Genomic DNA, 57671 nt, shown 5'->3' on the forward strand with positions numbered 1-57671 from the left:
CCACTTCTCGTCCAGCTGCCCGGCGGAGAAGTCACGTTGGACGAGGTCCGGGGCAGGGGGTGCGAAGCGGTCCGGGACCGTGGTGCGTTTACAGCGCCGCAGATGGAGGCCCTCCAGCCCGTGCCTGCGCATGAGCCGCTCGACGCGCTTACGGTTCACCGTGTGTCCGAGGCCCCGCAGCTCGGCATGGACACGCCGCACTCCGTACGTTCCTTTGTGGTCGGTGTGGATCTCGCGGATTTCCGCGGCCAGGGCATCATCGGCGGCCTGCCGCACCTCGCGGGCCTTCGCGCCGGCGATCCACCGGTAGAAGCCCGAGCGCGAGACCTGAAGCACCCGGCATATCCGCTGCACGCCGAAGTCGGCCCGGTTGTCGGAGATGAAGCCCCAGCGGAGGGTCATGCCCTCATCTCCTCCGCGAAATACTGGGCCGCCCGGCGCAGGATCTCCCGCTCGATTTCCCACTCCTTCTCAGCCCTGCGTAGCCGGCCGTTCTCCGCCCGCAGCCGGACCAGTTCCTCATCCCCGCCCTCCGCGACCGGCTCGTCACGGATACCGCGGCCCGCCTGCTCATCGGCCTGGCGTACCCAACTGCGCAGCGTCTCGCCGGTCACCCCAACATCCGCCGCCACCGCCGCATACGTGCGCTTCCCACCCGCCGCGCGATACAGCGCGACGGCATCGTTCCTGAACTCCGCCGGATACGGAGACTTCCGTCCCACCAGGACACCCTTCCTCGGATCTGCAAGATCCATTGCCAGAGTGTCCACACCACCGGGGTCGCCTCAACGGGGGCTGTCCCCACTCACGCGCACGGTGAGCCCGAATCCAACTCGACCTCACCGCGAGCAAGGTGCCTCCCACCTGAGCTGTTGCCCCACGGCAGGCACGATCCGGGAGGGATGGAGCACCGGCATCCGCACACCTTCCGAAACTTTCGACCCTTCCCCCGTCAGGGCGATGCGCAACTCTGCGGTTGACTGGGGGTCAGTGGCTGCCCGGCGGCTCGGGAGACCAGTGGGCGCTCCTCCCGAGAAGGGCCAGGGTCTCCGCCAGGGGGGTCACCCGCCCGGACACCGGCCGGACCGGGGCGAAGAAGGCGTCGGGTCCGCGCGTCTCCTCGCCGACCGGCACGCGGCGCGCCACGTGCAGGGCCGACTCCCAGAGAGTGTCGGGGAGTTGCACCTCCAGCGCGAGGGTGCGGGCGAGGTCCCAGGCATGCACCGCGAGGTCGAGGAAGTGGAACGACACGGCCACCCTGCCGGGGAGCGAGCGGCCCAGTTCGGGCAGCACGAACTCCTTCTCGGTGCCGCCCGCCTCGGCGAACGGCACGATGAGCACGGCCACGGACTCCGCGTAGGCGCCTGCCGGATCGGCGGCGATGTCCGGCACCCGCCAGTGGGCGGGCAGCCCGCCCTCTCCCCGCGCGGCCGCCGCGAAGCCGTGATTCTGCGCCGCCATGTGACCGAGGAGGTCGAGCAGGGTCCAGCCGGCGCAGGGGGTCGGCCGACCCCAGGTCCCCTTTCCCTCCTCGGCAGCGGCGGCGGCCGCGCCGCGTACGAGGCGTAACGTCTCCAGTGCGGCGATGCGGTCCAGCTCCACGAAGTTGATCACGCGTCCTCCTGACGAACGAAGCCCTGCGGCCAGGGAGTGCTACCGGTGAGCAGGGCGCGGGCCCGGCCCCACACGGCGTCCGGATCGAAGTCCTCGGCCTCCCATGCGGCGGCCCGCATGGTGCCGCTCCCCCGGTGGGCCCGGACGACCGCGATGTGGTCGGGGCGGCCCACGAACTCCCTGAGCGACCTCGTCGCGCCACACGCTCACCGAACCCGAGCGCCTGCCCGCCACCTCGGCCCACAGCCACATGCCGAGCGCCCCCGGCGTCCGTGGCCAGGTCCGGCGAAGGCGCAGGCCCGTGAGAGCGATCACCCCCGCCTGCGGATGGCTCGTCGCGGTGAAGTCGGTGACGCTCACGACGACGGGACACAGAGCCAGTGCAACGGGGCCGGAGCGCCAGCGGGTGCGCAGCAGCCGGGAGGTCGCGGGTCGAGTGGTCATGAGGACGAGCATAAAACTAAACGACCGATCGTGCTATTACTTTCCATCATATGAGCCACGACCAACGACTCAGCACCTCAGGGGACTTGGGGCACCGGTGCGGGATCCCGGCCTCGGGGAGCATCCGTACAACGACTGACGCGCCGGAGGGTTCTCGGAGCTGGGCGGCTGCGCAGCCGCCCACTCGGGCGACCGGCACGGCGCCCGCCCGCGCGCCGGAGCGGGTGGACGAGACCGGCGCCTGCCGGCACGCCGCGCGTGCGGTCCCTCCGCGTCACTGCCCCACAGGGCCACCCTGGCCGGGTGCGAGTTCCGCCAGTCGTATCCACGCGGGGTACGGCAGCGCCACCGCCACGGCCTCCGCGCGGGCGCGGGCCTCCCGGGATTCGTCGGTACGGCCGAGCCGGGCCAGCGCGGTGGCCAGGGCCACCCTGGCGTCCACCTCCGCGAGCCGTTCGCCCGTGCGTTCCGCCCGTACCGCCTCCGCGGAGGCGAGGTCCCTGGCCGTGTCCGCGCGGCCGGAGCGGAGTTCGCCCCAGGCCGTCAGCACCGGCGCGTCATCCGTGAAGGCCCCGAGGGCGCTCAGGGCCGACTCCGGGCGGTCCTGGCGCAGTTCCAGTTCGGCCCGGGCCGCGCGTATCTCGAAGTCGGCCTGCTGGTCCCCGGGCACACCCACGGAGCGCTCCGCCCGGTCCAGCAGGGACGCAGCTTCCGCGAGGGAACCCGAGCGCATGCGCACCAGCGCCAGGGTCGCGAGGGCGTACGGCAGACACCAGGCGCCGTTGGGCTCCGCACCCGCGACGGCGGCTTCCGCGAGGGCCCGCGCTTCCTCGGTCTCGTCGAGCATCAGCCGCAGTTCCGCGAGGTTGGCCCTTTCGAAGGCCGCGGCGGTCGGGTCACCGGACCGTTCGGCGAGTTCGAGGGCGCGCTGCCCGATGTCCACGGCCTCCCGCAGCCGGCCGCCACGGCGTGCGTTCTCCCGCAGGGTCGACAGGACCAGACCCAGCAGCGTCGGGTCCCCGTAGGCCTCCGCCGGAGCGAGCGCGTGGTCGGCGGCCTCGCGCGCCGCGTCGAAGCGGCCCGCGAGGGCGAGGTTCCTGGCCTGAAGGGTGTAGCAGCGGGCGGTGAGGCCCTGGCCCTGCGCCCCGGTCACATGGCGCGCGGCGTCCAGGGCTCTCCTGGCGGCCTCGAACCCCTCGACGTACAGCCCCTGGACGCCGCAGATCACGGAGAGGGCGAGGAAGTGGTCGGCCATCGGTCCGGCCGCCGTGTCCGGGCCCACCGGGTGGTCCCGGAGCACCTGGCGGCCCGCGTCGGGAGCCCCGGTCTTGACCAGGGTCTCGGCGAGCCGGGCGGCCGCGAGCACCGTGTCGTCGTGGTCGGCGCGGCGTACGAACTCGTGGAGCGCGAGGCGGAGCACCTCGGCGGCCTCGGCGAAGTGCCCCATCCTGCGCAGCACCTGGCTGTGGGCGAGCCGGGCTCGGGCCGCGTCGACGTCGAGGCGGTCCACCAGGTCCCGGTAGTAGCGGTCGGCGCTGTCGTTGGCGTACAGGGCAGCCGCACGTTCGGCCGCCCGGCGGAGGTACTCGGCGGCCCGTGAGTCGTCGGCGCGTGCGAAGTGCGAGGCGAGGGCGTCGACGGCGTCGGGTCGGCGGCGCAGGACCGCCTGGGCGAAGGCGCCGTGCAGCTGGCGGCGGCGGATCGCGGAGAGACGGTCGTAGCAGGTGAGACGGACCAGGGGGTGGCGGAACGCCACGCCCGCCTCGGGGCGCCCGGAGACGACGACCTGCCGTTCCTCGATGAGCGCGGCGGCCTCCGCCCGTTCGAGGGCGTCGGCGGCGACCGGCCCGGAGACGGCGGGGCTCAGGCCGTTCGCCGCCACGTCGAGGAGTTCGGACAGTGCGGCCTCGCCGCCGGCGACGGACAGCGCTTCGACGACACGGCGGGTGTCCGGGTCGAGGCGGCCCAGCCGCTCCCCCACCAGCTGCCGCACTCCGTCCGACGCGACGGCGGCCGGCAGACCGTCGCCGAGTCCCCGGGCGAGTTCGACGGCGTAGAGCGGATTGCCGAGGGAGAGTTCCCAGACGCGGCTCATCCGCGGGTCGGGAGCGGGGCGCGTAACGGATTCGGGTGACGCTCCCGTGTCCCCGTCCGAAGTGGCCGGGGCGGGCACCGCCCGTGTCGCGTCACGGACGACCGCCAGGCAGGCGTCCCGGTCCAGGGGCCCCACCCTCTCGCGCACGGCGAGCCCCTGCCGCAGCATCGACACGAGTCCGGTCCGGCGCGGGTCACCGTCGGGCAGCTCCTCCTCCCGGCAGGTGACGAGGAAACGCAGCCGCATCCCGGTGTCGGTCACCCGCCGGGCCAGATGGCCGAGGAGCTGGTACGAGCCGGTGTCGGCGGCGTGCAGGTCGTCGAGGACGACGAGCACGGGGTGGGCGGCGGCCAGTTCGGCCAGCAGGGCGGAGGTGACCCGGAACAGCCTGTCCCGCTCCTCCTCGGGGCTGCGCCCGCCCCCGTCACGCACCCGGCCGAGAGACGGGAGGAAGGAGGCCAGTTCGGGGTACTCCGTCCCGATCCTGGCCCTGTGCCCGACGTCTCGCTCCGCGAGCCAGGCATCGAGCGCCTCGGCGAAGACACCGTAGGGCGTGTGCCCTTCCTCGTCGTGCCCGGCACCCCACAGGACGGCCGTACCCGTGGCCGCCGCGCGTCGGGCGGTCTCGCCCACGAGCCGGGTCTTGCCCACCCCCACCTCGCCGGTGAGCAGCCTCACCGGGGGCCCCTCCTCGGCAAGGAGAGCGGCGAGGATGTCGTCCCGGCCGTGGAGCGGTATCGCGGCGGGCGCCCGCAGAAGTGCGGGCAGTGAGGGGAGGGACGGAGCCGGGGCCTGTCCCGGCTCCAGCGCCTCCCGGTGGAGGCGTTCCGTCTCGGGGCCGGGCCTCACCCCGAATTCCTGGTCGAGGAGCCGGCGGCAGAGGTGGTACTGCTGGATCGCCCGCCGCCGCAGCCCCTGCCGCAGGAAGGCCCCCAGGAGGATGCGGTGGGCCAGCTCCTCCGCGGGACTGTCGGCGAGCACCTGCTCGGCCACGGCGATCGCCTCGCCGACGGAGCCCTGGGCCAGGTGCGCGGCGGCGAGCGCGAGCAGCACCTCCTCGCGCAGGGCGACGAGCTGGTCGCGACGTGACTGCGCCCAGGGCGCGTAGCGGTCCTCGGGGAGCAGCTCCCCGGTGAACAGGACGAGTGCGGCGGCGAGGGCGTCGGCGTCCTGCGCTGCGAGGGCTGCCCGCGCAGCGGTCTCCGCATCGTCCGCGTCGATCCGCACGGTGGCCGGATTCAGTCGCAGCAGGGAGCCGTCGGCTATCAGGTACAAGGAGGTGGCGCGGGGCACCAGCTCGGGCTCCAGCGCACGGCGCGCGGCGTGGAGGGCGACGCGGAGACTGCCGGTCGCGGACTGGGGGTCGGCATCCGGCCAGCAGAGCTCCATGGCCTGCTCGCGGTGGAGCTGGTGGTCGGGCACGACGGCGAGCAGCTTGACGAGGGTCTGGGCGCTGGGGCGCGTCCAGCGCTCAGCGGGCGCGGGACCACTGTCACGTGTCGCCACGAAACCACCGAATAGGCGCAGACGTAGCAGCGGGTTGGCCGAATGTGTGCTGTCTGCCTGCTGCGCGTTCATGAGGGCGCAACTCTAACCGAGCATGCGGAGAACCCCCCGGGCGAGGCCCGGGGGGTTCCGTCACGCAGCTCGGTTCAGGACAGCGCCGGTCAGGAGAGCTTGTACGCCGTCACCTGGTGGATGGCATAGCTGCCCGAGTAGTACCCGCCACCGAACAGACCGGTCACACGGTCGCGACCGCCGAGGTCGTTGTTGAGGGACAGCACCTCGTCGACACCGTCCCCGTCGAGGTCGCCGGAGAAGTAGCCGTGGGCACCCATGAGGCTGGGGATCTGGCCGACGGACCCTGCCCAGGTGTCCTCGGAGTCCAGGATGCTCGGGTCCCAGACGTACAGGCCGCCGTCCACGCCGGCGACCAGCAGATCACGCCCGCCCGGTCCGGTCAGGAAGCCGCCGCCGTACGATGTCGGCGAGACGCCCTGCTTCTTGTCGTCGCCGTTCGCGCCGAACCGCCGGAACGAGGCAACACCACCCTCGTACAGCGCCCCGTCCTTGGCGAAGAAGCTGTTGTGCGTCCACAGACCGCCGGAGATCCAGGTGTGCAGCACCTCACCGGTGCGGCCGTCGCGGATCTCGAACAGGTTCTGCGAGCTGATCATGGCGGTGCCGTCGATATTGAGGGGTGCGTCGACCGCCCATGCGTAGACCACCGCGTGCCCGTCGGCGTACGGGATCTCCTTGGAGGCGAAGACACCCTCGTTCGGGACCGCGGTGCGGATCCCGCCTACCGCACTGTCCGGCGCCTTCGGCGCGGCCGACCAGCGGGCCTTGCCCGTCCTGGCGTTGAGCGCGACCGCGTTCGTCACCGGCGTGGTCAGGTCGAGCGCGCCTGCGCTGGCGTACGAGGCGTACACCCGGCCGTCGTTCACCGACGGGTCGGCGAACTGCACGTCGCCCGCGTCCGCCGGGGCGTCGTACGTCCACAGGGCGTGGCCGTCGCCGTAGTAGGCGCGCAGTGCGTCGGTCGGGACGAGGATGTCCTGCTCGCCGTCGCCGTCGAGGTCGGCCAGCTTCGCCGTGCGGACGTACTGTCCGGCGCCGTCGATCGTGGCGAGCGTCTTGCCCGTCTTCCCGTTGAGGACGACGGTGGCGGTGTCGGCCGCGACGACGATCTCGGGCTTGCCGTCGCCGTTGACGTCGCCGGTCTCGATGTCGTGGACAGCGCCGGGCAGGGTGGCCTGCCAGAGCTTCTCGGGCTTGGAGCCGTTCACGACGGAGGGGCCCGAGTACGCCCACAGGCCGTTCGACGATCCGCCCATGATCAGGTCGTTCTTGCCGTCCTTGTTCAGGTCGGCGCTCGCGGCGTGCGAGATGTCGCCGCGGAGCGGTGTGACGCTCTCCGCCTTGCCGTTGGGGAGCTTGAACGTCCGGATGTTCTGCGCCGGGTCGATCAGGCGCACATGCGTGCCCTGGGCGTCGCTGTAGACGTCGTGGTACATCGCCGAGCCGGCGACGCCCTTGGACTGCCACTTGACGTCGCCCTTGCCGGAGAACACGGTCAGCGACGCGTAGCGGGTGCCGCCCCGGTTCTCGGGCACGTCGAACTGATCGTTGTCCTGGCCGGACATGACCAGCTTGCCGCCGGCGACCGACAGACCGAAGGTGTTCGGCGCGCTGCCGCCGTCGTCGCTGTCCCGCTTGACCGAGTTCGACCACCGGAGCTTGTCCGCGCTGTCCCCGTTGACGACGCGTACGGTGCTGGCGCTGACGATGTAGTTCTCGTCGAGGACGGACTCGGCGACGGCGTACTCGTCGCCGGCCTTGCCGCCCAGGTCACCGACGGTCAGTGCGGTGGGGATGACGTTGTCGCGGGCCTGCAGGGTGGCACGGTGACCGGTCTTCAGGTCGTAGGACGCGACCTCGTAGTGCACCGCGTCCGTCGCGTCCGACTGCTCGACGGCGACGATCCGCTTGCGTCCGGCGTCCAGACGCATCTTGCGGTTGTACAGCATGCTGTCGGTCTGCCAGGTGACCGAGCCGTCGGCGACCGCGAGGACCGCGGTGCGGCCGCGGCCGTCGACTCCCTCGGCCTTGCTCAGGTTCCACGAGACGACGACCTTGCCCTTGCCGAGGTCCTGGATGTCGCCCCAGTTCGCGTACCGGGCTTCCTTCGTGTCGTACGTCCAGGTGGACGCCGGGGTCAGCTTGCCGTCCGGGCCGGACGAGAAGCGCATGCCCGTCAGCGTGGCCGTCGCGTCTGCCGGAACCTTCGCGTCGCCGCTCATCCGGGGCGCGTCGGCGACCAGCAGGGTGCCGTCGACGATCTTCACCATGGAGGCGTGGTTGTACAGCTTCGACCAGACGGTCGTACCGGTCTTCCCGTCGAGGACCGTCACGAACGTGCCGCTGTTCAGCTCCGAACCGGGCGAGGTGAACGCCCGGGGATACGGGCTGGTGCCGACCTGGGCGGAGAACACGAGGTCCGGGACGCCGTCGCCGGTCAGGTCGCCCGTCGAGTACCCGGAGTCCGAGTTGGGCGCGAAGGGCGAGACCGCGTTGTAGCCCATGAGGATCTGCGCCGGGTAGGGCTCGACCCGCCACACCTGGAGCGGCTTGACCTGCCAGTCCGGGTAGAACGAGCTGCTGGTGCGGGACCACTTCTGGCTGCCGTCGGCGGCGTGGAGCTGCACGTAGCCCATGCTGTTGACGGAGTAGTAGTCGCCGTTCCTGCCCGCCGGGACCGTGGCGCCCATGCCGCGCACGCCTTCCAGCGTGGACTTCGCGGTCATGGTGACCTTGGTGGTCGGGTCGACGGCGGCGGCCTCCGGCGCGGCGGCGGAGTCGCCGTCCTTCTCCGTGCCGGCGGTGTCCTCGGCCTTGACGTACGGGTCGAGGGTCACATCGGCGGCGAGCTTCTTGGCCTGGGTGCTGGTCAGCTTCATGACCGAACCGCTGTCGGTGTCGGCGGCCATGGCCTGCGGGACGGCGGTCAGGCACAGGCCCGCCGCGACCAGACCGGAGGCGAGCGCCAGCGCCCGCCGTGAGTGGTGGGCTCTCATCACTTGGCTCCCTGCGTGAAGGTGACGGCGGTGCCGGCGGTGATCACGGGCTGGTTGTAGGAGTACTGCAGGGCGTCGGTGCCGGCCTGGTCGGCGATGCCGACGGTGGCTCCCGCGCCCTGGTCGGCGACGGTCTTGTACTGGAACGTCATGGCGCCGGTGGCCTCGTCGAAGACGGCCTCGAAGGTGGCGCGGCCGGTGGTGCCGTTGGCGTAGGCGGCGTTGTTCCAGACGATGGCGAAGGTGCGGTCGCCCTTGGTGCCGGTGGTGGCGGTCTGGACGGTGGACTTCTTGTCGAGGGTCAGGTCGTCCCAGAGCGGGGCGACGATTCCCTTGACACCGTTGGCGCCGGTGGTGGGCAGGGCGGTGTTGTTGTAGTCACCGACCCGCGGGGACAGGAAGTTGACCAGTCCGTCGGTGGTGACCGAGGCGGTGGAGTAGGACACCCCGTAGTGCTCGACCGGGAAGGGCAGCGCGATGGTGGCGGAGTCCTCGTCACCGGACAGGGCGACCTTCTTGGTGCCCGCGATCCAGGAGTAGGCGGCCGGGGCGCAGGTGTTGCCGGTCCTGTCGGTGCGGTTGGGGACCTGGACGTTCTTGGTCAGTCCGGTGGCGGTGACGGTGGCACCGCCGGTGTAGACGCCGTTGCAGAGCACGGGGGCGGTGGGCTTGACCGCGAGGCTGTAGGTGCCTTCGGCGACCTTGTCGAAGGTGTACCCGCCCTTGGCGTCGGTGGTGGCGGCGGGCAGCGGGGTGCCGTTCAGCTCCACCTTCGCGCCCGCCAGGGCCTTGCCGGTGACGTCGAGGACGGTGCCGGAGACCTTGTGCGACGGCACGGAGGCCAGGGCGATGTCCTGCGTGAAGGACTGCTGCTCGGCGAGGGTGACGCCCTGGGCGGAGCCGGTGCTGTAGCCGTAGCCGGTGAAGGCGAAGTCGTACGTGCCTGCGGGCAGCGGCAGACGGTAGGTCCCGTCGACGGAGGTGGTGACGGTGCGGACCGCACCGGCGGCGTCGGTGGCCTTGACGGTGATGTGGTTCAGGGCCGTACCGCTCGCCTTGTCGGTGACCGTGCCGGTCACGGTGGCCGCGGTGTGCGGGGCCTTGTCGACGGAGGCGAGGATGTCGAGCTTGCCCTCACCCCAGACGTTGTTCATGCCGGCGGTGCCGCCGCAGTGGGTGTCGTCGACGTCACGGGCACCCTCGTCGAGCAGTGCGCGGGTCTCGTCGATCTTCCCGATCAGGGAGGGAGCAGCCGACCAGAGCAGCGCGACCGCACCGGCGAGGTGCGGGGTGGCCATCGACGTTCCGCTGATGGTGTTGTACGAGGAGCCCGGCCAGGTCGAGGGGACCAGGACACCCGGGGCCGCGATGTCCGGCTTCGCTCCGCCGTCGATCGGCGAGGGTCCGAAACCGGAGAAGTCAGCGATCTTGCCGTTCACGTCGTAGGCGCCGACACCGTAGGAGGCAACCTGCGAGCCCGGCGGGTGGGTCGTCGAGCAGGTCACGCCGTCGCCGTCGTTGCCGGCCGCGAACGCCTCGAAGATGCCCGCGGAGTTCCACGCCTCGACGATGTCCTTGTAGAAGGTGTTGTCGTCGCCGCCCCAGGAGTTGTTGACGATGTTCGGGGCGAGGTCCGGGCGGGGGTTCTGCCCGTTGTGGTCGGTCGGCGCGAGGATCCACTGGCCGGCGGCGAGCAGGTCCGTGTCCTGGCACTCTTCGCCGGCGCAGCCCTTGGCGGCTATCCACTTCGCGTTCGGTGCGACACCGATGCCGTTCTTCCCGACCATGGTGCCCATGGTGTGGGTGCCGTGCCCCTGGTTGTCGCACGGGGCGGCAGTGGTGCACAGCCCGGTCGGGTCGTAGAAGTTGTAGTCGTTGGTGAAGGTGCCGTCGCCGTTGTTGCCGCGGTAGTTCGCGACCAGGTCCGGGTGGTCGTACTGCACACCGGAGTCGACGTTGGCGATGACGATGCCCTCGCCACGGTCCTCGTACTGGTCCCAGACCTGGTCGGCCTTGACGTCGGAGACGCCCCAGGCCGGGGCGTCGGTGCCGTCGGCGGACGAGTCGGTGCCCAGGGCGGTGGCGCGCGACGTGGTGACCTTCTTGTCGGAGGTCTCGATGTCGTCGAGCCTGAAGGTCCGCTCCTTGACGATCGACGCCACATCGGACCGCTTGGCCAGCTCGTCGATGAGGGTCTGACCGCCGGTGACCTTGACGGTGTTGGCGATCCAGTAGTCCTGGTGGCCGATCTTCCTCTTGTCGAGGAAGGTCTTCAGCGAGGCCTGGCTCTTGTCGGCCTCGGAGCGCAGCTCCTCGTACGCCGCCTTGGCCTTCTTGGCGTGCGTCTTCTGCTTCTTGGCGCCGGACAGGTCCGCCTTGTCCTTGAGGACGACGAAGAAGGACGCCTCGCCGCCCTTGTCCACGGCGTCGAGCAGGGTGGAATCGATCTTCGGTGACGGGTCGCTGTCGGCGGCGGCCACGGCGGGCATGGCGCCGGTCAGCAGGACGGTCGCGGTGAGGGCGGCCGTCGCCCACGTCGCAGATCTGCGCCGGGGGGTTCGGGGCAGGTGCATCAGGGTGCTCCTCCTGGGACGGTACGGGAGGGTGCGAACGCTAGGGAAGGGCCGTTACTGAGCCATTACCGGTCGCCCCGGAGGCCGAGAACCGGTTCCGGAGCCCGCTGGGCGGGACGGTCCCGAACGGCACGGACAGGAGACGGGCCCCTGAAACCTGCGGACCGGCGGGTCGCGCGCCACCAAGCCACCTCCATACGGCAACCTGTGATGCGATTTGATCCGTTTTATGAAGCACGGAAGGCGGCCCACCCGATGCCCAGTGGCCTGAATGCCGACACCGTCGGCCTGGTGGATGTCTCCGTGGTTGCCTTCGAGGGCAACCACTTCAACGGGGAGATCGTCCCGGCGCTCCGAGAGCTCCAGCAGGACCGGACGGTGCGGATCCTCGACCTGGCGTTCGTCTCGAAGGCCGAGGACGGCTCCGTCACCGTCGTCGAGCTGACCGACCCGGCCGTGGCCGAAACCCTGCAGCAGGTGACGGACGAGCAGTTCGACCTCCTGAGCGACGAGGACCTGCGGACCGTCTCCGAATCCCTGACGCCCAACTGCTCGGCGCTCGTCATGGCCTGGGAGAACACCTGGGCCCGTCGGCTCGCGACCGCGGTGCGGGACTCCAAGGGTGAGGTGGTGATGCTCGAACGCATCCCCCGGGAGACCGTGATCGAAGCCATCGCCGCCCTCGACGGCAACTGAACCCACGAGACGAAGGAGACGGCCAGTCATGATTCAGCGATTCGGACGGCCCGGCCTGCTGGGCACCATCGCCCGCACCGCAGTGATCTCGGGAACCGCCACAACGGTCTCCAACCGGGTGCAGCGACATGACGCGCAACGTCAGATGGCGGCGGAGCAGCAGTACGCCGCACCCCCACCCGCCGCATCGCAGGCAGCCGCACCGGCGGCCGGTACCGACCGGGTCGCCCAGCTCACCCAGCTCGCCGAACTCAAGGCGCAAGGGGTGCTCAGCGAGGAGGAGTTCGCCGCCGAGAAGGCCCGCATCCTGAACTCCTGACACCGGGCCCCGGCGTCCGGCGTCCCCCTGTCCCGCCGCCCCGGGCCCCCGCTCGAACCGTGCCCGCCGAACTCCCGCCGCCCCGGACCGCCGCTCGAACCACGCCTGCCGAGCTCCGGCCGAGGGTGCCCTGTCCCCCGCAATTCCCTTCTCCCCCTACGCGCCCCGTTGACAGGGCGGGCCCGCGCTGGCTTCATGAGCACGTCCGTGGAAGCGCTCCCACGCCCGTCGCGCCGGACGTCGCTCCGGGCTGCCGACGCTTCCGCGTGGGCCGGTGTCACCCCGCACCGGCCCGTCGCACGAGCCGCGTATCCGCACCGTTCAGCACCCGCGCACGCCGCACTTCCGCACGAGCCGCACCACCGCCCCGTCGGCCCGGTCCGGCATGTCATCCGCCGGTCCGGTACGGCCACGGGCTCCACACGCCGCCCGCCGCACCGAAGGACGATCCGTTGCGACTGCCCTCCCTTCCCCGCGCGTTCCACAGATCGATATCCCGCCACTCTCCGCCGAGCACCACCACCCGCTCCCGCCTGGGAGTCACCCTCGCCGGCGCGGCCGCGCTGCTCGCCGCCGGACTCATGCCGCTGGCCGCCACCCCGGCCCAGGCAGCCCCGGCGTTCGCCTACGGCGAGGCCCTGCAGAAGTCGCTCTTCTTCTACGAGGCCCAGCGCTCGGGCAAGCTTCCCGAGGACAACCGTGTCTCCTGGCGTGGCGACTCCGGCATGGACGACGGCAAGGACGTCGGGCTCGATCTGACCGGCGGCTGGTACGACGCCGGCGACCACGTGAAGTTCGGCCTGCCGATGGCCTACAGCGCCACGGTGCTGGCCTGGGGCGGTATCGAGCAGAAGGACGCCTACGCCGCGTCCGGGCAGCTGGCTCGCCTGAAGGACAGCCTGCGCTTCGTCAACGACTACTTCGTCAAGGCGCACCCCTCCGCCGACGTGCTCTACGGGCAGGTCGGCAACGGCGGCGACGACCACAAGTGGTGGGGCCCCGCCGAAGTGATGTCCATGGCCCGGCCCGCGTACAAGATCGACGCCTCCTGCCCCGGTACCGACCTCGCCGGGCAGACGGCCGCCGCGATGGCCTCCTCCTCGATGCTCTTCGCCGACGACGACCCGGCGTACGCGGCGAAGCTCCTCACCCACGCGAAGCAGCTCTACTCGTTCGCCGACACCTACCGCGGCACGTACAGCGACTGCATCACCGACGCGAAGTCCTACTACAACTCCTGGAGCGGCTACCAGGACGAGCTGGTGTGGGGTGCGATCTGGCTCCACAAGGCCACCGGTGACGCCTCCTACCTGGCCAAGGCCGAGACGTACTACGACGGCCTGTCGACGGAGCCGCAGACCTCCACCCGCTCCTACCGGTGGACGCTCTCCTGGGACGACACCTCCTACGGCTCGTACGTGATGCTCGCCAAGCTCACCGGGAAGCAGAGGTACATCGACGACTCCAACCGCTGGCTCGACTGGTGGACGACCGGGGTGAACGGCGCCAAGGTGGCGTACTCCCCCGGCGGCCAGGCCGTGCTCGACTCCTGGGGATCGCTGCGTTACGCGGCGAACACGGCCTTCGCCGCGCTCTCCTACAGCGACTGGCTCACCGGTGACGCGACCCGCAAGGCCCGCTACCACGACTTCGCCGTACGCCAGATCGACTACGCCCTCGGGGACAACCCGCGCAAGGCCAGCTATGTCGTCGGCTTCGGCGCCACCCCGCCCACCAGGCCGCACCACCGGACCGCGCACGGGTCGTGGACCGACCAGATGACCAACCCCGTCGAGACCCGCCATGTCCTGTACGGCGCGCTCGTCGGCGGGCCGGGCGCGGCGGACGACTCCTACACCGACGACCGGCAGAACTACGTCAACAACGAGGTCGCCACCGACTACAACGCCGCCTTCACCGGTGCCCTCGCCAGGCTGTACGCCGAGTACGGCGGTGCCCCGCTCGCCTCGTTCCCCCAGGCCGAGACACCGGACGGGCCCGAGGTGCTGGCCCAGGCGTCGGTGAACGCGTCCGGGGCGGACTTCACCGAGATCAAGGCGTACCTGGTCAACAAGTCGGCCTGGCCGGCCAGGCCGCTGACCAAGGCCTCGCTGCGCTACTACTTCACCCTGGAGCCTGGGGTCTCGCCGGCGGACATCACGGTGACCACCAACTACAACCAGTGCGGCACGGCCTCCGGCGCCGAGCAGTACGAGGGAGACGTCTACTACATCGGCGTGGACTGCTCGAACACCGTGATCGCCCCGGCCGGGCAGTCGGCCTACCGCAAGGAGGTGCAGTTCCGGGTCACCTCCTCGGGCGCCTGGGACCCGTCGAACGACTGGTCGTACGCGGGCCTGCCGACGACACCGGGCTCCACCCCGGTGGACGCGCCGAGGCTGGTGCTGCTGGACGGAACGTCACAGCAGTGGGGTGAGCTGCCCGACGGCGATCCCGCCGAGTCCCCCTCCCCGACCCCCACGCCCACTCCCACGCCGACCCCCACTCCCACGCCTACGGCGACTCCGTCCGCCGGTGCCGCCTGCTCGGTGACCTACAAGGTCGGCTCGTCGTGGGGCAGCGGGTTCACCGCCGACGTGACCGTCAAGAACACCGGCAGCACAGCTGTGGACGGCTGGCGTCTCACCTGGACCTTCAGCAGTTCCGAGAAGGTCGCCGGCGCCTGGAGCGCCACCGTCACCCAGTCCGGAGCAGTCGTGACCGCCACCGACGCCGGTCACAACGGGAAGGTCCCGCCCGGCGGTTCGGCCTCGTTCGGCTTCCAGGGCTCGGGGGCACCCGGTTCCGCGCCCACCGGGTTCACCCTGAACGACGTCGGCTGCTCCTGACGACCTGCACCGTGCGGGGCGGAGGCCGTACCTTCGGCCTCCGCCCCGCACGATCGGCACCGAACCCGGAACGGTTCACTCTCAACTGCCTCTGCCCAGACGGATGGTCACGATCCTCACGTGAGATCGGACAACAGCAGCTCCAGCTCCCTCTCCTCCTCGACACGAACACCGAGTTCGGCGACGGCCGTAGCGAGTGCGGGTTCCCAGGGGGTCTCCGTCGGGGTGCTGACGAGCGGTGACAACGGAGGTTGGACACAGCGGAACACGGCGGCGCGGTAGTCCGCGGCCGTGTAGCGCCAGGGCAGCCAGGGGACGCGGCGGCGAAGGACGCCGGCGATCCGGAGCCCTCCCCAGTCGAAGTCCCCGTGGTAGTACAGGGTCGCTCCGTGGTCGTGCAACCCCCGGAGCAGTGTGAGGGCGGCGGCGGAAGGCTGGCCTTGGAGGCAGACCAGGGGCGGGCAGGCAGGGCCGAACATGTCGGCCGCCGCCGCGAGGACGGTCGGGTTCTCGCAGATCCGCACCACGGGATCGGCGACGGCCGGAGGTCTGCGGATGAGCTGGCGAAGGGTGAGCACACAGGGTTCGCCGTCTTCGGCCAGGCGGTCCAGGGCCGGGGTGCCGCGCAGGTTCAGGGTCAGGACGGTCGAGGACAGCTCGTCCCGCAACAGCCCCACCGAGGCCCAGGCCTCACGTCGCCATTCGGCGCCCTGACCATCGTGGAAACCGGTCAGCGCACGGGCCCCGGACAGAGTGAGGGTGGCCAGCGGTGTGCCGTCGTCAAGGGCGTGCGCCCAGCCGAGGACCCGGGCAGCGAAGGCGGGCAGCGAGACGACCGGGGCGGCGGGGAGTGCGTGCAGGGCGGTGCACACACCGGTGAGCAGACCGAACGTGACGTCTGGTGTGCGCCCCAGACGCCGCGCCAGGCCGTCGGCGCGTATCCGGGCCGCCCACTTGGCGAGCGCGGGGACCGTAGCGACGAGCTCGTCGAGCGGCGTGTGCGCCCTCACCCAGGCTTCCTCTTCCTCTTGGCGGGCTCGGACGAGCGATGTGACAGGCCCGGTGAGCGCCGCGACCGCGACGGCGACGCCGTACGGTCAGAGACCTGCCGCCACCGGGGGCCCGGGCGAGAAGTCGTTCGGCCGCTGCTCGCTGGGCCGGAGTGGGATCGGCCAGGGACACGGAACCAGTCATGGGCTGCCCGGCCACCAGCCGTCGGCGTGCTCGTTCGACGAGCCAGGAGAGGTCCGGCGTGCCGAGCAGTCTGGCCAGCCGCGGGCCGTCGACTGCTTCGGTGCCGGGCCCGGGCCCGTGGGTCAGCCCCACAGCGACTCGGTCTCCTCAACGCGGGGCGCGTCCTGGAGGGCGTCCCGCACGGGGTCCTCGCGGCGCTGCCGTCGCGTGCCGTCCCATTCCCACCGGGTGACGAGGACCGCCGCCACCTCGTCGATCCGGGACAGCTGGGCGATGGCGATGCCGGGCACCTGCGGGTAGCAGGCCCACTCCCGTTCGCTGGTCATGACCACATCGAGGTCGAAGGCGCTCAGGAGGCCGAGGCACTTGGCGCGGGAGTCGTCGTCCACACCGGCGAACGCCTCGTCCAGGGTGACCAGGCGGGGCGCGTGCGGGCTGCCCGCGCTGGCGTAGTGGGAGGAGGCGGCGGCGAACAGCGGCACGGACACGGCGAGGACGCGTTCGCCGCCGGAGGCGGGTCCGGTGGCGGGTACCCACCGCCCGTGCTGGTGGCGTTCGACGCCGAATTCGTGCCAGGAGCGGTAGCCGAACGCTGCGGTGAGGTGCTCGAGCCAGCTGCCCGGGCCGTCGTCGGACTGCTGGCGGGCGATCTGGGCCTGGAGGAACTCGCCCACCGCCGCGCGGTCCTCCGACGTCCAGGCGTCCGCGGACTGGCGCAGCCTCTCGCGGGCTTGGGCCAGTCCGGACGGGGCCTTGCGCGAGGCCCGCCACACCAGCCGGAGTCTCATACCGGTGGAGGTGGGGCGGTCCTCCAGTTCGGTGTTCATGTCCCGCACCTGTCGTTCGGCGGCACCGATGAGTTCCTGGAGGGTGCCAGCGACCTCGGTGATCAGGTGGGTTTCGAGGATCTCGCGTTCGTGCGCGGACAGGATGCGGGTGAGCTCGCCCACCTCCGTGGCGAGTGCTTCGGCGAGTTCGGGCACGGCGCGCTCACGGCCCTGGTAGACGATGTCGACGACCATGCCGTCCTCGACCATGCGGGCGGACGCGCTGTGTCCGTGCCGGGACAGGGTGTCCTGAAGGGCCTTGAGTTCCTCGCTGAGTCGGCGCTGGACGCGTTCCCAGGCCGCGTCCGTGTCGTCGGTGGACGACAGGCCGGAGTCGATGGCCCGGGCGAACGCGATGGCCGGGGTCGCGGCCCAGTGGCCGTCGTCCGAGGCGGGGACGGTGACCTCGGGCAGCGCGACAGCGACCAGGCCGGTGGCCGTGAAGCGCTGGAGCGCGGCGATGGCCTCCGCACGCGCGTCGACGACTTCGGCGAGGTCCTTCTCCAGCTGCTCGATCCGCCCCTCGGCCCGGCTCGCCTCCCGGTCCGCCTGGGCGTGACGCTGCCCGGCGTTCTTCCGGTCGGTCTCACAGATCCGCTGTGCCTCGATGGTCCCGGCGAGGCGCCGTTGGAGTTCGGCGACGGCGGCGCCGACGGTGGAGCGCAGGGTCCGGTGCCGCTCATCGGCCGCCGCCGCCTCGTGCGCCGCCTCTTCGGCCCGCTGGGCGAGGTCGACGACCCGCTGCTCCGCCTCGGCGGCCTCGGCACGCTCGTCGTCCACCTGGCGTGCGGCCTCCCCTCGTTCGCGCAGCGCGGGCCACAGAGCCGCCAGTGCGGTGGCGAGGGAGCCGAGGCCGTGACGTACGGCGGTGAGTCCGGCCCGTTCGGCGGGCAGCCCCAGATCAGCGGCAGCCTCGGTGAGCTCGGCGGCAGCCCGCTCGGCAAGTTCGGCCGCCTCGACGACCTCGGTGGCACGCCCTTCGTACCGCGCACGGGCCTTGCGCACGGTCTCGGCGGCGGCGCTGACGAGCGCGTGTGCCCTGGTGAGCGGCGACTCGTCGGGGACGTCTGCGAGCTCGGCGTCGAGCGTGCGCCGGCGTGCCGCGATCGCCGCGGACCGAGCCGCGAGATTCTCCGACTCCTCGCGCAGAGAGGCGAGTTCGATGCCGAGCTCCGCGACCCGGTCCCGGCGTGCTGCTTCGCGTGCGCCCTCGCCGATGTACGTGGCGGCGGGCTTGGCCCACGTGCCGGTGAGCGCACCGACCCGAAAGCGCCCGTCGGGTGCCGCCCATGTCGCGGCTCCTCCCCCGCCGTCGAGGCCGATGGCGGCGAGCAGCCGGGTCACCGTCGTCTCGTCCAGGACGGTGGCCCGCCCATCGCCGTGGTCCACGGCGGGGCACAGCACGTCTGCCAGTGAGGGGCCGCTCACCGGCCCGTTCGACGGGGAGAGAAGGATATCGTGTCCGTCCACGGCGAGGGCGGAGCCGTCGGGCAGCACCCAGGCGTCGAGGAGGCCGGAGGCTTCGAGCGCCGCTTCGAGCCCGGCACGGCCGGCTTCGGGCAGGTCGTCACGGAAGTCGACCAGGCACCAGAGCGGCGCGCCCGGCAGCGTTTCGCGCAGGCCGGGGGTGCGCGTCGCCGGGGGCCGGGGTTCGCGTCCGGCGCCGGCTTCCAGTGCGGTGAGCTCGCGACGGGCCTCGGCGGTGCGCTCTGCCAGCTCCGTGGTCGCCCGGGCGGCTTCGGCCGCCTGGTCGGCGAGGTCCACCGAGCGGGCGGTGTGGGCCCGGGTGGCCGAGACCCGCGCCGGGTAGGGGCCGTCGAGGTGGCGGGTCCACTCCTGGAATTCGTCCAGGAGGCCCGTCGCGTCGGCGTAGGACAGCTCCTTCCAGGCGCGGGCGCGTTCGCGTACGTCGTCCAGGAGGGCCTGGCCCGCCCGCGCCGCGTTCTCCTCCGCCTCGCCGTGCGTCTCGGCGGCCAGCGCGAGGTCGGTCTCCGCCTCGTCGAGACGGCCCGACGCCCGGCGGTGCTCGGCGGCGGCCTGCTCGGACACCTCGATGCGGCCCTCGATGTGGCCGAGCGCCCGCCGGGCGCGGTCCGTTACTGGATGAGCCGGTCCTTGTACGCGAGGAAGACCGCCTCTTCGACATCGTGCAGGTCGATGGTCTGCTGGAGCGATCCCATGAAGGCCCGGGCGTTGTCGGCGAGCGCGGCGAACCGGCTGGCCAGCGCGTCGAGCGCCAGATGCGCTATGGCCGGATCCGGCTGCTCCTCGGCAGCCAGGACGAGAAGGGCGCGAAGCTGGGTGACGATGTCGTGCAGGGCCACGGCCTAGAGGGCACCGCGCCGCCCGAGCGCCTCGTCATAGGCGGACAAAGCCTCCTCGGCGGCCTCCCCCTCCCTCGTGAGCTGGTAGATGAACCGCTTCCGGTAGAAGTCCTCGACCGCGGTCACCCGGGCGGTATCGGGATCCGCCCGCAGATTGCCCCAGCCGACGAGCCTGTCGAGCGCGCCGACGACGGTGTCCGGCTCGGCGGGACGGACATCCGCCGGCAGCGCGGTGTGCAGGTCCTCGGGCCGCAGGTGGACCGCGAACCGCTCCTTGGCCGTCAGGAACGTCCGCATCACGTGACGGTAGAGCGGAGTGTTCGGCACCGTGAGATGAGCGAAGGGGCCGAAGCCCGACGGCTCGGGAAGGGGGCCGGCGGAAGCGCTGGGGGCGGTGACAGTCATCGCCGCCATTGTCCCTGAGGCGCGGCAACCTCGGAAAGAGACCGAAATATCCGGCCGATTCACCCCGTTCTGACCGGTTCAGGATGTCAGGTCGAAGCCGGAGGAGGAGCGTCTCCCGACCCCCCGCCGCCGGTGAAGCCGTCGCGGTGAGGGTGATCAAACCCACGGTCGTCGATTCGGAGACCCGGCAGCGGTTCGCCCAGGAGATCGAGGCGATCCCCTGGTAGCGGTGACGGACGGAGGGGGCGAACAGGTCGGCGCCGTCGATGCGGAACCACAGGTCTGACTCCCGGGCCACCTGGGTGAATCCGGCGAGCTCGCCGGCCCTGCTCAATGGCCAACCCGACCAACTGCGGGAGAAGCTCACGCACCTCAAGTGCACACATCACCAGCCTGACGGCACCGGCACGAGCCCCGGGCCAGATGGGCAGACCGATCAACGCCTACGGAAATCTTGAAACACCCGGACACACCCCCTCCGCACCACGACGAAGGCCCGGCACATGGCGTGCCGGGCCTTCGTCGTACAAGTAGCGGGGACAGGATTTGAACCTGCGACCTCTGGGTTATGAGCCCAGCGAGCTACCGAGCTGCTCCACCCCGCGTCGGTGGATGCAATCTTACGGTACTCGGGGAGGGTCCTCCTCCCGATGATCTGTCGGCTTCGGTGCGGCAGCCTGCCCCTGCGAGGTCACCTCAGGCCGATGGCCGAGATCACTTCCTGCTCGATGGTGAATCCGCCCGGCGCCTGCGCGGTGACGCGCAGGGACACCGAGTGCGCGGTGCGCGGCGTGCGCAGGTCGGCCGTCCAGCGGCCGTCACCGCGGCGGTGCAGGTTCGCGTTCTGCCAGGTCGTGCCCTCGTCGTACGAGACCTGGAGCGTCGCTGCGTTCGCCTTGACGTCACCGGGGACCGTGGCCGCGCTGACCCCCAGGTCGAGGGTCTTGCCCGCCCGGGCGAGGCCCTGCAGGTCGGTGTCGAGGGAGTAGCCGACGTTCAGCAGGGGGACGTCGGCGCGGGCGGCCGGGCGTGTGAAGTCGAAGCCCCACGCCGTGCTGGTCCGGGTGGACGTCGGCCACGTGGTGTTCGACCGCTGTCCGGTCGCCGTCAGTGTGTAGGAGCCGGCGGGAAGGTTGCTCGCCCGGCCAGCCCGGGAGTTGACTGCGGCCACCTGGGTGCCGTCGGCGCGCGTGAGGACAGTCCTGAAGCCCGTACCGCCGAAGCCGGTGTGGCTGTCGTCGCCGCCCGACCACATCGGGATGTTCCACTGCAGGGTGCCGCTCACGGAAGCGAAGGCGGCGTAGGCGGAGTCGAGGCGCGGGGCCTGGACCGGCTTGAACCAGTTCCTCGGAGACGCCTACGACGCCGTCACCGGCCAGAACGGCGGCGCCGGCGTCTTCCTCGACAAGTACCTCCCCGTCCGCCCCGCCTACCGCCTCTACCGCGCCGAGTACATGCTCCGCCAACAAGGCTGCGACGCACTCGCCGACCTCTACGCCGAAGCAGCCGACGAACTCTTCCTCGCCTTGGCGTAACCGTCAGCGGGGTGTTCGTCCAGTTCGCCGAGTCCACGGACTCCGTGCGGGACTTCTACGCCTCATGCGACTCAACGGGGAGCGGGCGAAGGGGAGATTCCGTCGGAGTGGTCGGCGTGAATTAGCTCGAGACACCTGCGCAGGGGAAAGAACTCGTCAGCCCGATTCCTGGCTTCCGTCACGCCATCGGTGACGAGCAGGACGGTCTCCTGCCTGGCGTAGGAGATGTGGCTGACGACTGGGGGCTGCCGGTGAGTTCAGCCATGCCGACTGGTGACCCCTGTTCCTGGGGCAGTTGCCGCACCCCATGGGGGCCGATCACAAAGGGGCCCTCGTGGCCGAAGTTGACGACTTCGACGCTGCCGAAGTCGGTGGCGAAGGAAATGGCCACTGCGGTGGCGAAGCGTTCCTCGTGATCACCCAGTGCTGACTTCAGGAATTTGTGCCTGCTCAGTCCTGATTCCATACGACTGGCAAATACATCGAGGCCGGGCTCGTGATACCCGGCTTTCCGGAAGGCGCCCACGACCGCCCCTGCGGTTGACACGGCAGGAAGACCCTTTCCCTGAACATCCCCCAAAATTGCTCGGGTGCCATGAGGCGTTGACAGCACCTCGTAGAAGTCCCGCCCACTCGTGCTTCGACATCGGCTGCGAGGTACCAGGCGGCCACCTCCACCCCGCCCCACCAAGGCGGGATCGGCCGCAGCAGCACCTGGCGAGTCGTTTCCGCCGCACTCCAAGGGCGTGCCGGGCTGCGGTTGGCGGCGGTGCTTCGGCGGTGACGAGGAGGTCGGTGAGGACCTGGACGTTCATGCCGTGTCGCTTGTGTTTGCCCGAGCAGTACGGGGTGTCGGAGGCGATCCGGCCGATCGGAAGCAGGGTGCCGTCCAGGATCACGAACGCCTTGGTCCGCGCGACACGCATCGCCTCGGCCGGAGTGGGTGCGAGCGCGGCCAAGATCTCAACGGCTTCACGTATGGAGCGGTAGGCAGTCGCGATGCCGATTCCGAACCCGGCGGCGAGCTGGGCGTAGGTGCCACCGCACCGCAGATGGGCCAGGGCGGGGAGGGCCTGGCGGCCGGCGGTCAGACGCCGCCACCGGGTTCCGATCTCCGCTCGCCGCACAGCGAGCCGTCCGGTCAGGAACCGCAGGGTGCGACTGGACTGGTCGATCGACGACGGGTAGACAAGCACACGAAGCTCCTGGCGGACGGAGGATCTTGGTCGTGAACCCGTCTACCAGGAGCTTCGTCGTTTCGTAGATCCGTCCAACCCGCGGCCAGCGCCGTCAGGTTGGAACACTCTCACTGCCGAAACGTCAGATAGCTGACACCCGTCGGTCTTCACGGAGGGTTATTGCGGAAGTGGCCTCGCAACGCCTTCGGCGGGGAGGTAGTCGCAGGAGTGAGCATCGGACAGCGTCGGCGAATCGGTCGGGCTGGTGGGGGTAGGCGTCGCCCACCAGCGCGCTCCGTCGCTGTATGGGCGCTGACGTTGTTGCGCGAACCGGGCGGGCTCGGCCTTCCGCCGAGCCCGCCACGACGGCCCCGTACCGGAGCCGGACATGTGTCACGTCGTCAGCGCTGCAGTGTCAGCAGACCAGGACGGTAGGGCAGGAGGCCGTAGTCGCCGCTGGAGTTGGGGCTGCGCCCCTGGTAGAGCAACTGGAGGCTGCAGGGATCGACGGTCATGGTCTGGTCAGGGCTGGTGCGGATCAGTTCGCCGTGGCTGATGTCGTTGGTCCAGGAAGCGCCGCTGTTGGCCTTGCCGGCGAAGGGGTTGGTCTCGGTCGCGGCCTGGGGTGTCCAGGCGCCGTTCAGGCTCGTTGCCGTGAACGAGCGGAAGTAGCGCCCCTGTGAGCCGATCGCCTCGACGATCATGAGATAGCGGTTCTGACCCTGCAGCTTGTAGACCTGCGGGGCTTCGAACAGGTTGTTCGTCGTATCGCTCATGATCACTGTCGAGGTCGCGCCGAAGCTGCCCGGGAAGTTCCCGATCGGCATACTGGCCCGGTAGATCTTGCCGTTGTCGCCGGCGAAGAACAGGTACATGTTCGTCCCGTCACCGATGAGCGTCTGGTCGATGGGTCCTGTTCCGGAGTCGGGGATGCTTCCGGAGAAGAGCACCTGCGGGGATGACCAGCCGTTCGGGTTGGTGGGATCGCTCGACGTCCGGTAGGAGAAGGCGGACCCGCCCCACTGGTAGGCGAGCACCCAGATATCCTTCGGCGCGAAGTAGAAGAGCGTAGGCGCGACGGTGGAAGCTGACATCGCGTTCTGGCCGGCCGAGGCCATCTCCGACCAATCGTCGAACAGGCCGAAGTTCATCGAACCCCAACTCGTCCCCGTGTCGTGCGTCGTCGCATAGACGAGCTGTCTGCCGTCGTAGGGGACGACGGTGAAGTCCTTCAACGAGACCCACCCCGGCTTGGGCTGCGCCAACGGGCCCGATGATGTCCAGCGGTACGTCCCCGGCAGAGCGCACGGGCCGGTGTTGCCGCCGCCGACCTTGACGAGCTGCCACTGCTGGTTGGCGCCGCCCCAGTCGTCGTACTGGACGATGTTCGCGTTGTCGGCGGTGGAGGCACCTTGCACCTCGAGGGCCTTGCCGCTGTGGCGCGAGATGAACCTCACGTAGCCATCCGAGCTGTCCGCGAGTCGCCATTGCTGGTTGGCGGCGTTCAGGTCGGTCCACTGGACGATCGATCCGCCGTTCGCGGTGGACCAGTTGTGGACGTCCAGCACCTTGCCCGAGTGGCGGGACTTGATGCGGTAGTAGCCGCCCCCGGAGTCGACGAACTGCCACTGCTGCTGGCTCTGATCGTTTCTGGTCCACTGAGTGATGCGGGCGCCGTCGGAGGTCGCCATGTTGTAGACGTCCAGGGCCTTGCCGCTGTTGCGATTGACCAGCACATACGAGGCGTTGGGGTCCACGGTCGCCGCCTCGGCGGGCTGGGCGCCGAGGAAGGTGGCCACGAGCAACAAGGGTGCAAGGACCGCGAGCAGGCGTCTTGGCCGGGCCGAGAACGAGTGGCGATACCACATGAGCTGCGCCTCCTGGGGGCTGGGTTGAGGTGACCCTGATGAACAGCGGAGCGGAAGTGCCGTGGGTTCGGGACAGTTTCGAAAGTTTCGAGAATTCCCGGATACTTCGACGCCACAAGCTAGGGATGCGGGGCACTCCGGTCAAGGCTTGTCCCTGATCTGTCCACAAACAGCACCTCCCCTCAGGGCCTGACAAGGGATCACGCCGAACGGGCCTCTCCTGAGTGAGCGCATACAGTTCGCCAGCCCAAGGGGCATGTACGGAAGAGGGAGGCCGAGCAAGCAGCGTCCGCGCACTCGCCCGATCGCGCCCTGGGACGTCCACCAACGGAGACGCCGGGGCTGCATTTCGACTCACCAGGGTGCCGGAAAGTTTCGGATGCCCAATCGAAACTTCTTCTGCGAGGAGTATTGACGGCCCATCACCGATGCCTCAATCATCCCTGTCTGAGGAACTGGCCAAGGTCCGAGATACCGAACGTCGACCTCGGCATCCTGTGCTGCACGGCAGATCCGCGCACCGCATCAGTCCTTCCGTGATTTCCACCTTGGAGGCACAGTCATGGGCTCCTACGCCCTTCCCCGACCCGTTGTCCGCCGGAAGACTCGCAGCCTGCTGTTGGCGCTGGTCGTCGGCACCCTCGGTGCGTCCGCCGCTCTGGTCGCGCCACCGGGAGCACACGCCGCCGAGAGCACGCTCGGCACCGCGGCGGCGCAGAGCGGACGCTATTTCGGCACCGCCATCGCCTCGGGCAGGCTGGGCGACTCGACCTACACGTCGATCGCGAACCGTGAGTTCAACATGGTGACGGCCGAGAACGAGATGAAGATCGACGCCACCGAACCACAGCGGGGACAGTTCAACTTCAGCTCCGCCGACCGCGTCTACAACTGGGCGGTGCAGAACGGCAAGAAGGTGCGTGGCCACACCCTGGCCTGGCACTCACAGCAGCCCGGCTGGATGCAGAGCCTCAGCGGCAACGATCTGCGCCAGGCGATGACCGGCCACATCAACGGCGTGATGGCCCACTACAAGGGCAAGATCGCCCAGTGGGACGTCGTGAACGAGGCCTTCGCCGACGGCAGCTCGGGAGCCCGACGCGACTCCAACCTGCAGCGCAGCGGCAACGACTGGATCGAGCTCGCCTTCCGCACCGCGCGCGCCGCCGACCCGTCCGCCAAGCTCTGCTACAACGACTACAACGTCGAGAACTGGAACTGGGCCAAGACCCAGGCCATGTACTCCATGGTCCGGGACTTCAAGCAGCGCGGCGTGCCGATCGACTGCGTCGGCTTCCAGTCGCACTTCAACAGCGGCAGCCCCTACGACAGCAACTTCCGCACCACGCTGCAGAACTTCGCCGCCCTCGGCGTCGACGTGGCCATCACCGAACTCGACATCCAAGGTGCCTCCCCCACGACCTACGCCAACGTGACCAACGACTGCCTGGCCGTCCCGCGCTGCCTCGGCATCACCGTCTGGGGCGTGCGCGACAGCGACTCCTGGCGAGCGGAGCAGACACCGCTGCTGTTCAACAACGACGGCAGCAAGAAGGCCGCCTACTCCGCCGTCCTCAACGCACTCAATGCCGGCGACACGACTGAGCCCCCGGCGGGTTCCGGACAGATCAAGGGCGTCGGTTCGAGCCGCTGCCTGGATGTGCCCAACGCCAGCACCGACGACGGCACCCAGCTCCAGCTGTGGGACTGCGGCAGCGGCGCCAACCAGCAGTGGGTGGCCACCGACTCGGGTGAGCTCCGGGTCTACGGCGACAAATGCCTGGACGCCGCCGGCACGAGCAACGGCAGCAAGGTCCAGATCTACAGCTGCTGGGGCGGCGACAACCAGAAGTGGCGCGTCAACTCCGACGGATCCATCGTCGGCGTCCAGTCCGGCCTCTGCCTCGACGCCGTCGGGACCGGCACCGCCAACGGCACCCGGATCCAGCTCTACTCCTGCTCGAACGGCAGCAACCAGCGCTGGACCCTCACCTGACGGGACCTGCCACAGGCGCAGGGGCGAACCGATGACGGCCTGCGGTGCGGTTTCTCCCGCCCTCCGGTAAGACATCGGGCTGCAGGGGCCCCTGGGACTCCTCTTTGGCTTTCGGCCGCATCAACGTGCAGGCGCAGGAGACACCTGGAGGATGATCCACGCAGGTCAACACTCTGCAACCGTGCGTCGCCGCAGGCCATTGAACCGCGCGGTCTCTTCCGGGACATCTGAAAGCCTTCAAGAAGGGCTCCGTCTCACCCATTCCGACCTGCAGAAACGCGAGTCGAGGCGGGGTGTGACGGAGTCCCTGGGACTTCTCTGGGACTTCGAACAAGGAGCGACGGCTTACGAACACCGCGCTCACCACAGGATGCGTCATCGAAAAGACGTCACAAGGACTCGACAGAGGAAGAACCTCAGGTCAGAGGCCATCCGGAGCGCGAGAGCCGGCCCGGCCCCGGACAGAACGACGGCCGCCGCGGCGACAGATGAGCCGGGCGGCCGTCGCAGCGGCCGGGTCAGGTCAGTGACTGGAGAGTTCGCCGGTGAGCTTGCCATGCAGGTCGGCGCTCGGGCTGTTCAAGCCGATGATCTCCACGCTCTTGCCTCGCTGGTCGTACTTGGTCTCGATCGCGTCAAGCGCTGCAACCGAGGAGGCGTCCCAGATGTGGGCGGCGCTCAGGTCGATGACGACCTTGTCAGGGTCGGTGGCATAGGCGAACTGACCCACAAGGTCGTTGGAGGAGGCGAAGAACAGCTCGCCGGTGACGGCGTACACCACCGTGCCGCCGTCGGGATCGGTGACCGCTGTGACCTCCGCGAGGTGAGCGACGCGCTTGGCGAAGATGACCATGGCGGTGACGGAACCGACGACGACACCGATAGCGAGGTTGTCGGTGGCGACCACGACAGCCACGGTGATGACCATGACAGTGATCTCCCCCGCGGGCATCCGCTTCAGCGTCTTCGGAGCGATCGAGTGCCAGTCGAAGGTGGCGAACGACACCATCACCATCACGGCGACCAGGGCTGCCATGGGGATATCGGAGACCACAGGGCCGAAGGCGACGCACAGCACCATCAGGAAGACACCGGCGAGGAACGTGGACAGGCGGGTCCGCGCCCCGGACACCTTCACATTGATCATCGTCTGGCCGATCATGGCGCAGCCACCCATGCCACCGAAGAAGCCGGTGACGATGTTCGCGACACCCTGGCCGATGGACTCGCGGGTCTTGGAGGAGTGGGTGTCGGTGATGTCGTCGACCAGTTTGGCCGTCATCAGCGACTCCATCAGGCCCACCAGTGCCATCGCCAAGGCGTACGGGGCGATGGTGGTCAGGGTGTCCAGGGTGAACGGCACATCGGGCAGCCCCGGAACCGGCAGGGAGGACGGCAGGGCGCCCTTGTCCCCGACGGTCGGCACCGCGATACCGGCGGCCACGGTGATGACGGTCAGGATGGCGATGGACACGAGCGGAGCGGGAATCACCCTGGTGACCTTCGGAAAGAAGACCATGAGGCCGAGGCCGGCCGCGATCAGCGGGTAGACGGGCCAGGGCACGTCACGCATCTCGGGGACCTGGGCCATGAAGATCAGGATCGCGAGGGCGTTGACGAAGCCGACCATCACCGAGCGCGGCACGAACCGCATCAGCTTCGCCACGCCCAGCGCGCCGAGGACGACCTGGATGACACCGGCGAGGATGACGGCGGCGATCAGGTAGCCCAAGCCGTGCTCACGGTTGAGCGGCGCGATCACGAGCGCGACGGCACCGGTCGCGGCGGAGATCATCGCGCGGCGTCCGCCGACGACCGAGATGACCACGGCCATGGTGAACGAGGCGAACAGGCCGATGGCCGGGTCCACTCCGGCGATGATCGAGAAGGAGATCGCTTCCGGGATGAGCGCGAGGGCGACCACCAGGCCGGCCAGCACCTCCGTGCGCCAGACCTTCGGGTCGTTCAGCCAGTGCGGGCGCAGGCCGCGCAAGCGCGCGGCGGGGGTCAGTACGGAAGAAGAAGACAAGGAAGCAGTACCTGTCGTGTCCGGGCACACCCCACTGGCGGGCCGGGGGATGCGGGAGAACGCGGAGGGGCCAAGTCGGCGCCACGCGGGCGGCCCGCGTGGGCGGACCGGAGGTCTGTGGAGGGGACGGAGCCGAGGCCCGCACCGAAAGCTCGGGTGTGCGACTCACATGGGGCGACGAGGCGTCACGGCGGGCAGGGGGCGGCGGTCAGCGTCATGGGCTCGCGCACGCTCACTCCTGCAAGGATCGGATCTTCGCCGGGGGCGACATCGGCACCGGCACAACACTGTCGGGGCAAGGCCCGTCGCCCTCGTCACCAGAAACTCTACCCTAACGTTAGGATAGACATCGATCAGGTTGCACGGAACGCGGCCCGGCACGGACAAGAAGGGCCATGGAGCGGCGTGGACGACAAGCACATGCAGATCGGCGAAGTCGCCGCGCGGACCGAGCTGTCGCTTCGGACCATCCGGCACTACGAGGAGACGGGTCTGGTCCTCCCCTCCGCCCGCTCCCAGGGCGGCTTCCGCCTCTACACCGAAGCCGACGTCGCCCGCCTCATGGTGATTCGCCGCATGAAGCCGCTCGGCTTCTCCCTCGACGAGATGCGCGACCTGCTGGAGGCCACCGAGCGCCTCGACAGCGGCGATGCTCTCGACGCCGCCGAGCGAGATGACCTGCTGTGCCGCGTGCGCACCTACGAACGGGCGGCCTCCGAACAGGTGGACAAGCTCCGTGTCCAGCTCTCCCGTGCCGAGGACTTCGCCGCCACCCTCCGCACCCGCCTGGAGCACGACGCCTCCATCGCCCTGTCCTGACCCGCGCGTCGCACTGCGCACGGCCGCACACGGGTCCTGAGATCGATATGGCGTGCGGGGCGGGGAAATCGGCGAGTTCGACCTCAGGAGGCGCTTTCCGGGTGTCGTGCCGTGGTCCGCGTCGTCGCCCCCGGTCGGTGGGTCACTGAGGAGGGATACGCCGAAGGCGTGCAAGCGCTCCATCGCACCCCTGTCCGGCGATGTCCGACGGGCCAGGGGTGCGATGGATCTCCTGGCAGACCGACGCCTCCAGACCGCAGCGGCCGCAGTCCTTCGGGTGCGACGCGTCAGCGGAGGTGAAGTAGCCCATTCGCCCAGGTCTGATCCACTGCCTCGCTCACCGGTCTTCGCCCCGACGGACCGGAGCCGAGCAAGGTGTCACGCAGGAATCGCGTGGCGACAGTGACCTGCGTAGCACTCGGCGGGGGGCCGTGACCGAACCCCCGTTCCGGTCACGGTCCCGCGCTCAGGGGCTTCGAGGAAGGTCGGTCACGCGCCGCAGCAACCGCCTGCCGGTGCTTCGTCCACGGCTGCGGCAGCGGCCGGCGCACCGGCACCGAGCTGAACCAGGGCGGGTTCCGGCGTCGCGCAGCAGCCCCCGGCGTCGGGCTCTGCGACAGCCGCGGCGTCGAAGAGCCCGGCCCCGCCGCAGACCCCGGTTTCGGGGAGGGTGAGTTCGACGCGGTCGGCCGCTTCCAGGTCGCCGGCGAGAGCGGCCGCCACGGAGCGGACCTGCTCGTAGCCGGTCATGGCGAGGAAGGTCGGGGCACGGCCGTAGGACTTCATGCCGACCAGGTACACGCCCTCCTCCGGGTGGGAGAGCTCGCGGTGGCCGTGCGGGTAGACGGTGCCGCAGGAGTGCTGGTTGGGGTCGATCAGTGGAGCCAGTTCGGTCGGGGCCTGGAGGCGTTCGTCGAGGCCGAGGCGGAGCTCGTCGAGGAAGCCGAGGTCGGGGCGGAAGCCGGTCAGCACGATGACTTCGTCGACCGCGTCCAGGCGGCGCCCGTCCTCGCCCACCAGGACCAGGCGTCCGTCGGTGTCGCGCTCGATCGCTTCGGTGCGGAAGCCGGTGACCGCGTCGGCGTGCCCCTCGTCGACGGCGGCCTTCGCCGCGAGCCCGAGCGCACCACGGGCGGGGAGCTGGTCGGCGCTGCCCCCGCCGAAGGTGGAGCCGGAGATTCCTCGGCGCAGGACCCACACTCCCCTCGTGCCGGCGCCGTCGTCGGACGTGGCGAGGTCGGCGAGGTGGGCGAGGGCGGTGAACGCGGAGGCCCCGGAGCCGATCACGGCAGTACGACGCCCCGCGTATCGGGCGCGCACGGCCGGGTCCCTGAGGTCGGGGACGCGGTAGGCGGTCCGGTCGGCCGCGGCCTTCTCGCCGAGGGCCGGCAGGCCGGAGGCGCCCGCCGGGGAGGGTGTGGACCAGGTGCCGGAGGCGTCGATGACGGCGCGGGCGAAGACCCGCTCCTCGCGGCCGTCGGTGTGGGCGATGTGCACGACGAACGGCTGCTGGTCGCGGTCGGCGTCCACGATTCGGTCACGGCCGGTGCGCGAGACACCGGTGACCCGGGCACCGAGCCGGACCCGGTCGCCGAGCACATCGGCGAGCGGCCGCAGGTACCGCTCGACCCACTCCCCGCCGGAGGGATACGTGCCCGGGTCGGGGCGGGTCCAGCCGGTGGGGGCCAGCAGCTTCTCGGCGACCGGATCGACCAGCTCGCCCCAGGTCGAGAAGAGGCGTACGTGCGCCCATTCCCGTACGGCGCTCGCGGCGGCGGGGCCGGCTTCCACGACGAGCGGGAACAGGCCGCGCTCGGTGAGGTGGGCGGCGGCGGCAAGGCCGACCGGGCCTGCGCCGATCACGACGACCGGCAGGCCCTCGGTGGTGGTCATGACGGTGATGTCCTCCGTGAATAGGCGGCGGGTCCAGCCACTGCTTCGATCACTGCCTATATACGGAGCTTGCCACCCATATCGATAGATGTCAACATAGATGTATGTCGAAGTATGAGACTGTCGGGCTTCCGGCCCCGGGCCCGGAAGCGGTCGCGCCATGCTGCCCTCCCCTCACCGCCGGGGAGCTGTCCGTGCCGGACGCGGAGCGAATGGCCGCGATGTTCAAGGCGCTCTCCGACCCGGTGCGGCTGCGACTGTTCTCCAGGGTCGCCTCGCATCCGGGAGGAGAAGCATGCGTGTGCGACATCCAGGACGTCGGCGTCTCCCAGCCGACCGTCTCCCACCACCTCAAGAAGCTCCGCGAGGCCGGACTCCTGACCTCGGAGCGGCGCGGGACCTGGGTCTACTACCAGGTCACACCCTCTGTCGTGGCCGCCATGTCCGCCCTGCTCGACCTGCGCCCGCCCGCCGGCGGCCGCTGACCCCGGCCGCCTCCCCCGCCCGGTGCCAGCAGCCGGTGCCGGGCGGGAGACGAGACGGCCGATACGCCTGGACCAGGCACGGGCCGGCTTCGTTCAGAGGTTCCGGCCGGGAGTCTCCACCGCCCCGGACTCGAACCTCTTCCGCCAGGCGAGCGCGACGTACACGAGCCCGATCAGGACGGGCACTTCGATCAGAGGGCCGACGACGCCGGACAGGGCCTGCCCGGAGGTGACGCCGAAGGTGGCGACGGCCACCGCGATCGCGAGTTCGAAGTTGTTGCCCGCAGCAGTGAACGCGAGCGTGGCGGTGCGGTCGTACGCCAGGCCGAGGCCCTTGCCGAGGAGGAAGGACCCGAAGAACATGATCGCGAAGTAGACCAGGAGCGGCAGGGCGATCCGCACGACGTCCAGCGGCTGCGAAGTGACCGCCTTCCCCTGGAGGGCGAACAGGATGACGATCGTGAAGAGCAGCCCGTACAGCGCCCAGGGTCCGACCCTCGGCAGGAACCTCGCCTCGTAGTTCTCACGGCCCAGCTTCTTCTCGCCGATCCTGCGGGTGAGGAACCCGGCCAGCAGCGGGACACCGAGGAAGACGACGACGTTCAGCGCGATGTGCCAGACCGGCACGTCCAGGCCCTGGCCGTCACCCAGGCCGAGCCACTGGGGCAGCAGGTCGAGGTAGAACCAGCCGAGCAGGCCGAACGCGACGACCTGGAACACGCTGTTGAGGGCGACGAGGACGGCCGCCGCTTCCCGGTCACCGCAGGCGAGGTCGTTCCAGATGATGACCATGGCGATGCACCGGGCGAGGCCGACGACGATCAGGCCGGTGCGGTACTCGGGCAGGTCCGGCAGGAACGTCCACGCCAGAGCGAACATCACCGCCGGTCCGACGATCCAGTTGATGACCAGCGAGGAGATCAACAGCTTGCGGTCGCCGGTCACCCGGTCGAGCCGGTCGTAACGGACCTTCGCGAGGACCGGGTACATCATCACGAGCAGACCGAGCGCGATCGGCAGGGAGATGCCGCCGACCTCGACCTTCGCGAGCGCGTCGTTCATCCCGGGGATCAGTCGGCCCAGACCCAGGCCGATGGCCATGGCGAGCAGAATCCACACCGCGAGGTAGCGGTCCAGGGTGGACAGTTTCCTGACGATCGAATCATCCTCGCCACCGGTCGGAGCGGTGCCGGGTTCGGTGGAGGTCACGGGCAGGCCCTCTTGTTCCCGGCGGCTGTACGTGCGGACTCGGCCAGCGCGGCGAACCGCTCGGACAGACCGGCCAGCACCTCGGGCCTGAGCCTGTAGTACGTGAAGCGGCCGCACGGCTCGGTCTCCACGATCCCGGCCTCGCGCAGCACCTTCATGTGGTTGGAGAGGTTGGTCTGCTTGGCTCCGGTCTCCTCGACCAGGTGCGTCGTGCAGAGCGTCTCGCGCGCGAGCAGGGTCACGATCCGGAGGCGGAGCGGATCGCCCAGCACCCGGATCGCATCAGTATCGACTGAAGTCAGCATGCGCTGATACTGTCACATCATCGCTCGCTGATACCAGCGAGGGTTGAAGTCATTGGCGGCCGAGTTCCGCCGTGCGACGGAAGAGAACCATCATCATGACCGAGTCCCCCCGCAAGCCGTCGGTCCTGTTCGTGTGCGTCCACAACGCCGGCCGCTCCCAGATGGCCGCCGCCTGGCTGACCCACCTGGCCGGGGACCGCGTCGAGGTCCGCTCCGCGGGCTCGAACCCGGGCGACGCGGTCAACCCCGCCGCCGTCGAGGCGATGACCGAGGTCGGCATCGACATCTCCGCCGAGACCCCGAAGATCCTCACCGTCGACGCGGTCAAGGAGTCGGACGTCTGCATCACCATGGGCTGCGGCGACACCTGCCCCGTCTTCCCCGGCAAGCGCTACCTGGACTGGGATCTGGAGGATCCTGCCGGCCAGGGCGTCGCCGCGGTACGCCCGATCCGCGACGAGATCAAGGTCATGGTCGAGGGCCTGATCAACGAGATCGCGCCGGAGCCCACGGCATGAGCGCGATGCGCGACCTCGCCACGACGAACGTGCCCTCGATGACATCGGTGACTGCCCGCCACACCTCGTGGTGCGGCGGGCAGCGCTGTTCCGGCCCTGTCAGGGAGCGCCGATCCCGACGTCGGCGGAGTTGAGCGGCTTGTGGACCACGGTGCCGGTGGACAGTTCGTCCGCTCCGACATCGGCCGTTGCACTGCGTGACTGACCGTCCATGTCCTCGGTGAGGAAACCGTAGTTACCCGACGCGGCGTTCACCGCGGGGCTACCGGTGCCGAGGCGGTACACCTCACCCTGCTTGGCCAGGAGCGGGTTCACGGTCCGGACGCCCGTGGTGACCCCGATGGTGGCGGAACCGGTCGGCCAGCCGATGTTGCCCGCGTACGTCATGTTCTTGGGCGTCTTCAGCTCGTTGAAGAGCTTGCCGGAAGAACCGACGACGATGTTGTCGGCGACCAGGCTGTCGACCGGGGCGAGACTGTAGTTGGCGCCGATCTCGATGTTCGAGACGTTGTTGACGAAGGTGTTGTGCACCGCCGTGGCCCGGTACACCCGCCAGTGCGAGGAGAGCGCGCCCGAGGTGTCGACGTCCCCGCCGTCGAGTTGCAGCGCCGCGTCGTAGCCGCTGCCGGTCAGCCCTTCGAAGTGGTTGTTGTAGATCTTGTGGTCCTGGCCGTAGACCCGGACACCGCCGGTGCCGGCCTTGCCGCCCCCGAAGAAGAAGTTGCCGTGGACCTGACTGCCGTTGCCATGGCGCAGGGACACGGCGCCCTGTGATGTCCGGAAGGTGTTGTACCGGACGGCGTTGGCGTTGCTCTTCACGGAGATGATCTCGGGGTCGCCGTCGCAGTCCTCGAAGAGGTTGTTCTCGACCGTGGTGAACCCGTCCGACTGGGAGATCGCACTCCAGCCGACCCGGATCGCCTCCATCTCGTTGGTGGCACGCGGACCGATGTCGCGGAAGTGGTTGTAGTCGATCAGGTCGTACTGCGACTGCTGGGTCGAGGACCCGTCGATGGTGATGAAGTTGCCGAGCTGGTGCTTCTCCTCGAACAGGTTGTGATCGATCCGGTTGTGGTGGCTGTTGGCTCCCTGGATGATGATCCACTTCAACGAGCTCGACTCGGTGAGCCGGAAGTGGTTGCGAGTTAACCGAACGTGGTGCGAACTGCTGATCTTCAACGTGTTGCTGTTCGTCCACTTCAGCCCGGAGAACGTCACGTACGACGACTTGAGAACCTCGAGCTGCCCTCCGGTGATGATCGCCTTGCCCTGTTGGGCGGCCATGATCGTGATGGGTGCGCTGGAGGTGCCGTTCTTGGCGTCGAGCTTGCCGATGGAGTAGGAGCCGTTGGCGAGGACGATCGTTTGACCGGCCACGGCCTTGGCCATCGCGGTGGCCAGCTGCGTCGACGACGAGACGTTGACGATGGTGGCGTTGGCCTGTGGGGTCGAGGTCGTGCTCGGGGTGAGCGATGACGCGTCGGCGTTGGATGCGAGAGCGGGTGCTGCGGCGGTGAGGGCCGTGATCGTGAGGGCCGCGACGGCGATCGCGGCGTGGGTGCTGAGCTTTGATCTGTTCACGTGGTTTCTCCGCACGGTAGAGACGGGCATGCGATGTCGAGCAACCCGGCGCTGGACAAGAAGGCCGTCCCGGTGCTGATGGGACGGCCTGCGGTGCTTGCGCGTGAGGGCTGTGGTCACGCCGGCCGGCGGAGGCCGGGTGACGATGAGGTTGCAGTCGATGACCTGTATCGGTGAGGTGCGAATGCGCGGCGCGGACCCCGGTCCACGGTGCCCCTCACCACGCGCACCGGTGGCTTGTGGGGCGGAGATCCGCGCCGCTCGTTGTACCGTGCTGCGAGGTGCCGGGCCTCCCACTCCGAGGCCCGGCACCCCTTGCGTCAGGAGTGGGTGACCTTCAGGGCGTAGACACTCACCTGTCCGTAGTTGGAGCTGCTGCACGGCGAGGAGTTGTCGCAGTTGGCCTGGGTGTAGGCGCCGGCCTTGAAGTAGTTGCCGGACGCCGTGTGCGCGATGGTCGTCTGGAGGACGCCGTTGTAGTACACCTTGATCTTGCCGCCGCTGACGACGAACTTGCCCTCGTAGACCGTGTTCAGCTTGTAGTTGCTGGTGACGAGCTTGTAGTGCGTGTCGTCACCCTTGGTGATGTACAGGCTGGTGTCCTCCAGGCGGAAGACCGTGACGTCGTCGTCCGAGTCGTGGATCTGTGCGCCGACGACGTGCGGCTTGGTGCTCGGGAGCTTGTTGAACGCCTCCCGGAAGGTGAGGGTGTGGGTGCCCGAGCTCGCCGACCAGGAGGCGTTCTCCGTGCCGTTGTCCGCCATCTCCCGAAGTTCGGAGCGCGCGTAGCTGGAGCCGGAGGTGGTCACGCCGTTGACCGCGGAGCGGAACTGCACCCCCGTGCACGCGGCGTTCACCATGAACCAGGGGTTCGAGGAGTACGTCGCGAGAGCGGGCTGCTTGATCTCGGTCGGCGAGCCGGAGGACCCGGTCGGCAGGGTCTGCTTCCAGTTGGTGAGGTCGAGCTTCTGGGCGGGGTAGTCGCACGGGGCAGCCGCGGCCGCGGTGCCGGAGGCGACGATGGGGGCGGTCAGTGCCGCGAGAGCGGAGAGTGCGGCCACTCCGGCCGTGGTGAGCGTGCGCTTGCGGGTGAGACGCATGTCAGCTGTTTCCTTACGGTTGGTTGTGTCGGGTGCCGTGTGTGGTGCGGTCAGCAGGGGCGCGACGGGACGTACTCGTTCCCGTAGGTTCCTGTCGCGTCGCCGCCGGTGTTGCCTACCAGGGTGTTTCCGCACACCTGGCCCTGCGGGGTGGCTTCGAACTTGATGCCCCCCGCAGCGTTGGAGAGGAGGACGTTGCCCTCGATGGTGTTGCGGGTGCCGTCAGCGGGGGTGTCGCCGCCTACCCGGACCCCGGCGCCGACGTTGTCGTGGCTGCGGTTGGCCCGGAAGGTGTTGCCGCTGCCGCGCGCGTCGAGGCCGGCCGAGTTGGGGTCGCGCTGGCCCGTGCAGTCGTTGCGTTCCACCAGGTTCGCGGTGGAGTTCTCCTTGATGTCCACGCACTCGTTGCCCTGGGTGTTGATCAGGTTGTGGTGGATCCAGTTGTCACGGCTGACGTCCGGCCGGTCGTCGGGCGCACCGTTCATGCCCTGCTGCTCGGGCGCCGTCCCCAGGTAGATGCCCTCGCCGACCTTGCCGCCGTCGTCGAAGCGGAAGTCCCACACCCCGCAGCCGGTGATCCGGTTGTGGGCGACCTCGGCGCCGGTGATCAGGTAGCGCAGCCGCACACACTCCTCCCCCGCGTTACGGAGGTTCATACGGGTGATGCGCAGACCGTCCACCCCGTCACCGGCTGTCGTGCCCATGACATATATGAGCTTCTTGCGGTAGCCGGACTTCTGCGTGGGGTCGCCGATGAGCCCGTCGACGGTGAAGCCGGTCAGACGAACGTCGTCGTGCTGGATCTCGGCGACGGCACGGCCGGTGCCGGAGCCCTGGACGACAGCGGACGCGGGGCCGGTGACGGTGACGCCGGAACTCCGGCTGACGAAGTCCTGGAGGTAGCGGCCGGGGGCCAGATGTACCGTCGACCCCGGCCCCGCCGCGTCCAGCGCCCGCTGGATGCCGGCGAAGGGCGAGCTCCGCGTGCCGGTGTTCGTGTCGCTGCCGCGCGGAGAGACGTAGTAGTCGTGGACGCTCCTGGGCACGCCCGCCGATGCGGCGGGCGCCGCCGCCAGTAGGGCACCTAACGCGGCTGAAGCGGCGATGCAGCGGGTGAGTCTCATACCGGTCTCCTCGAATCCGTGGGTGTGAGCAGGGAGAGGGCCAGGAGCAGGGGAAGGGTGGGGCCGAGCAGCAGAGGCCCCAGGGGGATCGGCAGCACGGCGAGCGGGGCGAGCACGAGGACCAGCAGCAGGGCGGCTGTTCGCCTCGGTGAACCGAAGGCCAGGACGGCCGCCCTGCGGCGAGGTTCCGCGTCCGCGCCGACTGCGCTGACGGCGGCCAGCGACAGGGCGTACACAGCCGCCGCGGCCATCAGCCCCACCTGGACGGGAAGCAGCACCAGGCCCGTCGCGCTTCCCGTGTCCAGGAGAAAGAGACAGTTCAGGGTGAGGACGACGAGCACGGCGGTGGCGAAGAGGCTCTCTCTCCACAAGGCGCGCCAGAGCCGTGGGAAGGCGCGCAGCGTTCCGGTGAAGGGGCGTCCGGCCCCTTCACCGCGCCAGTCCTGCAGCGCGCTTCCCGCGGCGGCCAGCGCCGGGAGCCAGGTGACGACTCCCAGGGCCAGCAGGCAGAACGCGGCGCCTGCCAGCGCCGGCTGTGCGACGAACTCCATCGCCCGCAGTGCACCGCGTTCCCAGCCCTTCATGGCGTGCTCCCTCTTCCCGATCGGTCAGATGTTCAGAAGGCCCGTGAACGGCTGGTCGGCCCGCAGCTTGCTACTGCCGTCGAGCTCGACGCTGCGCGCCCCCACGGCCGCGAGGTGCGTACCGGAGAGGAGAACCGCCGCCGCGTCGGCGCGTACGCGCTCCGTCTCGATGACCCCCGTGCTCGGGGCGAGGAGGACGAGCTCGCTCTCGGCGCCCTCGCCGACGGACACCGCGTGTCCCTGGTCCGAGGGCAGGAGCACTGCCCGGACCGGATGCGGGTCGAGCGACCCTGCACTGTCGAGGACGGTCAGGAACGTGGCCGTGCTGGTCCTCGGGGTCGTGAGACGCAGGGTGTGCATCGTCTTGCTGACCTTGAGGCTCGGAGTACTGGAGGTGGGGTTCGCCTCCACCTCGGTGCGCTCCTGGGCAGCCGCGGCGTCCGTGGGCAGGAGCCGGGTGAGCCGTGCGCTGCCGGGCCCCGACTCCAGCCGCCAGCCGTCCGGGTCCAGCTGGGTGGTGGGCCAGTCGGTGTGCAGCAGGTAGGCCCACTCGCGCGGTGAGTCGGCCTCGAGCTCGTCGAGGATGACGACACGCCCGCGCGGAGTCACCACCAGCGTACGGTCGATGCGCCGCACCCCCAACCCCTCGGAGAACATCGCCGCGGACTCCGACGTGGCATGGGCGAACCCGCCCTCCGCGAGCACGTCCCGTACGCGCGCCCGGCGCTCGTACGGTATGCCTTCGTACACGTGGTAGCGGCCCTCGTCCGCCCACCCCTGGCCGTCGACCAGGATCAGGTTGTGGTGCCCGGCGCGCTTCTGGTTGCTGTACCCCTCGTCCACCGCGAGGAAGGCGCCGTGCGAGTGCAGGACGAAGGCGCCGGCATCGGGGTGGTGGTGGCCGGCGCTCATCGCGTCCCAGCCGCCCGCGGCCTTCAGCCGGTGTCCCTCGTCCCAGGCACGGTGGCCGCCGCCGGGCGCGGCCTTGAAGCTGACGCAGGTGGCGGCGTTGTCCCAGCCCGTGCGCGCCGTGATCTGCCCGAGGTCCGGGAAGTACGCGGTGAGGGGCTCCCGGTCGGGGGCGACGGGCACCACCTCCGGGTCGTACCAGAGCAGTTCGAGGAAGGCTTCGGGCATGACACCGGGGCGCACACCCGACTCGTACGCCTCGCGCCAGAAGTGACGCTCCGCGACCAGATCGCCCAGCCACTGCGCCGTACCGTCCTGGAAGGCGGAGGCCAGGCGGTAGTAGAGGGCGACGCTGTGGCCGCTGCGCCGGTCATGGCAGTCGCCGTGGTCGATGTTCTCCTCGAAGCCCGGCGCGCTCTGGTGCAGGCGCCAGTGCGTGGTGTTGCGCAGGAACCCGCCCGTCGACCAGAGATCTGCCCCCTCCTGCTGCTGCACCAGGTCGGTGTGGATGGCGAGCCAGGGCACGCCGTACCGCCAGTAGACGACGCCTTCGGAGTCCGAACCGTCCTCGGGGAGCATCCCCAGGACCGTCTCCAGATTCGCCCGGGCCGCTTTGGTCCACTCGGGACGTCCCAGTGCGTAGCCGGCGGTGGCGATACCGGTCCAGCAGATCCAGTTGTGGTTCTGCCAGTAGGCGCTCGACCACCAGCTGCCGGTGGTCTCCTCGGCGTAGGAGTGGAGCCGCTCCCCCTGGAGTTCCAGTTTGGCCCGCAGGATCTCCCGGCGTTCCGGCTCCAGGTCCTCACCCAGCCAGGAGTAGGCGAGCGAGAGACCGTGCAGCAGCCAGCCCGCGTCCAGGTCGTGGTCGGGCATATGGGCCCGGCCCCAGTGGGGGAAGGCGACGCAGGTCGAGATCCAGCGCCACGCCTCCTCCAGATATCCTCGCTGCCCGGTGAGCCGGTAGGCGAGTGCCAGGTTGGCGGCGGCGGGCCCGAAGTAGGTGATGCTCGCCTCGGGATGCTCCGTGGGCGGCGACTGTCGGCGGTACCAGTCGCACTGTTCGTACAGTCGGCGCCACTGGGCGGCGCGCGCGCCGTTCAGCTCACTGCGGAGCAGTTCGAGTCGCCCTTCGAGAAGCAGCATGCGCGGACTCACCTTCCGATGGAGTGGGTGGCGACGGTTCCGTCGGCCAGATCGATGTGGACGGTTCGTTCGGACAGGCTCACCCGGCGGACGGGTGGCGTCGCTTCGGCGGACTGGTAGACGGAGACGAACACAGCGTGCCTGCCGGTGGTCGCCCAGTCGACTCCCCGGCATGTTCGCGCCGGGTCGTCGGCGGGGCCCGGGTGCGCGACGACGGTGAAGTCGGCCGGCGGACGTGACACGTGCTGCCCGGTCATGACCGCGCTCTCACTGTCGCCCCAGACGGTGCGTGCACGATCGGGGCCCTGGGCCACGACGTGGAGATCGGTTCCCGGGCGTAGCTGGGCTGTGAGCAGTCGCTCGTCGTCGGCTTCGAGGACGAGGATGTCGAGGAGGTACCGCGGGTCGGTGACGATCCGCCGGATGGCGGACACGCCGTCGTAGGCCCCGGTGCATCTGCCGGTGTCGCCGTCGAGGACTGCGTCGCAGGGCGCCTGCTCCGAATCGTCGACGCGGAAGGTCGGGTGGGCCTTCGTGCCGGCGTAGTACGTCCGATAGCTCCGGTGTGCGTAGGGGACCTGTCCCGGATCCGGCTGCCAGGCGGTGCCGTCGTCCGCGTAGAGGTAGAGGGACAGCTTGTCCAGGTGCCCGTGTCCCCCACCGTGCGGCCCGGCGTCCAGCAGCGCGTGGATTCCGGCCGAGCGGAACACCGAGTATCCCGCGTCCGGGAAGGACAGCCTCAGGGTGCGGGCGGGCAGCGAGGGTCCGCTGAACCAGCCTGTGAGGTCCGCGGGCAGCTCGGTGGCAGTGTCCCGGGCCGCGGCTCCGGCCACCGCGGCCAGGGGGGCGCCAGCGAACAACTGATCGGCCAGCGCAGCTACTTCGCAGATCTCGGCGGACTGCGCTTCCCGCCGGTACGGGCCGTCGTGCAGGGCCGGCAGGGTGCCGGCGGGAGTCGCGATGCCGGCCAGGGCCGTGATCATCGCGCCCAGGACTCCGGCGATGTCGCCGGGCAGCCGCTCGGGGCTGCTGCCCCGCAGGGCGAGGAGATACGCGTGCAGGACAAACAGGTGGTAGTAGGTGCTGCCCTCCCACTCCCAGCCGTCCTCGTGCATCGCCGTGCGCATGTGCTTGAACAGGCCGTAGTGATCTGCGAGTTTCACGGTGTCGGGTTCGACGCCCTCGATGGCGAGCGCCGCCGACCGGCAGCAGGTCTCCGCGGCGGCGAGCCATGCCGTGTAGTTGGAACGGCTCTCCCCCTTGTGCCGCAACTCCGCCCGCGCCTCACCGGCGGACTCCCCGAGTGACCGGAGGAAGGGCAGCAGGGCGCCGAGCTCGGCGCGCATCCCCCCGTGTGCGGCGAGCGTGCGTACGGCGTGGGAGACGGCCACCGCCCAGATGGCTTCGGTGAGGGCCTGGTGGAAGAGCCGGCCGTGCAGCATCCAGCCGGCCGCACCCGGGTGCGCGCTGGGAAGACCTGCGTACAGCTCCGCGTACTCCAGGAGCAGCCGCAGTGCCTCGGAGCGCTCGGCCGGGCCACCACAGGCGAGATGCCGCAGACGCTGGGCGGCAGCTTGATGGGCCAGTACGGTCCGCGCCCCGCGCACCGCCTCCGTGTCCACCCGGCAGCCGTACCGACACGCTGCTCCGGTGCTCGGGAAGGGGTCGCCGAGCAGATCGCCGTGGTCGAGCTCGACACCGTGTGACGGGCACACGTAGGCGTGCCACCAGCCGCCCCGCTCGCGTGTGATGGTCAGCGCGGCCATACACCACCGCCGATGTCGAGGGTGGCTCCGGTGATGTACCCGGCCTCGTCCGAGGCGAGGTAGACGGCCGCGCCGGCGACGTCCTCCACCGTGCCACCACGGCCGATGGGAAGCTTGTCGACGATGCCCTGCTGAGCCTCGGGCGAGGTGAACGTGTTATGGAACGTGGTCCCGCCGATGTACCCGGGGGCGAGCGCGTTGACGGTGACGCCGGTGCCTCCGACCTCCTTGGCCAGCCCCTTGGCGAAGCCGATCACTCCGGCCTTGGCCGCGGCGTAGGCGGCGGCTCCGGGGCCGCCGCCGTCGTGGGCCGCCTGGGAGGCCATCAGCACGAAGCGGCCCGAGGCGCCCGCCTCCTTCAGGTACGGCAGTGCCGCCCGGCACGTGCGGAAGACGGAGAAGAGATTGACATCGACCACACTGTGGAAGTGCTCTTCGCTCATCTCGGCGACCGGAACCCGGCCTACGAGGTGCCCCGCGTTGGCCACCACGATGTCGAGTCCGCCGAGAAAAGCGACGCTCTCGTCGACGAGTCGCGTGACCTCGCCGGGGTCGGTGACATCAGCGGCGAGACATGCGGACTTCCGGCCCATCGCGATGATCTCGGCCACCACCCTCTCGGCGGCATCGGCGGAGTGTCCGTGATGAACGATCACGTCCGCGCCGGCCCTTGCCAGTCCGAGCGCGACCGATGCGCCGATTCCGTGGCCTGCACCGGTGACGAGCGCTCGGCGACCTGTGAGATCAAAAGGCATGAGAATTCTCCATGGTTATGTCGAAAAGAAAGAGGCGGGGCTATTTGATGCCTGAGTTGGCGAACCCCTGGACGAAGTAGCGCTGGGTGAAGAGGAACAGCACCACCATCGGAACGGTGGCCAGCGTCGTGCCCGCCATCAGGTACGCCCAGGCGTTCTGGTCGGCCTGCTGGAAGGCGGACAGACCCACCTGGATGACGCGCAGGTCGGTGTCGCTGGTGATGATCAACGGCCAGAGGAAGTTGTTCCAGCTGCTCTCGAACGTGAGCAGTGCGACGGTGGCGATAGCCGGCTTGACCAGTGGCGTCATCACCCGTGCGTAGATACCGAACTCACCCATGCCGTCGATGCGGGCGGCCTCCTCCAGCTCACGCGGCAGGGAGAGGTAGAACTGCCGGAACAGGAAGATGGCGAACGGCGTCAGCGCACCCGGGACGATCAGACCCCACCAGGAGTCGAGCCAGCCGTGCCCGCCTCGCCCCAGATAGTCGTTCCCGCCGAAGAACGGAATGCCCTTGGCTATCAGGTACTGCGGAACGATCTTGGTGTACGTCGGAATCATCATGGTGGCCAGCACCCCCATGAACACCACGGTCCGACCCCGGAACGCCACTCGGGCCAGGGCGTACCCCGCCATGGACGCCAGGGCCAGGTTGAGCGCCGTGTGTCCGAGCGAGATGAGCAGGCTGTTCCTGAAGTACGTGCCGAAGGGGGCGTATTCGAGCGCCTCGGAGTAGTTGCTCCAGTCCCATACCTGCGGAAGCAGGTTGGGAGGATAAGAGGCCAGGTCGGGATCGGTCTTCAGCGAGGTGATGACCATCCACAGGAAGGGGACGACCATCGCGAGCGACACCGCCACGAGCACCAGGTGCAGGGTCGTCCTCCGCAACCGGCGGGCGAGCAGCGGACGGTTCGCAAGCAGGGTCCCGCGAGCCGTGGCCCCCCGAAGGAGCTTCTCAGCGGACATCGTCTTCCTTTCCGGTGAGACGCCGGCTGATCAGCATCAGCACCAGCAGGAACGCGAACAGCACCACGCTCTGTGCGCAGGCCGCGCCCATGTTGAACTCCTTGAACGCCGTGCGGTAGATCTCGTAGGTCATGACCGTGGTCGAGTTGCCGGGCCCGCCGTCCGGTGTCAGCACGTACAGCTGGTCGAACGCCTGGAAGGAGTCGATGATCGACACCACCAGCACGAAGAACGTCGCCGGCTTCAGCAGGGGCAGCGTGATGGAGAAGAACTGCCGGATCTGCGAGGCTCCGTCGATCCGGGCCGCCTCGTACACGTCCTCCGGCATCGCCTGCAGGGCGGCCAAGTAGATGAGCATCTTGATGCCGATGCCCTTCCAGATGCTGACGATGATCACTGCGGTGAGTGCCCAGTCCGGGTCCGCGAGCCAGGTCGGCCCGTCGATGCCCGCCCAGCCGAGCATGGTGTTGACCACACCGAGCCGTGGTTCGAACATCCACATCCACACGAGCGCGATCGCCACCGTAGCGGTGACATGCGGCATGAAGACGGCGGTGCGGTACCAGGCGGCGGCCCGCATCTTCACGCTGAGCAGGATGGCCAGGACCACCGCGATGGCCATGGCGACGGGCACGGTGAAGAAGGTGAACACCACCGTGTGCCAGATGGAGGCGTTCCACGTCTCGTCGTTGAAGATCTCCTGGAAGTTGTCCAGGCCGTTGAACGTGACCGTGCCGGCGAGGATGTCGTAGTCGGTGAAGGCCAGCGCGAAGGTCGCGACCACGGGAATGCCGATCCACCAGACGAGGTGAATGACCGAAGGCGCGAGCATGAGCACCGCCGCCCGGCGCCGGTCGTGACCGAACTTCTTCGCACGGGGCGGGCGCCCGCTCCGGGAGGGCGCCGCACGCTTGGTGGAACGATGCACTACCGGCCCGTCCCTGCTGGTATCGGCGGCCGAGCTTGTGAACGTCGGCATCAGGCCCCCTTGGCGATGATCGCCTCGGCCTTCCCGGCAAGCCCGTGGAGGGCCTCGGCGGGAGTGGCCTTGCCGAGCAGGGCGCTTTCCAGCGCCGGCTTGAACTCCTCACGGATCTCGAGCCAGGTCGGCACCCCGCCCTCGGAGAAGGCGTGGTCGAGGTTGTCCACGGCGAAGGAGACGAGCTTGTTGCTCTTCACGTACGAGGAGTCGGCCGCGCTGAGGACAGCCGGGATGTTCCCACGTTGCTCGGCCGCCTGGGGCGACACCTTCTCGCCGGACAGGAACTCCACCAGCTTCTTGGCCTGCTCGGGGTGGCTGGTTTTCGCCGACATGGTGGCCAGCGTGCCGCCCTGGAAGAGCGCGGGACGCTGCTGGTTCAGCATGAATCCGGCGACCTTGTCCTCGGCGATCAGCTCGGGCGCGCTCTCGGAGATCTGCCGCCACATGTCGTTGTGGCCGATCATCATGGCCGACCGCCCCTGCACGAGAGGAGCGACGACGGCCCCCTTCTGGGTGAACCCGTAGTCCTCGATCTTGTCCGTACGGATGATGTCCACCATCCACTGGAGGGCGTCCACGGCTTCGTCGGAGTCGAGGACCGGCTTGCCGCCGTCGAACAGGTCGGCTCCGTGGGCCCACATCACAGGGAGGTAGGTCTGTCGGAGGTCGTTGCTGAGGATGTCGACGCCGGCCCGTGTCAGCTTGCCGTTCTTGCGGACCGTCAGCTCCTTCGCGATCTCCTTCAGCTCGGTGAGGTCCTTGGGCGGTGCGTCGATGCCCGCCTCGGCGAAGATGTCCTTCCGGTAGATGCCCATCCTGGTGTCGAGCAGGATCGGGCGGGCGTAGACCTTGCCGTCGTATACACCGGGCTGGGTCACACGGGGGTTGTACAGCCGGGCCAGTTCGTCCTCGGTCGTCTCCAGGTCGGCCAGAACCCCCTTCTCCGCGAAGGGCGGTATCCAGCCGACACCCATGAGCATGACGTCGTAGGGCTGACCGCCCACGATCGAGGTGGTCAGCTTCTCGTTGAGCTTCCCGTACTCGGTGTAGTCGACCTGGACGCTGACGCCGGGGTTGTCCTTCTTGAAGTCGGCAAGCAGGGACGTGAGGAGCTTCTGCCCGTCCGCGCGGTCGAAGATCGGCGTGAGCAGGCGCAGCGACGCACTGCCACCGCCCGACTTGCCGGGGGCAGCCCCGCCGCACGCGGTCAGTGCGGCGCCGGCAACCGCCGCGGCGCCCAGACCCAGCAGGCTTCGTCTGGACAGGGAAGAGGGATGTGAACGCATAACTGACTCCCGACAGCAGAGCATGCACTGGGTGGGTGAGACTTGCGTTGATCGCGGTGCACCGATTTACTGGTGCATCGATGCATGAGACTAGGAACACCCATACTTGATGTCAACATCGTGGAAACAATGGGTTTTCAAGGAGAGCGGGGGCAGCTGTGGCCGGAACAACGATTTACCAGGTGGCGCAGGAGGCGGGAGTCTCACCCAGCACGGTGTCCAATTTGCTCAACGGCCGCACCGGCAAGATGCTCCCGGAGACCAGGGCACGGGTCGAGACGGCGATCCGGCGTCTGGGCTACCGACCCAACCGGGCCGCCCAGCAGTTGCGTACCGGGCGGATCCAGATGCTCGGGCTCATCGTGCCGTCTGTCGCCAACCCGTTCTGGGGCACGTTCGCACGTCACCTCGAAGCCGCCGCCCTGGCCGAGGGTTTTTACATGCTCCTGTGCAACAGCGAGCGTGACCGAGACCGTGAGCGCCACTACGTCGAGGAACTCTGGGGCGACGGCATCGGCGGTGTGGTCCTGTGCTCCTCACTCCCGTCGCTCGACCACGTGAAGCCGACTGTCGAGGCGGGGCTCAGGCTGGTGGCCTTCGACCGCACCGCCCAACCCGGGGACCCGCACAGCGTGGTGAACATCGGGACGGACAACGTGCTCGGAATGCGCCTGGTCACAGAGCATCTGCTGGGGCTCGGACACCGCAGGCTGGCCTTCGTGTCCGGGTCGATCGGCAGCATCAACCGGGCCGAACGCTACAGCGGGTTCCAACAGGCCATCGAAGCCGCCGGCCTGCCCCCGGAGGCCGGGATCGTGTGGTCGGGAGCGGACACCCTGGACTTCGACGACCGGGACACGGCTGAGCTGGGACGCTCAGCAGCGCGCGAACTCCTGGCGGCCGCCAATCCACCGACCGCGATCGTCGCCATCAACGACATGTGCGCCCTCGGTGTCATCGCGGGCGTGAGGGAGGCTGGCCTGACCGTGGGCCGTGACATCTCGGTCGTGGGCTACGACGACATCATGCTCGCGAGCATGGCGATGCCCGGGCTCACCACCGTACGGCAGCCGGTGGAGGAGATGGCATCCACCGCGTTCACCAAGTTGAGACAGGGCATGGAGAGCACCGCTGACTCGGCAGGGCACTCCGTGCTCCACCGGCCCCGGCTCATCGTCCGTGACTCGACTGCCGCGTCGGCTGCCCTCGCCGTGAAGACTCCCGCGCACCAGGGCGGAACACGTTGAACGAGGACCCCTGAACCAGGAGTCCCGGGGAACCGCCCGACGGGCTCGAAACCGAGCCGCCTGGGCTACGGATCGCTGGTAGCGAACAACACTCTCCACAGCGGCGGTGGCCGGTCCACTGCCACAGCGCACTGACCGGCCGGGGCCGACCAGACATCCACAGCGGAGCCGATCCCGGGGACCTGCCCTCACGACACGCCTGCCATCCCTGCCGAGCCCTGGAGGCGATCCAGTTGAGTACGGGACGAGGAGCCGAATCCTCTTCCGCAGCCGCCGTCGGCGACGTTGCCGAAGCCCCCCTCTCCGGAGGATCCCTGTTCTCCTCGCTGAAGGTCAGGAACTACCGACTCTTCTTCCTCGGCCAGGTCGTCTCCAACAACGGCACCTGGATGCAGCGCATCGCCCAGGACTGGCTCGTGCTCAGCCTCACCGGCTCCGCAACCGCCGTGGGCATCACCACCGCCCTGCAGTTCCTGCCCCTGCTGCTCTTCGGACTGTACGGCGGCGTCCTCGTCGACCGCATGCGCAAGCGCCCCGTACTCGCCCTCACCCAGACAGTCATGGCGCTCACCGCTCTCGCCCTGGCCGCCTTCACGCTGACAGATCAAGTCCAGGTAGGGCACGTCTACGCCGCCGCGTTCGCAGTCGGCCTCGCGACCGTTCTCGACAACCCTGCCCGCCAGTCCTTCCTCTCCGAACTGGTCGGCCCGGATCAGCTACGGAACGCCGTCGGCCTCAACTCGGCGAACTTCCAGTCCGCCCGCCTCATCGGTCCCGCCGTGGCGGGACTGCTGATCACGGGCATCGGCACCGGATGGGCGTTCCTGCTCAACGGCCTCTCCTTCGTCGCACCCCTGACCTGCATGCTGCTGATGCGCACGGCTGAACTGCGCGCCGTCGAGCGCGCCCCGCGAGGCAAGGGACAACTACGCGAGGGACTTCGCTACGTCGCCGACCGCCCGGAGCTGCTGTGGACCATTGTTCTGGTCGGGTTCGTCGGTACCTTCGCCCTGAACTTCCCAGTCCATCTCTCCGCCTTCACCGACGACGCCTTCCACTCCGGTGCCGGTACCTACAGCCTCCTCAACACTCTGGTGGCAGCCGGCTCCCTGGCCGGTGCGCTGCTCGCCGCCAGGATCGGAACTGCAGGACTGAGACTGCCCTTCCTGGCCGCGCTGGCTTTCGGCATCGTGGAGATCGTGGCCGCCCTCACTCCGTCCCTGTGGAGCTTCGCTCTGCTCATGCTGCCCATGGGGCTGTTCGCCATGGTCGTCAACGTCAGCACGAACACCACCATCCAGACGTCGACCGACTCCACGATGCGGGGCCGTGTGACGGCCCTCTACATGATGGTCCTTCTGGGAGGCGCCCCCGTCGGCGCTCCGGTCGTCGGATGGATCACCGACACGTACGGGCCTCGCGTCGGCCTTGCGACGGCCGGCGCCGTGGCCGCCTGCACCGCCATGACAACAGGGCTCGTCCTGGCCAGGGTCGGCGGCCGTGGCGTGGCGATCGAGTGGAGCAGGCATCGCCTACGGGTTCGGATCACGTACCGGGAGTCAAGGCCGGAGAGAGAAGGCCCTGCATGACCCGAGCATCTACGCACGGGAATCCGGGGTGCGTCCGGACCCGCGGGCAGAACGAACCACATCCGACCTGGTCAGCCTTCGCCCTTGCGGCGCGCCGCCTCGTCCACGAAGGCCACCGCGGTGGACGGGTCGCCGGGCCCGTCCGGTGAGGGTCCAGCTGCGTCGACACCGTTCCGAGTTCCCGCACGCCACTCCTCTTCGAGGATGCCGAACACCAGGGAGTCCCGCCAGCCGTCCCGGATCCATGCCGTGTGTCGATGGTGCCCCTCGTACGTCATACCGAGCTTTGCCAGCACGCGGGAGGATCCAAGGTTTCGGGGGTCGCAGGTGGCGTGGATCCGGTGAAGCCCCAACTGGTCGAACCCGAGCGAGAGAAGCAAACGCCCGACTTCTGTGCCGATGCCTCGGCCCCATACCCGCGGATGCACGAGGTAGGAGATCTCACCCTGCCGCCGTGTGTGACTACGCACATGCAGCTCGCCCATACCGACGACGGCACCTCCGCAGCGGGCCACATGGGCGAACCGCCGCCGAGGTTCGTCCGACCACGCCGCGACCGCGGCCTTCACGAAGTGGCGCGTCTGATCCTCGGTGTTCGGCCCCCAGGGCTGGAAACGACAAGCCTCGGCGAGGCCGGCCCATGAGTGGACGTCCTGCCAGTCGTCGAAAGCGATCTTGTCCAAGGTCACCGAGTACTGGCTCATGGGTAGATCGTGTCAGACGGGTCGGGCAGGACGGCGCACTCAGGAAGCACGTCTGATCGCCCCTGGGCAGTGATCGCAGAAGGCGACGGAGCGGGATCGTCAACCCCCGCCGCCGCGTGGGCGTGGGCCTGGGCGGGCAGTGCTGTCCCTGCTGCTGGACGAGGATGGCCAGGGCGGCGATCGAGGTAACCGGCCGGGTGAGGCCGGCTGCGATCGCACCCCGGGCCACACCCCGCACCACGCCCTCCTACGCCCTGCACGAGGCTGGGCGCCCGGTGGCCGTCCCCCGCGGAGGGTCGCTGCTGATCGGCGCAGCGGGCCGCCTGGACCTGGTCCAACCGTGCCTGACCGAACAGCTCTCCCGCGCCGAGCTCACCTCCGCCCACCGCGTTGCCTCCGGCCTGCCGGACGAAACGGCGGTGCGGGGCGGAGTTCGGCCGAGTGCGCAGGTGGGGTCACCGGGCTGCTCCACTGGAGCAGGAGGCTCAGCATTCCGCTCGGCGGAGCGGGCTGAGGGCATGACGCAAAGGTGAACTGGCCGTCCGGCCTCTGGGCCAGGCCGACGGCCCCCGACCGTGTCGCTTTCATGTCCCGCGCAAGCACCCTGCTCCACCGTGCGGAGCAGTGATCGCGGCGACAGCCGCGGTGACGCCCTGGCGCAGTTCCGAGGCGTCCGCCCCGCATCGGGAGCGCAGGTTGACCCCGTGTGCCAGGAGTGCCAGGAACTCGGCTGAAGCCTCAAGGTCGACGCCCGGGTTCAGCTGTCCCTTCGACCGCGCCACGGCGAGTGACGCGTGCATGGCTTTCCGGAGCTTGTCGTTCTGGCGCTCCAGAACGGCACGGATGTCCGCATCAGCGTTCTCGGCGCCGACGTGCGCATTGGAGATCATGCAGCCCCACCGCGCGTGCTCACCGGAGCACCGGGCATCGACAAGGGAGAGGAAGAAGTCGGTGACACCCGGCAGTCCCCGCTCGTCCTCGGCGAGCCGTTCGAGGCTCGGGGCGGACCGCTGCTCGGTGTACCGCTCCAGCGCTGCCAGGTAGAGCCGACGCTTGCCGCCGAAGGTGGCATACAGGCTGGACCGGCTCAAGCCGGTCACGTCGACCACGTCCTGGATTCCCGTGCCGGTGACGCCCTGCCTCCAGAAGATCCTCACCACAGCTTCGAGGACCGCGTCCGGATCGAAGTGCTTGACATCAGGCATGCTCACCCACCCTTCCCAGCCACAGAGGCCCAAGATACTCGCCTCCCGCACGGAACGGCGCTATCTTGAACCGATCGTTCCGAGATTTGCGTACCGGAAGGAAGCTCCCATGGGCCTCAACACAGAACTCCGCGCCTTCTACACCAGCCGTCAGGCAGACATACCCGATCACATCCGAGCGATCATGGAACGGGCCGGCCGCGACCTCGCCGAATCCGGACAGGCCGACCAGGCACTGCCCGTGGGGCACAGGGCGCCCGACTTCACCCTGCCATCGGCGGACGGGGGGACGGTTCGCCTTGCCGACCTCCTGGAAGCCGGGCCCGTGGTACTGACCTTCTACCGTGGCGCCTGGTGCCCGTACTGCAACCTCGCCCTACGCTCCCTCCAGCAGCACCTCGACGCCATGACCGAGCGCGGAGCCCGCCTCGTCGCAGTCTCACCCCAGATCGCCGACGAGGCCCTGTCCGTCGCGCAGAAGCACGCCCTCACCTTCGACGTGCTCAGCGACGTCGGTTCAGGTACCGCCAAGCAGTACGGCCTCGCCTTCGACCTGACGGACGAACTCGCCGCCGTGTACGACGGCTTCGGCATGGACCTCCACCGCGTCAACGGCGGTCACGCGCAGACCCTGCCGGTCCCCGCGACGTACGTCATCGACCAGGACGGCGTTATCCGTTGGACCTTCGTGGACACGGACTACACCACCCGCGCCGAGCCCGCCGACGTCATCGCGGCTCTCGACGCGCTGGGCACTCCGACCGCCTGAACCCGGTCATCGCTTGTCGGCGCATCGCCAACTCGGGCGTGCCCACCGCCTTGGTCGCCCTCAACGGCTGCTGCTCGGAAGGCGGCGCGGCGGACCGCCACGGGAACCCTCCCGAAGGGGCTGACGACCTCGGCCCGGCGCCGCAGCCCTCCGGCGACGGAGAGGGCTGCGGCGCCTCTGATCCCGCAGCCTGAAGTTCACCGCCACCACGATCGGCGGAATCCGTTCGATGCGAGGTCCCCGCGGGCAAGCCCACGTCGGCGTCGACATCGTCCGGCGGACGATCGCCGGAACACTCGAAGATGCCGGCCCTGCCGTCCTCGCGGCTGGACTCCACCCGCCCGGCCGGCCACAGCGCGACATCTCCCCCTTTGGACCTGCACCACCCAGGGTGCGGGCGGCGCTATGCCTGCCGCTCGGCGAGGGCGGACAGGGCTGCGTCCAGTCGGCGGGTGGCGTCTTCGGCAATGGGCTCGAGGGCGTCCTGGCCGGTCAGAGTGACCATCGTGGCGGGGTCGAGGGCCTGGACCGCGATGCGCGCACCGTCGCTACGGACGACGACGTTGCAGGGCAGCAGCAGGCCGATGGAGCGGTCGACCTCGATCGCCTGGTGGGCGAGCGGCGGGTTGCAGGCACCGAGGATCAGGTAGTTCTCCATCTCGTGGCCGAGCTTCTCCTTGAGCGTGGCCCGCACGTCGATCTCGGTCAGAATGCCGAAGCCCTGGTCGGCCAGGGCCTCGCGTACGGCCCTCACGGCCTCCTCGAAGTCGCTGTCCACGTACACGGTGCGGCTGTAGGTCATCGTCATCGCCTCTTCCTCGTCCGCTGGTCCCACTTCACGCGGAGGTCTCCGGGTACCCGCCCGGTTACGACCACTTCCTCACGAAACATACCCCCCGGGGTACAGATGTCACGGTGAAGAAAGATACCCATCGGGGTATTTTCCACGCGAAAGGGGTATCCGCGTGTTCTTCGTTGACACCCTTGAGCTCGCCGCGGGCATCCGCCGGCACCCCGCCCGCCGGCTGTCCGCCGCCATCGGCACCGGCCTCGCCTTCTCCGCCGCCACCAACACCTGCGGCATGGCCGCCGCCCTCGCCGAACTCCCCCACAACCAGCCCCGCACCACCGACCTGGACGCCACACTGCGAGCACTGCAGGGCTGACGCACCGTCGACACCAAGGATCTGGGGGCCAGTTGGCCTGACCCCGCTCAGCGCCCTTCGGCCGTCGGCCCTGCCCAGAGCCACTGCCACGGGGTGAGTGGGAGGATCGGTGCCGGCCTCGTGGGCCTCGCGCCGCATCGCCGCGACGGCTGGGACGAGTGCACGCGTGGGACGTTCCGCCATCGGAACCCGGCGGGCAGGGCGCAGGCCTCCGTGTACGCAGCTGTCACCCGCTTGCCGGGTGAAGTCTCCGCAGCCCGTCCGGGCTGCGCCGTCGACGTGGAGGATCGTGTGCTCACAGCACAGCAGTGGATCGAGACCCTGGAACTCGAACCGCACGTGGAAGGAGGGTACTTCCGGCGTACCTTCCAGGCGGATCACCGCCCTCCGGTGAGGACCCGGCAGGGCGAGCGCCTGTTGCTCACCTCCATCCACTACCTGCTCACCGAGGAGTCACCTGTCGGGTACTGGCATCTCGACCAGTCGGACATCCTCCACTTCCATCACTCCGGCGCCCCACTCACCTACCACCTGATCCACCCGGACGGCCGGGCGGAGTCCGTCGTCCTCGGCCCTGACCCGTACCGCGGTCAGGTCCTGACCCTCGCCGTTCCCGGCGGTGTGTGGAAGGCGACCTGTCTCGGCGGCGGGGACCACGCCCTGATCAGCGAGGCGGTGGCCCCCGGCTTCGACTACGCCGACATGACGCTCGGCCGCCCCGACGAACTGGCCGCCCGCTTCCCCCGGCACGCGGCGCTGATCCGGCGCTACTGCCGTCCGGACTCCCCTCCGAGAAGCGACTGACCGGGGGCGTGCGTGGCCTGGAGCCCACGGCGGCGAACCGGGACGTACCGCGGCTCGGCCGCCCCGGCGTGCTCCTCCGTCGCTCCGCTTCCGTCCGGCCGACGTTTCGGTCATCGGCCGAGGGGCAAGCGGCGGTCATGGACAGAAATGATGACGTTGTGGAGACCCGCGGGGACGAACACCACGTGGTGCTGTCGGCGGACACCAACGGGGACGGCAAGGCCGATGTCTGGATGACGGACACGACCGGCGACGGCAAGGCGGACGTCTACCAGTTCGACACCACCGGTGACGGCGAGATCGACGTCACCATGGTCGAGCGCGCGGACGGGGCCGGCGAGGACCGCGTCGTGGTCGAGGGGGACGGCGGACATCCGGTGGAACCCTGAGCGCCCACGCACCTGGCCCACCTCCCTGCACCTGTGTCCGGGACTCCTCGCAGGAGTCCCGGACACAGGTGCAGGGACAGGCAGCGTGTGAGGCTCCTCGGAGGGCGCTGCTCCGACGTTCCGGTCATCGCTCCCATCCGGGCTCCGAGGCCGTTCTTACCTCCGAGTAACATCAAGGCCCGCCACCCCCGGCCGAGTTCCAGGAGTCCCGTATGGCACGCGTCCCGTTCGCCCCGCGCTCGCCCCTGCTGCTCGCCGGTCTGATGGCCGCGGCCGGGGTCGCGCACTTCGCCGCACCCACGTCCTTCGACGGGATCGTGCCACGCAGCCTGCCCGGCGACCCGAGGACCTGGACCCGGGCCAGTGGCGCCGTGGAGCTGGCGCTCGCGGCGGGGCTCGCCGTGCCGCGCACCCGGAGCATCAGCGCCCGCGCCACCGCTCTCTTCTTCGTCGGCGTCTTCCCCGCCAACGTCAAGATGGCGTACGACTGGCGCGACCGCCCCGCACCGGCCCGGGCACTCGCCTACGGCAGGCTGCCGCTCCAGATCCCGCTCTATCTGTGGGCCCGCGCGGCGAGCCGCCCCACGACCGGCTGAAGCGCCCCGCCGCCGGCCGCCCTCCCGGTACGTGCGGCGGCCCTTCAGGCGCCCCGCCGCACGCCGTGGTCGACGGATCGCCGCACGACGCGGACTTCGGCGCGACAGTCTGCTGATGGGGAAGCGCGCCCACGGTCGCCTAACGTCGCCCGCATGACCGAGTTCACCACCTTCGCCCTGCACATCCCCGACGCCGACCTCGAGCCGGACCCGCTCGATCCCTCGCAGATCCTCGAAGGGACACCGGAGGTGTCGGGAAAGGTCCTCTGGGAGTCCGAGGACGGCCGGCGGATCCGCGGCATCTGGCAGATCACCCCGGGCGTGGTGACGGACACCGAGGCGGACGAGCTCTTCGTCGTCGTCAGCGGTCGCGCCACCATCGAGGTGGACGGCGGCCCGGCCCTCACCGTGGGGGCCGGCGACCTATGCGTCCTGCGCGAGGGCGACCGCACCACATGGACCGTCCACGAGACCCTGCGCAAGGCGTACGAGATCACCCTGCCCTGACGTACGCCATGATCGCCGTGACGTGCAGCGCCGACCGCGGCTGTCGGCCCGCGGTCGGCGCTGCACGTCACGGTCGGCCACCGCCCGGTGCGCGCAGGTGACGCACCGGGCGGTGGCGGTGGGTCAGGAGGCCACGAAGCGGGCGATCCGGCCCAGCGTGAGGGTGTCCGTCAGGTACCCGATGTGGGTCTGGCAGAGCACGTTGTTGTTCGTCGCGCCGTCCAGCTTGGTGCTGGTGTACGGGATGATGATGCCGTCGCACGCCGAGTACCAGGTGGCGTACTTGGTGGCGCCGGGGGTCTCGTCACCCGAGCTGATCTGGGAGATGAAGGAGGAGCCCGGGTACATCTGCTGGCAGGTCGTGTAGATCAGACAGGCACTGGCGAACGTGGTGCCGTGGTTGGCGCCGGCGATCGAGGCGAGGTGGCTGACGCTGGTGTTGCCGCCCAGCACCTTCAGGTAGTACTGGCTGACCAGGCCGCCCATCGAGTGGTTGACGATGGCGACCTTGCTCGCACCGGTCTGCGACTTCACGTTGTTCACGAAGGAAGCCAGCCCCTGCGCGTTGGTGATGTTGTTGCCGTACGAGTTGTAGTCGTACGTGAAGAGCTTGGAGCTGGACCAGCCGTTGAGCTGGAAGACGCCCTTGGCCGTGACCCAGTTCGACGCGTTGCCCGTGTACCCGTGGACGAAGACGACCGGGGTGCTGGTGGACAGCGCCTGGGCGGTGGACGCCGCCGGTGCGGCTCGGGTGGCGGTGTCGGCCGCGCCGGCCGTCGATGCCGAGGAGAGCATGGTGAACGCGACCATGACGGCTGCGAGGACGCCGAGAAGCCGGCGCGGTGTACGACGACGCATGGAGCACTCCTGACGAGGATGCGGGTGCTTGACGCCACCAGACTCCTGGGGGTGGGGCACGGACACCATCGGTGAAATCACCAGTACGTGCGGACGGCCGGGCAGCCCCGACTCGGCACCGCCCGCACCCGGACCCCCGCGGTCCGAGTACGGTCCCGGGGAGCCCCGGTGAAGCGACGGCTCAGTCGTACTGCCTGGCCACCCAGTCGTACCAGGCGTCCATCCCGTCACCGGTGGTCGCGGACACGGACAGCAGCCTCAGGCCGGGGTTGACCGAACGGGCGTACTCCTCGCAGCGCTCGACATCGAAGTCGACGTGGGGCAGGAGGTCGGTCTTGTTGATGACGACGAGGTCGGCCGCCGCGAACATGTACGGATACTTCAGCGGCTTGTCGGTGCCCTCGGTCACCGAGATGACCACGACCTTGCTGCTCTCGCCCAGATCGAACAGGGCGGGACAGACCAGGTTCCCCACGTTCTCGACGAGGACGAGCGTGCCGGGCGCCGGAGCCAGGTCGGTGAGCGCGTCGGCCATCATCCCGGCGTCGAGATGACAGCCCGCCCCGGTGTTCACCTGCACCACCGCGCAGCCCGCGCGCTTGATCCGCTGGGCGTCCAGCAGTGTCTCCTGATCGCCTTCGACCACGGCCACGGGGCGTGTGCCGGCCAGGCCGCGGATGGTGCGTTCCAGAAGTGTCGTCTTGCCCGCACCCGGTGAACTCATCATGTTCACGGCCACGACCCCGCGGTCGGCGAGCCAGGTGCGGTTGCGCTCGGCCAGGGCCTCGTTCTTGGCGAGCACCCGCCGCTCCAGGGTGATCGTCTCGCTGCCCGCCGCAGGGTCGGGAACGTGGCTGCGGGTATGGCTGTGGTGCACACCGTCATGGTCGTGGAGCAGGGCGATCCGGGTGCCCACCCCGCCGTCGCCCTGATCGGCACATCCGCAGGTTCCGCACATACGTCAGCCCACTCTCATGGAGATGATCTCTAGTTCCCGCCCCGACGTGACGTCGACATCGGCGCTTCCGCACGGGCACAGCAGTACCAGATCGTTCAGCGTGAACTGATCGCCGCAGCTGCGACACCGTGCTGTTCCCTGCGGCTGGTCGATCTCGAGGACCGCCCCCTGCGCGACCGTCCCCTCGGTGACCAGGTCGAAGCAGAAGCGCATCGAGTCGGGCACCACCGCCGTCAATGCGCCCACCCGGACCCGGACCACATGGACACGGCGTCCCGAGGCACGTTCGCATACGGCGTCAACCATGCTCCGGGTAATAGACAATTCGTGCACGCGCCCTCTTCTCCGCACCCCTCGCGACCGGCCGACAGAGCCGAGAATTCACTCTCCCGGCCTACGCATCACCCTGCGCATTGTTCACCGTCCGACGAGAATTCGGATTGCGAATTCCCGTGTTGACAGGGCATTCCCGGTGATCCTAGATGGTAGCAATGTGACGGCACCGTGCCCGTACCTCCGAAACATTTCCGGCGGCGCGAGGGCAAGGAGCCATCGGCGATCCGGAAGGTGGCACCCCTATGCCGACGGACGAAGCACTGCGCGCGGAGGACACGCTGATCCACGTGCTGTGGATCAACGCGGGTCTCAGCTGCGACGGCGACTCGGTGTCGCTCACCGCCGCCACCCAGCCGAGCATCGAGGAAATCGCTCTGGGAGCGCTGCCCGGCCTTCCGAGGATCGCCGTGCACTGGCCGCTCATCGACTTCGAGTGCGGCCCCACCGGCGGCGCCGACGACTTCCTGGAGTGGTTCTTCAAGGCGGACCGCGGAGAGCTGGATCCCTTCGTCCTCGTCGTCGAGGGGTCCATCCCCAACGAGAAGCTGCACGACGAGGGCTACTGGTCCGGGTTCGGCAACGACCCGGCCACCG

General features: G+C 69.4%; 47 protein-coding genes, 1 tRNA gene and 5 pseudogenes (1 of these 53 running past the window's edge). 18 read left to right on the plus strand and 35 right to left on the minus strand.

Features of this window, described 5'->3' with window-relative positions:
* From B9S57_RS35805 to B9S57_RS25625, 6 genes and pseudogenes are all read right to left on the minus strand, one after another.
* Nucleotides 1-722 (minus strand): annotated as a pseudogene (locus B9S57_RS35805) (IS3 family transposase); the annotation flags it as partial.
* A 265-nt stretch (nt 723-987) separates the two neighbouring features.
* On the minus strand, nt 988-1614 hold the full coding sequence (locus B9S57_RS25610) for a TIGR03086 family metal-binding protein (protein WP_103759589.1): 627 nt from the start codon (nt 1612-1614) through the stop codon (nt 988-990).
* On the minus strand, nt 1611-1787 hold the full coding sequence (locus tag B9S57_RS34610; protein ID WP_181011465.1) for a hypothetical protein: 177 nt from the start codon (nt 1785-1787) through the stop codon (nt 1611-1613). Before B9S57_RS34610 ends, B9S57_RS25610 begins: the two co-directional genes overlap by 4 nt.
* A gap of 545 nt (nt 1788-2332) precedes the next feature.
* Nucleotides 2333-5731: a BTAD domain-containing putative transcriptional regulator gene (locus B9S57_RS25615; RefSeq protein WP_103759590.1), complete on the minus strand. Its 3399-nt coding sequence runs from the start codon at nt 5729-5731 to the stop codon at nt 2333-2335.
* Between the two features lie 89 nt (nt 5732-5820).
* Nucleotides 5821-8730 (minus strand): FG-GAP-like repeat-containing protein, encoded by a 2910-nt coding sequence (locus tag B9S57_RS25620; RefSeq protein WP_103759591.1) that lies wholly within the window; start codon nt 8728-8730, stop codon nt 5821-5823.
* Nucleotides 8730-11303 (minus strand): S8 family serine peptidase, encoded by a 2574-nt coding sequence (locus tag B9S57_RS25625; protein WP_181011466.1) that lies wholly within the window; start codon nt 11301-11303, stop codon nt 8730-8732. Before B9S57_RS25625 ends, B9S57_RS25620 begins: the two co-directional genes overlap by 1 nt.
* 255 nt (nt 11304-11558) lie before the next feature.
* On the opposite strand from B9S57_RS25625, the gene B9S57_RS25630 reads away from it, so the two are divergent.
* From B9S57_RS25630 to B9S57_RS25640, 3 genes are all read left to right on the plus strand, one after another.
* Nucleotides 11559-11999 carry a DUF6325 family protein gene (locus B9S57_RS25630; RefSeq protein WP_103759592.1) on the plus strand — a complete coding sequence of 147 codons (441 nt, stop codon included), beginning with the start codon at nt 11559-11561 and terminating at the stop codon, nt 11997-11999.
* 28 nt (nt 12000-12027) lie between these two features.
* Nucleotides 12028-12318, plus strand: coding sequence for an SHOCT domain-containing protein (locus B9S57_RS25635; RefSeq protein WP_103759593.1), 291 nt, complete (start codon nt 12028-12030; stop codon nt 12316-12318).
* 452 nt (nt 12319-12770) lie between these two features.
* Nucleotides 12771-15167: a glycoside hydrolase family 9 protein gene (locus B9S57_RS25640; RefSeq protein WP_258036588.1), complete on the plus strand. Its 2397-nt coding sequence runs from the start codon at nt 12771-12773 to the stop codon at nt 15165-15167.
* 116 nt (nt 15168-15283) lie between these two features.
* Here the strand turns inward: B9S57_RS25640 and B9S57_RS25645 are convergent.
* The 5 genes and pseudogenes from B9S57_RS25645 to B9S57_RS25660 all read right to left on the minus strand — a co-directional run.
* Nucleotides 15284-16198 (minus strand): annotated as a pseudogene (locus tag B9S57_RS25645) (TIGR02679 family protein); the annotation flags it as partial.
* Nucleotides 16199-16483: 285 nt separating this feature from the next.
* Nucleotides 16484-19237 (minus strand): TIGR02680 family protein, encoded by a 2754-nt coding sequence (locus B9S57_RS25650; RefSeq protein WP_374935986.1) that lies wholly within the window; start codon nt 19235-19237, stop codon nt 16484-16486.
* Between the two features lie 47 nt (nt 19238-19284).
* A pseudogene (locus tag B9S57_RS36500) lies at nt 19285-19926 on the minus strand (TIGR02677 family protein).
* A gap of 522 nt (nt 19927-20448) precedes the next feature.
* Nucleotides 20449-20522: transfer RNA gene (locus B9S57_RS25655), tRNA-Met, on the minus strand.
* Nucleotides 20523-20608: 86 nt separating this feature from the next.
* Nucleotides 20609-21202 carry a hypothetical protein gene (locus tag B9S57_RS25660; protein ID WP_146057810.1) on the minus strand — a complete coding sequence of 198 codons (594 nt, stop codon included), beginning with the start codon at nt 21200-21202 and terminating at the stop codon, nt 20609-20611.
* Between the two features lie 49 nt (nt 21203-21251).
* Between B9S57_RS25660 and B9S57_RS25665 the strand changes: the two genes are divergently transcribed.
* Nucleotides 21252-21452, plus strand: coding sequence for a hypothetical protein (locus B9S57_RS25665; protein ID WP_103759595.1), 201 nt, complete (start codon nt 21252-21254; stop codon nt 21450-21452).
* 71 nt (nt 21453-21523) lie between these two features.
* Here B9S57_RS25665 and B9S57_RS35810 read toward each other — a convergent pair whose 3' ends face one another.
* From B9S57_RS35810 to B9S57_RS25680, 4 genes and pseudogenes are all read right to left on the minus strand, one after another.
* The gene (locus B9S57_RS35810) at nt 21524-21634 is read right to left on the minus strand and encodes a hypothetical protein (protein WP_258036590.1); all 111 of its coding nucleotides are present in this window, start codon (nt 21632-21634) and stop codon (nt 21524-21526) included.
* Nucleotides 21631-22140: a PP2C family protein-serine/threonine phosphatase gene (locus tag B9S57_RS35815; protein ID WP_308457422.1), complete on the minus strand. Its 510-nt coding sequence runs from the start codon at nt 22138-22140 to the stop codon at nt 21631-21633. Before B9S57_RS35815 ends, B9S57_RS35810 begins: the two co-directional genes overlap by 4 nt.
* A gap of 103 nt (nt 22141-22243) precedes the next feature.
* Nucleotides 22244-22648, minus strand: a pseudogene (locus B9S57_RS25675) (transposase family protein); the annotation flags it as partial.
* Nucleotides 22649-23031: 383 nt separating this feature from the next.
* Nucleotides 23032-24498 (minus strand): non-reducing end alpha-L-arabinofuranosidase family hydrolase, encoded by a 1467-nt coding sequence (locus tag B9S57_RS25680; protein ID WP_103759596.1) that lies wholly within the window; start codon nt 24496-24498, stop codon nt 23032-23034.
* Between the two features lie 562 nt (nt 24499-25060).
* On the opposite strand from B9S57_RS25680, the gene B9S57_RS25685 reads away from it, so the two are divergent.
* Nucleotides 25061-26494, plus strand: a complete 1434-nt coding sequence (locus tag B9S57_RS25685) for an endo-1,4-beta-xylanase (RefSeq protein ID WP_103759597.1) — start codon at nt 25061-25063, stop codon at nt 26492-26494.
* Between the two features lie 523 nt (nt 26495-27017).
* Here B9S57_RS25685 and B9S57_RS25690 read toward each other — a convergent pair.
* Complete coding sequence (locus B9S57_RS25690; RefSeq protein WP_164493661.1) at nt 27018-28523, minus strand: SulP family inorganic anion transporter; 1506 nt, start codon at nt 28521-28523, stop codon at nt 27018-27020.
* 405 nt (nt 28524-28928) lie between these two features.
* Between B9S57_RS25690 and B9S57_RS25695 the strand changes: the two genes are divergently transcribed.
* The gene (locus tag B9S57_RS25695; RefSeq protein WP_181011467.1) at nt 28929-29342 is read left to right on the plus strand and encodes a MerR family transcriptional regulator; all 414 of its coding nucleotides are present in this window, start codon (nt 28929-28931) and stop codon (nt 29340-29342) included.
* Between the two features lie 489 nt (nt 29343-29831).
* On the opposite strand, the gene B9S57_RS25700 is transcribed toward B9S57_RS25695, so the two are convergent.
* The gene (locus B9S57_RS25700; protein ID WP_103759598.1) at nt 29832-31235 is read right to left on the minus strand and encodes an NAD(P)-binding domain-containing protein; all 1404 of its coding nucleotides are present in this window, start codon (nt 31233-31235) and stop codon (nt 29832-29834) included.
* A 104-nt stretch (nt 31236-31339) separates the two neighbouring features.
* On the opposite strand from B9S57_RS25700, the gene B9S57_RS25705 reads away from it, so the two are divergent.
* A complete protein-coding gene (locus B9S57_RS25705) occupies nt 31340-31720 on the plus strand; it encodes a helix-turn-helix transcriptional regulator (protein ID WP_103759599.1) in 381 nt (126 codons plus the stop codon).
* A gap of 93 nt (nt 31721-31813) precedes the next feature.
* Here the strand turns inward: B9S57_RS25705 and arsB are convergent, their stop codons facing one another.
* Nucleotides 31814-32929, minus strand: coding sequence for an ACR3 family arsenite efflux transporter (arsB, locus tag B9S57_RS25710; RefSeq protein ID WP_103759600.1), 1116 nt, complete (start codon nt 32927-32929; stop codon nt 31814-31816).
* Complete coding sequence (locus B9S57_RS25715; protein ID WP_103759601.1) at nt 32926-33234, minus strand: helix-turn-helix transcriptional regulator; 309 nt, start codon at nt 33232-33234, stop codon at nt 32926-32928. The genes arsB and B9S57_RS25715 overlap by 4 nt, the downstream gene beginning before the upstream one ends.
* Nucleotides 33235-33329: 95 nt before the next feature.
* Between B9S57_RS25715 and B9S57_RS25720 the strand changes: the two genes are divergently transcribed.
* A complete protein-coding gene (locus B9S57_RS25720; protein WP_103759602.1) occupies nt 33330-33752 on the plus strand; it encodes an arsenate reductase ArsC in 423 nt (140 codons plus the stop codon).
* Nucleotides 33753-33851: 99 nt separating this feature from the next.
* On the opposite strand, the gene B9S57_RS25725 is transcribed toward B9S57_RS25720, so the two are convergent.
* The 10 genes from B9S57_RS25725 to B9S57_RS25770 form a co-directional block, all read right to left on the minus strand.
* Nucleotides 33852-35333, minus strand: coding sequence for a polysaccharide lyase 6 family protein (locus B9S57_RS25725; protein WP_103759603.1), 1482 nt, complete (start codon nt 35331-35333; stop codon nt 33852-33854).
* A gap of 320 nt (nt 35334-35653) precedes the next feature.
* Nucleotides 35654-36433, minus strand: coding sequence for a polysaccharide lyase family 7 protein (locus B9S57_RS25730; protein ID WP_103759604.1), 780 nt, complete (start codon nt 36431-36433; stop codon nt 35654-35656).
* 50 nt (nt 36434-36483) lie between these two features.
* Nucleotides 36484-37557 carry a DUF1565 domain-containing protein gene (locus tag B9S57_RS25735; RefSeq protein WP_103759605.1) on the minus strand — a complete coding sequence of 358 codons (1074 nt, stop codon included), beginning with the start codon at nt 37555-37557 and terminating at the stop codon, nt 36484-36486.
* The gene (locus B9S57_RS25740) at nt 37554-38141 is read right to left on the minus strand and encodes a hypothetical protein (RefSeq protein WP_103759606.1); all 588 of its coding nucleotides are present in this window, start codon (nt 38139-38141) and stop codon (nt 37554-37556) included. The genes B9S57_RS25735 and B9S57_RS25740 overlap by 4 nt, the downstream gene beginning before the upstream one ends.
* Before the next feature lie 24 nt (nt 38142-38165).
* Nucleotides 38166-40193, minus strand: coding sequence for a heparinase II/III family protein (locus B9S57_RS25745; RefSeq protein WP_103759607.1), 2028 nt, complete (start codon nt 40191-40193; stop codon nt 38166-38168).
* An 8-nt stretch (nt 40194-40201) separates the two neighbouring features.
* Nucleotides 40202-41959, minus strand: a complete 1758-nt coding sequence (locus B9S57_RS25750; protein WP_103759608.1) for a heparinase II/III family protein — start codon at nt 41957-41959, stop codon at nt 40202-40204.
* The gene (locus B9S57_RS25755; RefSeq protein ID WP_103759609.1) at nt 41947-42714 is read right to left on the minus strand and encodes an SDR family NAD(P)-dependent oxidoreductase; all 768 of its coding nucleotides are present in this window, start codon (nt 42712-42714) and stop codon (nt 41947-41949) included. The genes B9S57_RS25750 and B9S57_RS25755 overlap by 13 nt, the downstream gene beginning before the upstream one ends.
* A gap of 40 nt (nt 42715-42754) precedes the next feature.
* The gene (locus tag B9S57_RS25760; RefSeq protein WP_181011468.1) at nt 42755-43681 is read right to left on the minus strand and encodes a carbohydrate ABC transporter permease; all 927 of its coding nucleotides are present in this window, start codon (nt 43679-43681) and stop codon (nt 42755-42757) included.
* Complete coding sequence (locus B9S57_RS25765; protein ID WP_258036597.1) at nt 43671-44609, minus strand: carbohydrate ABC transporter permease; 939 nt, start codon at nt 44607-44609, stop codon at nt 43671-43673. The genes B9S57_RS25760 and B9S57_RS25765 overlap by 11 nt, the downstream gene beginning before the upstream one ends.
* A 50-nt stretch (nt 44610-44659) precedes the next feature.
* Nucleotides 44660-45949 (minus strand): ABC transporter substrate-binding protein, encoded by a 1290-nt coding sequence (locus B9S57_RS25770; protein WP_103759611.1) that lies wholly within the window; start codon nt 45947-45949, stop codon nt 44660-44662.
* A 158-nt stretch (nt 45950-46107) separates the two neighbouring features.
* Here B9S57_RS25770 and B9S57_RS25775 point away from each other — a divergent pair, with 158 nt between their 5' ends.
* Entirely contained in the window at nt 46108-47196 is a 1089-nt protein-coding gene (locus tag B9S57_RS25775) for a LacI family DNA-binding transcriptional regulator (RefSeq protein ID WP_103759612.1), read from the plus strand.
* A gap of 233 nt (nt 47197-47429) precedes the next feature.
* Nucleotides 47430-48785, plus strand: a complete 1356-nt coding sequence (locus B9S57_RS25780; RefSeq protein WP_258036598.1) for an MFS transporter — start codon at nt 47430-47432, stop codon at nt 48783-48785.
* A gap of 71 nt (nt 48786-48856) precedes the next feature.
* Here the strand turns inward: B9S57_RS25780 and B9S57_RS25785 are convergent, their stop codons facing one another.
* Nucleotides 48857-49489 carry a GNAT family N-acetyltransferase gene (locus tag B9S57_RS25785; protein WP_103759613.1) on the minus strand — a complete coding sequence of 211 codons (633 nt, stop codon included), beginning with the start codon at nt 49487-49489 and terminating at the stop codon, nt 48857-48859.
* A gap of 217 nt (nt 49490-49706) precedes the next feature.
* Here B9S57_RS25785 and B9S57_RS35820 point away from each other — a divergent pair.
* Nucleotides 49707-49911: pseudogene (locus tag B9S57_RS35820) on the plus strand (MBL fold metallo-hydrolase); the annotation flags it as partial.
* A 162-nt stretch (nt 49912-50073) separates the two neighbouring features.
* On the opposite strand, the gene B9S57_RS25795 reads toward B9S57_RS35820, so the two are convergent.
* On the minus strand, nt 50074-50694 hold the full coding sequence (locus B9S57_RS25795; RefSeq protein WP_103759614.1) for a TetR/AcrR family transcriptional regulator: 621 nt from the start codon (nt 50692-50694) through the stop codon (nt 50074-50076).
* Between the two features lie 109 nt (nt 50695-50803).
* On the opposite strand from B9S57_RS25795, the gene B9S57_RS25800 reads away from it, so the two are divergent.
* Nucleotides 50804-51463 (plus strand): peroxiredoxin-like family protein, encoded by a 660-nt coding sequence (locus tag B9S57_RS25800; RefSeq protein ID WP_103759615.1) that lies wholly within the window; start codon nt 50804-50806, stop codon nt 51461-51463.
* A gap of 403 nt (nt 51464-51866) precedes the next feature.
* On the opposite strand, the gene B9S57_RS25805 is transcribed toward B9S57_RS25800, so the two are convergent.
* Nucleotides 51867-52265 carry a DUF302 domain-containing protein gene (locus B9S57_RS25805; protein WP_103759775.1) on the minus strand — a complete coding sequence of 133 codons (399 nt, stop codon included), beginning with the start codon at nt 52263-52265 and terminating at the stop codon, nt 51867-51869.
* Between the two features lie 163 nt (nt 52266-52428).
* On the opposite strand from B9S57_RS25805, the gene B9S57_RS25810 reads away from it, so the two are divergent.
* The 5 genes from B9S57_RS25810 (at nt 52429) to B9S57_RS25830 (ending at nt 54925) form a co-directional block, all read left to right on the plus strand.
* Nucleotides 52429-52629, plus strand: a complete 201-nt coding sequence (locus B9S57_RS25810) for a hypothetical protein (protein WP_181011469.1) — start codon at nt 52429-52431, stop codon at nt 52627-52629.
* 291 nt (nt 52630-52920) lie between these two features.
* Nucleotides 52921-53433, plus strand: a complete 513-nt coding sequence (locus tag B9S57_RS25815; protein WP_103759776.1) for a cupin domain-containing protein — start codon at nt 52921-52923, stop codon at nt 53431-53433.
* A gap of 137 nt (nt 53434-53570) precedes the next feature.
* Complete coding sequence (locus B9S57_RS25820; protein ID WP_103759616.1) at nt 53571-53822, plus strand: hypothetical protein; 252 nt, start codon at nt 53571-53573, stop codon at nt 53820-53822.
* A gap of 212 nt (nt 53823-54034) precedes the next feature.
* On the plus strand, nt 54035-54418 hold the full coding sequence (locus B9S57_RS25825; protein ID WP_103759617.1) for a DoxX family protein: 384 nt from the start codon (nt 54035-54037) through the stop codon (nt 54416-54418).
* Nucleotides 54419-54571: 153 nt separating this feature from the next.
* Entirely contained in the window at nt 54572-54925 is a 354-nt protein-coding gene (locus B9S57_RS25830; RefSeq protein ID WP_103759618.1) for a cupin domain-containing protein, read from the plus strand.
* A gap of 123 nt (nt 54926-55048) precedes the next feature.
* On the opposite strand, the gene B9S57_RS25835 is transcribed toward B9S57_RS25830, so the two are convergent.
* From B9S57_RS25835 to B9S57_RS25845, 3 genes are all read right to left on the minus strand, one after another.
* Entirely contained in the window at nt 55049-55783 is a 735-nt protein-coding gene (locus B9S57_RS25835; protein WP_103759619.1) for a triacylglycerol lipase, read from the minus strand.
* 181 nt (nt 55784-55964) lie between these two features.
* Entirely contained in the window at nt 55965-56699 is a 735-nt protein-coding gene (hypB, locus tag B9S57_RS25840) for a hydrogenase nickel incorporation protein HypB (RefSeq protein ID WP_258036599.1), read from the minus strand.
* Between the two features lie 45 nt (nt 56700-56744).
* Nucleotides 56745-57092, minus strand: a complete 348-nt coding sequence (locus B9S57_RS25845; protein ID WP_308457419.1) for a hydrogenase maturation nickel metallochaperone HypA — start codon at nt 57090-57092, stop codon at nt 56745-56747.
* A gap of 227 nt (nt 57093-57319) precedes the next feature.
* Between B9S57_RS25845 and B9S57_RS25850 the strand changes: the two genes are divergently transcribed.
* On the plus strand, nt 57320-57671 hold the 5' portion of the coding sequence (locus B9S57_RS25850) for a hydrogenase expression protein HypE (protein WP_103759622.1). It continues 704 nt past the right edge of the window; the window shows 352 of its 1056 coding nt (coding positions 1-352); its start codon is at nt 57320-57322; its stop codon lies beyond the right edge, outside the window.

Source organism: Streptomyces sp. SM10, from assembly GCF_002910915.1.
In the GTDB taxonomy this organism is placed as follows: Bacteria; Actinomycetota; Actinomycetes; order Streptomycetales; family Streptomycetaceae; genus Streptomyces.

Coding starts and splice junctions, on each gene's coding strand:
- B9S57_RS25615 (WP_103759590.1), bottom strand. CDS start 5,731: ATGAACGCGCAGCAGGCAGACAGCACACATTCGGCCAACCCGCTGCTA.
- B9S57_RS25620 (WP_103759591.1), bottom strand. CDS start 8,730: ATGAGAGCCCACCACTCACGGCGGGCGCTGGCGCTCGCCTCCGGTCTG.
- B9S57_RS25625 (WP_181011466.1), bottom strand. CDS start 11,303: ATGCACCTGCCCCGAACCCCCCGGCGCAGATCTGCGACGTGGGCGACG.
- B9S57_RS25630 (WP_103759592.1), top strand. CDS start 11,559: ATGCCCAGTGGCCTGAATGCCGACACCGTCGGCCTGGTGGATGTCTCC.
- B9S57_RS25635 (WP_103759593.1), top strand. CDS start 12,028: ATGATTCAGCGATTCGGACGGCCCGGCCTGCTGGGCACCATCGCCCGC.
- B9S57_RS25680 (WP_103759596.1), bottom strand. CDS start 24,498: ATGTGGTATCGCCACTCGTTCTCGGCCCGGCCAAGACGCCTGCTCGCG.
- B9S57_RS25685 (WP_103759597.1), top strand. CDS start 25,061: ATGGGCTCCTACGCCCTTCCCCGACCCGTTGTCCGCCGGAAGACTCGC.
- B9S57_RS25700 (WP_103759598.1), bottom strand. CDS start 31,235: ATGACCACCACCGAGGGCCTGCCGGTCGTCGTGATCGGCGCAGGCCCG.
- B9S57_RS25705 (WP_103759599.1), top strand. CDS start 31,340: ATGTCGAAGTATGAGACTGTCGGGCTTCCGGCCCCGGGCCCGGAAGCG.
- B9S57_RS25715 (WP_103759601.1), bottom strand. CDS start 33,234: ATGCTGACTTCAGTCGATACTGATGCGATCCGGGTGCTGGGCGATCCG.
- B9S57_RS25720 (WP_103759602.1), top strand. CDS start 33,330: ATGACCGAGTCCCCCCGCAAGCCGTCGGTCCTGTTCGTGTGCGTCCAC.
- B9S57_RS25730 (WP_103759604.1), bottom strand. CDS start 36,433: ATGCGTCTCACCCGCAAGCGCACGCTCACCACGGCCGGAGTGGCCGCA.
- B9S57_RS25735 (WP_103759605.1), bottom strand. CDS start 37,557: ATGAGACTCACCCGCTGCATCGCCGCTTCAGCCGCGTTAGGTGCCCTA.
- B9S57_RS25740 (WP_103759606.1), bottom strand. CDS start 38,141: ATGAAGGGCTGGGAACGCGGTGCACTGCGGGCGATGGAGTTCGTCGCA.
- B9S57_RS25745 (WP_103759607.1), bottom strand. CDS start 40,193: ATGCTGCTTCTCGAAGGGCGACTCGAACTGCTCCGCAGTGAGCTGAAC.
- B9S57_RS25750 (WP_103759608.1), bottom strand. CDS start 41,959: ATGGCCGCGCTGACCATCACACGCGAGCGGGGCGGCTGGTGGCACGCC.
- B9S57_RS25755 (WP_103759609.1), bottom strand. CDS start 42,714: ATGCCTTTTGATCTCACAGGTCGCCGAGCGCTCGTCACCGGTGCAGGC.
- B9S57_RS25760 (WP_181011468.1), bottom strand. CDS start 43,681: ATGTCCGCTGAGAAGCTCCTTCGGGGGGCCACGGCTCGCGGGACCCTG.
- B9S57_RS25770 (WP_103759611.1), bottom strand. CDS start 45,949: ATGCGTTCACATCCCTCTTCCCTGTCCAGACGAAGCCTGCTGGGTCTG.
- B9S57_RS25785 (WP_103759613.1), bottom strand. CDS start 49,489: ATGAGCCAGTACTCGGTGACCTTGGACAAGATCGCTTTCGACGACTGG.
- B9S57_RS25795 (WP_103759614.1), bottom strand. CDS start 50,694: ATGCCTGATGTCAAGCACTTCGATCCGGACGCGGTCCTCGAAGCTGTG.
- B9S57_RS25800 (WP_103759615.1), top strand. CDS start 50,804: ATGGGCCTCAACACAGAACTCCGCGCCTTCTACACCAGCCGTCAGGCA.
- B9S57_RS25805 (WP_103759775.1), bottom strand. CDS start 52,265: ATGACCTACAGCCGCACCGTGTACGTGGACAGCGACTTCGAGGAGGCC.
- B9S57_RS25820 (WP_103759616.1), top strand. CDS start 53,571: ATGGACAGAAATGATGACGTTGTGGAGACCCGCGGGGACGAACACCAC.
- B9S57_RS25825 (WP_103759617.1), top strand. CDS start 54,035: ATGGCACGCGTCCCGTTCGCCCCGCGCTCGCCCCTGCTGCTCGCCGGT.
- B9S57_RS25830 (WP_103759618.1), top strand. CDS start 54,572: ATGACCGAGTTCACCACCTTCGCCCTGCACATCCCCGACGCCGACCTC.
- B9S57_RS25835 (WP_103759619.1), bottom strand. CDS start 55,783: ATGCGTCGTCGTACACCGCGCCGGCTTCTCGGCGTCCTCGCAGCCGTC.